This window comes from Geomonas oryzae (genome assembly GCF_004117875.1).
GTDB lineage: Bacteria > Desulfobacterota > Desulfuromonadia > Geobacterales > Geobacteraceae > Geomonas > Geomonas oryzae.
In genome coordinates, this window is record NZ_RAHW01000003.1 from 513,568 (window position 1) to 571,238 (window position 57,671).

Consider the following 57,671-nt stretch of genomic DNA (forward strand, 5'->3'; position numbering starts at 1 on the left):
CGCCATCTGCCGAGGGAGCGTTTTTTTAGATGAACTCTACCTTGCTGGCGGCCTGGGTGATCACGAACACCTTCTCGTTGTTGCTGTCCGGATCGCAGGGAAAGACGATGAAGGTAGCCCGCGCCGGGGAGAATCCCTGGGTGTAGCCGACCACTGTTTCACCATCCTTGAAGGAGACCCGTATCTTCTTCCCCATGCCGACCCGTTCCACGTCCAGCCGCTCCTGGTACTCCGATCTTCCTTCGAAGCTTTTGACGAAGAAGATCGCCTTCAGCTCGGCGATGTTGATTTCGTACCGGTTCCCGCTTCCCGCTTCGGTCAGGTGGAAAAGCTCCTTGTTGGCGGCCAGGTCCTCGGTAGTCCCCTTGGCCATCCTTCCGTCGGCATAACGCACCACGATCTTGGCTATCACTCCGGATTCTCCTTCCTCTGAGGCAACTGTCGGAATTCACATTAAAACATGGTCGATCATCCTACTACCATAAAATTCAAATAATTTGAAGAAGTTTTGAAAACGGGTGCCGACGCGGCGCCCCGGCCGTCGTTGCACTACAACCAGTGACGCGGGTAGGAGCGGTGGTAAACGACGTTGTTGGTGAGACAGGCGACGGCCAGAAGGATGAGCACGCCGGTAAGCACCGGGAGAAACACGAAACCGAAACCGGCAGCACCCTGAACGCCGATGAGAGCGGTGGCGCCTCCGGGGGGATGCGTGGTGTGGGTAATGTTCATGATAAATATGGAGATCCCGACCGCAAGCGCCATGGTGAGTGGTGTCGAGCCCAAGAGGGCGACCACGCCCACCGCAACGAGCGCGGAGAGGAGATGTCCCCCCACCAGGTTGCGCGGCTGGGCGAGCGGCGATTCGTTGGCACCGAAAAGGAGCACGGCCGAGGCACCAAGCGATCCTATCAGGAGCGGGTGACCGAGGAGTCTCGTCACCTCGGCGATGGCCAAAAGCCCCGCGGAGGAGCTGACGAAACTCCAGAAGGCGTAGCGCAGCGTCATCGGACCCCGGATACCGCGGATCGGCGCGCGACACCGCCTCGGGACCCTTGCCAGTCTCTTGCGGATGGCGACCTTGCGTCGCATCACCACCGAGAGGCGTCGTTTCATGAAATGATTTCCTCCTTAAGGGAATAAAAAAGGTTCATCAGGGAATTACGGGGCGCCGATGGTGTTACTTGTCTAGCAGAGAACATGCCCTAACGTCCCCCCCTTTGCGAAGGGGGAGCCTGCCCCCCGTAGCCTTGGCGAAGGGGGGACAGGGGGGATTTGCCTCGGCTTGGAGCAATAAAAAAAAGGGGCAGGGGTTTCCCCCTGCCCCCGGGCAGTGCGGGTTATTTACCCGCGAAGGGGTCCTTGATCTCGTTCTCGGGCTTGAACATGAGCTTCTTCACGCCACGGTTGTTGACGTACTTGGTGAGTTCCAGGTCGACCTTGGCCGGCACATCCACACCGGCTTTGGCCAGCATCTCCCTCAGCTGCTTGTCTGCCGCGGCCGCGTGGCTCGAGGCGTCGGTGAGCACACGCTGCGCCTCGGACGGGTTGTGGAAGCCGATCGAGTTCTCCGCGCCGATGAAGACCACGCGGTAGAACGCCTCCTCGTAGTGGTCCTTCGCCTCGCCGTAAAGCTTCTTGTCCAGGGTCTTGCCGAAGGACTGCGCCTTGTTGGCCATCTCGAAGAGTTTGGCCACGGTCGCGGTGGCGTAGCCCGAACGGATGTACTGAGACATGACCTTGTCCTGGATGGCGTAGACCTTCTCGCGCATCTTCTCGGGCGACTCCTCGTGGCACTGCTTGCAGGCCTTCAGGTCGTTCTTCAAAGGGCTCATGATGCGGTGGTCGGAGACCTTCTGCCCGTTCACCTCGGTCGAGGGCATGTGGCAGTCGGCGCAGCTGACACCCGCCTGCCAGTGCACGCTGTTGTTGGAGAAGAGCTCGAACTCGGGGTGACGGATGAAGGCAAGCTTGAAGCCGGTGACGCTCTGGGTCCACTCGCCGCTCGGCTTGTTGCTCCTCAACTTCTTGATGATGTTCTCGATGGTGATGCCGCCCCACTTGCTCCCTTCCCACGGGAAGAAGACGTCGGTCGACTTCATGTGCTCGTCTTTCGGGATGCTGTAGGTGACGTGGCACTGGGCGCAAGCCAGGGTGCGGAGATCCTGCTGGGTGAGCTTGGACTGGTCGACACCGAGCTTCTCGAGCCCCTTGCCGAGGGTGAAGCCGCGGGAGATCTTGAGGGTCATGGTGCGGTTGTCGTGGCAGTCGATGCAGGAAACGCCCAGGGTCTGGTTCTCTTTGGGGATCTTGCCGCGGATCTCCTGGTAGGGCTTCGCGAAGTAATCCCTGCCGAGCTGCCCCGCGAGCGCCGGAGCGTAAGGGGTCTTGCAGGTAAGGCAGGAGCCCCCCGCCTTGTAGCGGCCCGGGTCGACATCGAGCTGGTCCTGAATCATGTAGTAATGGCCGCGCGGCTCCTTGTACTCGGAACCGAAAGCCCAGCCGTTGTAAAGGAGCGCGAGGAACGGGTACTCGTCAAGCTTGTCCGGGTTCTCCTCCCCCACATCCCACCCCTTCTTGTACCTGCTCTTTCCTGCCGGGGTCGGCTCGGAGGTCTGTTTCCAGAGCTGGTACTGTTTCGGGTAGAGCTTGCCCCACTCGGCCGGATCGACGGCGCCGTCGGCGATCGCCGGGCGTGCATCGGTGACGTCGACCTTCTTCGCTGAGCAGCCGAACCCGGCCAGAGCCAGTCCCGCAACTGTCGTGACGAGACATCCTCGCAGCATCTTCATTACGTTCTCCTGTCGTTGTGATTTTCCCCCGGCAGCTCCGGCCGCAGGAGGGTAACGGATACGGTGATAAGAGCAGCGAACGTGCCAAGCGGCACGCTCGCGTAACATGCGGATGTTGCGATGGATAAGCGACGGGGGCCCCGGTCGGAGCGTGGCGGGGAGGTAACACGGCGTTACCTATCGGTAACGTTTCATCTTCTTCCATAGGGTCTTGCGGGATATCCCCAGAAGCCGGGCGGCCTCGGTGCGGTTATCCCCCGCCGCCGCGAGCGCCTGCTCGATCAGCTCGGCCTCCCGGTCGTCCATGCGATCGGCAAGCAGCGATCCCTTTTCCGCCCGGACGGCACGCAAGGTTCCCGGCCCCTCCGCGCTCCCCCTCAACTCGGGAGGAAGCTCGTCCACGCCGAGGGTATCGCCGCTGCAAAGCGCTGAGGCCCGTTCCATGGCGTTCTTCAGCTCCCTCACGTTCCCCGGGTAGCGGTGCGCGAGCAGGACCTCCTTAGCCTCCCGTGAGAGCCTGAGCGCCGGGCGCCCCATCTCCCTGCCGAAACGCTTCAGGAAAAGCCCCGCAAGTGGGAGGATGTCCTCGAGCCGATCGCGCAGCGGAGGGAGCTCGACCGGGATCACGTTCAGGCGGTAGAAGAGGTCCTCGCGGAACTTGCCGTCTGCCACGTCCTGGCGCAGGTCGCGGTTCGTGGCGGCCACGATGCGCACGTCCACCTGGATCTCCCGGCTCCCCCCCACCCTCTCCACCGTCCTTTCCTGCAGGACGCGCAAAAGCTTCGCCTGGGCGGCAAGCGGCAGTTCGCCGACCTCGTCCAGGAAGAGGGTGCCGCGATGCGCCTGCTCGAACTTCCCCTTGCGCTCCCTGAGCGCGCCGGTAAAGGCCCCCTTCTCGTAACCGAAGAGCTCCGACTCGATGAGGCTCTCCGGAAGCGCCGCGCAGTTCACCTTGATAAGGGGCGCGCCGCTGCGCCTGCTTTTCGCGTGCAGTTCGCGGGCGACAAGCTCCTTGCCCGTGCCGCTCTCGCCGGTGATCAGGATGGTGGAATCGAGGTGCGCGGTCGAGCGGATCATCTGGAAGACCGGCTGCATGACCGCGCTGCGGCCGATGAGTCCCCCGAAGGAGACCTCGCTCAAAAGCTGGTCGCGCAGCTCGGAGTTCTCCTCCTTCAGGTGCTCCCGCTCGGTGATGTCGCGGCTCACCATGAGGGTGCCGACGAAATGCTCCGCCTCGTCACGGATCGGGTAGTAGCTGTTCTCGAAGATGCGCCCCTTTATCTCCAGGGGACGTGTGTGATAGGCGAGGGTTCCGGCTCTCAGGTTTTCCAGGAGGGCGCCGATGCGGGTCCGTGCCGGGGGTGGGTGTATGGAGAGGAGGTCGCGTCCGAGGTAGTTCGCGGCGTCTATGCCGCGGATCTGCTCGGCGGCGGCGTTGACGCAGACGATGGTGTTGGTGTGGTCGGCGAAGACGATTCCTTCGCCCATGCTGGTCAGGATCGCCCTGAAAATCCCCTCCGTGCCCCCCGCTGCATCTGCCACGCTGCCTCCTGTTACCTTTTGGTAACAGCGATAATAGCTTCGTGGCGCAGCGGCGCCTTGACCGAAGTCAAATCATGGGGATTTCAGCTCCGCGGGGGACCGGACGTTTTTCCGGGACAAACTAGGGGAGTGAGAAATAGAAGGTTGCGCCGTAACCCGGCTTCGCTTTGCAGTCGATCCTGCCGCCGTGGCGCTCTATGATCCGCTTGACCGTAGCGAGCCCGATGCCGGTCCCCTCGAACTGCAGCGCGTTTTCAAGACGCCGAAACGCCTCGAACACCCGTGCGGCCTCGGCCTCATCGAAACCGATGCCGTTGTCCCGGACGAAGAAAAAGGGGCCGTCCTCGCGCCGCTCGAGCCCTACCTCGATCCTGGCCTCCGGGCACAACCCGCTGTACTTCCAGGCGTTCTCCATCAGGTTCTGCAAGACGACACGCAAAAGTCCGGCATCCCCGCGCGCCGTCAGCCCGTCGGCGATGACGAAAACCGCCTGCCGCTGCGGCTCGCGTGCCCTCAGTTCGGCCGCCATGTCCGCGGCAATGGCGGTGAGATCGACGTCGGCGGGGACGAGTTCGTTCCGCGCGATGCGCGCGAACCTGAGCAGCGACGTGATCAGTCCCTCCATCTTCGCTGTGGAGGCGAGGATCACGTCGGTGTAGGCCCGCGCCTCTTCGCCCTTCTCGCCAAGACTCTCCTTCAACAACTGGCAGTATCCGGATACCGCGGTAAGCGGGGAACGCAGGTCGTGCGAAACGGTGGAGCAAAAGGCATCCAGATCGCGGTTCGCTGCAGCCAGTTCACCGCTTCGGAAGGAGAGATCGCGGTTCGTTTCTATCAGGCTCCGCTGCGCCAGGTCGCGCTCGGCGATGGCGAGGCGCAGTCTCCCGGCCCCGAAGTGGATGCCGGCCATGCCAAGTCCCCACAGCAGCAGGAAGCTTGCGGCGTTCACTTGGTAGGTCTTTTTGGCGATATTCCATAAAGGGGTCATGGGAACCGCGACGCTCAGCCCGCCACGCACCCCGCCCAGCCGGCACCCCTGCTTTTCATGACATCTAAGGCAAGCCCTCTCGGTCTTTAGCGGCTTCATCAGCCTAAGGTAGCTCCCGCCCGCCATGCGGACCACCGTGCTCTCCTCTTCGGAGCCGCGCTCGAAGGCAAGCAGCGCACCCCGCTCCCAGTCATCGGGGCGGTTTTGCGGACGCAGCGGGGTGAGACTGGTGATGTGCCCCTTGACGCCGAACGAATCGGAGGCGAGTTCGAACACCAGACGGCTCATGTAGGAGGGGTTTACCAGGGTGAGGTGGCGACCTGAGGTGGTGATCACGTCCCTCTCCGGGATCCCGGAAAGGTAGGGGTTGGGCTGGATGCGGTCGCAAACCGGGACGTACACCGCCCCGGAGGCGGCGTTCCAGTGCCGGTAGACCAGGTCGCGCTGGAAGTTGCTTCTGGCCTGGGTGCGCGCCGTCTCGGCGGCCTGCGACATTTCATGGTGGTAGTTGAATATCAACAGGGTCGCGATGACCAGGGTCCAGCCGGCCGCGAGTCCCCAGTTGTAGATGGTCAACAGCTGAGGTGTCGTGAAGTGAGCCTGCCTCCGAGCATGGTCCATCCCCCCTCCTATCCGGCCACCCGCATCGGCCGCGGAAAAGTGTCAACGGTACAGCTTGTGGCAGGACGCAGTGACATGCATTGACCAAAGTCAATATAAGCACGTTAAAGGTGGAGACCCTTCTGAAGTCAGGAGCTCATCGGGGGAAAGCGCCGGGAGGGACTCCCTCCCGGTAAACTTAGCGGCCTGCCACGGTGGAACGCGCCTTCATTACCTCGTCGCGGTCCTCGGCCGTAATGATGATCGTCGAGCAGCTTTTGTTGTGCTCGGTGACGGTGGTGTTGAAGGTGGCCCATTGCGCCTTCAGCTTTTCCACATCCTTTCGGGCCGCCTGCACCATCTTGTTGTGCTCCTCGCTCAGACGGTTGAAGGGGCCGACCTTGGACTCCTTCGCCTCGAGCAGCTTTTTCCTCTGTTCCTGAAGCGAGGCGGAACGCTTCGCGACTTCCGCAAGCCGGGCCTTGTTGCGCGCGATGTCTTCCTCGAGCCCCTTGCGCAGCGCCTTGATCTTCGCTTCGGACTCAAGGCACATCCTGTACTGCTCCCTCGTCTTGTCCACGGGGGCACTGCTTGCGTCTTTGACCTCTTTGGCCGGCTCCTGCAAAAGCGTCGCACCATCCAACGACGCCACTTTCACCGCGGGAGTTTCCGCCGCCGCAGGCTCGGAAGCGAGCGCGGGGCGCACCAGAAGAGATACTGCCACAAGCGCGAACAGCAAGCGATACATCACACACCTCCTCATATCATTGCATTAAAAAATTACTTCCAGTCCCCTAGCCCTCGGCAGGGACTCCTTCCGCCTGGGCGAGCAACTCACGCGCCACTGCATCATCAGGGTCCAGCATCACCGCCATCTTCAAGAGCTCAAGCGCCTCTTCCCTGCGCCCCAGCTGCAGGCAGGCCTGCCCGAAATCGCGGCGCAGGTTCGGCAGGGTCGAATTCAGCTGCAGAGCGGTCGCGTAGTGCGTTACCGCCTGTTCGTCGCCAAGGCTCGCCAGGAGGTTCGCCAGGGCAAGATGTGCTTCGGCGATGGAGGGGTTGGCCTCGATCGCCTTCTCGTAGAGCGCGCGTACCACGGCAACGTCGCTACCGAGCGCCCGCTCCGCAGAGGCAAGGCCGTAGTAGGCCGGGGCTAGCTTGTCGTTCAGCGCGAGGGCGTCGGAGAACATCTTCCGCGCCGTCTCCAAATCGTCCTTCAACAGGTAGACATAGCCCAGGTTCACCTTCACGAGTGGCGCCCCCGGGTCGAGCCTGAGCGCCGTGTTCAGGTGTTCCATCGCCTCGTCGATGCGGTCCGCACGGAGCAGGGCCGCACCGTAGTTGCAATGGCAGTTAACGTGGGAGGGGACCAGCCTTACCGCCTGTTCGTAAAGGGCCAGGGCCTCTTCGTTGCGCCCGAGGTCCTGCAGGAGGACCGCGTAGGTGTAGAGAGCACCGAAGTGGTGCGGAGCGTGTTTGATGGCCTCTTTGAGTACCGACTCGGCGTAGTCGTAGATGCGCAGGTCATGCAGCGTGTCGCCGAGCTTGTGCAGCATGTGCGCGTTGTCAGGCGCAAGGCCCACGGCGATCTCGAAGCATACCGCGCTCTCCTTTACGAACCCCTCCCTTTTAAGGAGATCGCCGAACGAGACCAGCAGCGCGGTGACATCGCCCACACGCACCGTGACGACGTCTTCGTGCAGCAGGTTCGCCAGTTCCATGGCGATGGTGCGTGAGATGCTCTCACCGGTCTCGGAGATGCGGGCGCTCAGGTTGCGCAGCCCCTGTACCGCCTCCTCGACTGCGCCGCTGTCGGCCTTGGCGGCGGCGGTGAAGAAAAGGGCTAGAAAGTCGTTCGCGTCCCTTTGCGTCATGGCCTGATAGGAAGCCAGCGCGGGCTCCAGCTCGCCGCGCACGTGCATCGCGAGCGTCGTGATGAAGTTGGCGTCAACGACCTTCGTAGCGGTCTTATTATCTTCGTTTCCGAACATCCTGCTGAATATGCCCATGATTGGTCTCCATGCTTGGCAAAGGGCAAGCCGCAACGGTAGTGTTATTGCGCCGCAAAGGTAATGGATTCTTGAGTCTTTGGCAAGAGTTTGATGCATAACAGCGTCGGAAATCAGCTCTTTTCCAGGCCGGAAGAGCTTCCAAGTCATGTTGCGCGACCGTTTCAAAGGATAGCCCCGGCTGATGAAGCTATGAAAACCTGATTTGGATATTTCGGCTGCCCGGTGGAAGCAACCTCATCGCCCCCACCTGCGTCGATCATTGGGTGAGGGTCGCGACTTGCCGCCGTCCGACCCCGCACTATAATATGAAATGTTTTTAATTTGATTCCGCAAGGGGGACGGCTGTATGACCTGGGACCTGTGCGTAGCCGAGGCCGAGACATTACTTACATCCACCCGCATTCCTTCCTCGCTTGAGATCATCACCCTCATCAAACGGATCAATCCCACCCGGCTGCAACTTCCTGAACCGGACCGCGAGCGCGGATACCGCATCAACGGCGCACTGCAGAACCTGCTCCTCGAGCATTACGGCGCCGCTTTTTGGCTGGTGCCGTTTGCATGGAACCCGGAAATAGTCCTCATAAAACATACCGCCCTACCCTCTGTCGATGCCTGCCACGCTCTCGTCGGGGCATTGTCCGAGAAGGCCCTTATGAGCGTCGCCGATCCGGCGGAGGGTGCGGCCTCCAAGCCGTGCCCGAAAAAGAAAACGAAGCCGCCCTCCTCCCGTTCTCCCACAGATGCGGTAAGGGGAGCGCAACAGATGCTGGAGAGATATGAATACTGCCGGGCGGAGGAACTCCTGTCCGGGATCCGCTTGGAGAACAACGGCGCATTGCCCAGCCTGCTCCGGGCAGCCACCATGCTGATGGAAGAGATAGGCGCTTACGGCACCGCCGTCGAGCTGTTGCTGTCGCAGCCGAAGTGCGTTCTGAAGGACAATTCCATCAAGGAGACGCTGGCACAGGCCTACTACCGAAACGGCATGATCCCGGAGGCGCGTGCGCTCTTCGATGTCCTCCCCGTCGCAGGCATGCAGAAGCTTTCCCTCTGCGCATATGCCGATATTTCCTTCAAGGACGGCAGCCTGACCCACGCCTACGGCCTTTTGGAACGCGCGGAAGAGAAGGAAGGTTTCGCCGCCAACCTTGATCGGCTCAAAAACGAGATCCGGGAAGCGATGCACGCAGAGGCCCAGACGTGGCTGCAAAAGGCGCAGGAAGCCCTCAGGAGGGACGACGTGGCGCAGGCCGAGTCCATGGGACTCCAAGCGCTGAGCCGCTTCCCGGCTCTGCAACAGGCACGTGAGATAGTCGCCGAAGTCAGGACCAGAAGGGAGGCTGAGGAGTTGACGTCGCTGTGGGACAAGCTCGAAAAGAGTGAACGGGGACAATCAAGGCTCGACCTGCTTGAGACGTTGCTGGAACGCGACAGGGAGCACCAGGAGAAGATCAAAACGCTGCTCGTGACGGAAAAGGCGACCGTGAAAGAGGAATGGTGCTTCAGCCAACTGCAAAGGCTGCGGGAGGAAACGGTTCGGAAAAGGTGGGAGAAGTGCTACGCCATCATCGACTCGCTCTCCCACCAAAACGACCATGTCGACAGCTACCGCGAGGCCTGCGCCCTTTCTCCCCACTTCTCCGTCCTGTACAACAACAGGCGGCTGCGAAAGGTGACCCCGAAAACGGCGAAGGAGGCTTGGCTGAGGTTGATCCAGGCAAGGACGGCGCTGCAGTCGGGGCAGCGGGAAGGGTGTCTTGAACTGATGGATGGGGTGAAGGAATATTTCGAGCATTGCCCGGATTTTGCGGAAGAGTACAGGAAACTTCTTGGGGCGGAGCAGGAATCGTCGCGAAGGGAAATTGCGGACCTGCTGCGGCAGGTGGCAGGTGATGACGTGGATGAGGTGCGCATAGGCACCGCCTTCAACCGGATCCGCAAGAAAATGACCGTACTGCCGGAGAAGGAAAGGGTCGAATATAAAAAGATCATGCAGGACCGCCTGGCCCAGCTCGTCACGGAACCCGACGACGAGGAGGTGGGTAATGCGTACCATTGCGCCCTGTTGTTGGGCAAAGCTGAAGATGCGGCGCAGTTGCGCAAGATGATAAGAGATGCCGACCGGTTGGAACAGATCGAAAAGGAGGTCTCGGAGCCGATGCAGATGGAAGTCTCCCCTTTGACGTTGGCCTTCTCGGACGACATGCCGGTCGACCTGACCTCGAAACCGGCGCTTAGGTGTCTGGGCGCCACATACCGTCACATCCTTTTGGGCGACGAGGAGGGTGACTTGATCATGGTCGATCTGCATGACATGACCGCCACAAAGTTCGCATGCATCCTGGGCCGGTTGTATCTTGCCGACGCACTTCCGGCGCAGGGGATTTTCCTGTTCAGGATCCAAGGCGAGAATTTCTTCGCTCGCGCCGAACTCTCCAGCGGGAAAGGAGCCGTAAAAGCGGTGTTCGAAGGGTCGACGGGCTTCCTGTTACCGAGCGACTCCGTCATAAACGACATCTATCTGAGCAGCGATAGAGCGACCGATTATTACCTCAACATCGCCCAAGAGGACGGGACGGCGCCGGCGGTTATGGGAAGGCTGCGGCTGCGGAGCAGAAACGGCATGGCTGATACCGTGCGGATTAATAATGAGCCGCGCCTCTACAGTTGGCGCCTCTCCAGCAACCCCGAAAAGTTCATCATCGGGACCACCGATCAGACGAGGATATGCGCCAGAAACCTCACCCTCGATATCGCCATGGGCTTTACGCCGGAGATATGGGAAGTCGACGAGGTCAACGGCCACATCTACTACTATTTCGGCACCACATTGAGGAAGGCCGATTTTCACCTCGACGACTGCGATGAGTTCCCCCATTCGGATGCCTTCATGTTCTTTTACGGCTATCACAGAATGCTCGGGCTGTGCCCGGCCACCAGCACGGCCCACCTCGCGCTGAGAGAGCGAGCCGCCTTGTATGATTACAGCGCCAACAAGCTATCGACCGTGTTTCCGGCGGACGCGATCATTTCCACCAGGCCCGCTAAAAATTGGTACTGCTATCACTACGACAAAGACGCGGGTGAACTGAAACTGAGGGACGTGACTGAAGAAGTGTTCAAGATCCTGGATTGGCGGACGGTACCGATCAAAAACGGCCAGAAGTGGAGCAATGAACAATACAGGGAGGCATACGAAATGATGTACTTTGGTTACAAGGACACCCCGGAGCCGCTCGTTTTTCCCCATGCAGAGCAGGAACCTTCCGAAGCGACGGGCACGGTTCAGTAAAGGGAGGCTCTTCTACCTGAAGGGACATGATCCTGAGTTAAGCGTTTTCCCCGCAAGATCCGGCACCAAACCTGAGACTTGTGACGGCCGGTCACTCACCTCAACGGCCCCGGCTGCGGAGTTGTACGGTTCCAAGCCGCTCCGGCGAATTCCCCCCTGTTTCGTCCCGTCCACGAGGCTTTTCAGGGGCCGGCGAAACCGCTGCTACGGCTGAATCCCTGCAAACCGTCTTCTTCTACGCTAAAAGATGACATCCAGCCGGTTTAAAGACTTCCCAGCGGCGACGCAGGATCCTGCCGGAAAGAGAGCGACCGCCGCGTCGTTTGAGCCACCGCCCCGGCATGTAAACCATCTCCCGCACGGGAAACGGATTTCCTTTCGAGGAAGTCGTATCTTCCCGGTTTCCCATCTGATTACGACACGTTCCGAAAAGATCGAAATCCATTTCCCGCAAGCGAAATCCATTTGCTTCCCGGTTGATCCTTTTCCCGAGAAACGACTTTTCCAGAGTGGCCGGCAAGCCTTTGAAGGGGTGGCGGATGATCATTGAGAGGTTTATTGAAATTTTTGAGAGGTTTATCGAAGGGTGATCAGCTGGGTTAAGCGGTATAGCTGCGATCAGAGGCGGTCGCACATCTTTGAGGAGACTGCACGGGAGGTCGAACTATTTTGCCGCGTGGATAAAGGTTTCCCGCCAGCTATGAACCGGCGTGCCCCCCTCTACTGCCTGGGCGCCGCGACGACTTGTCGGCCGAGGCGCCCAGGCGAAGGTGGAAAGCTAGACTACCATGATGTGTACGTAGGTGGACCAGGGGCCGTACCCTGCGTGTCCGAGGCATCTGACCCTGATGTAGTAAATCTTGCCCGGCTCGAGACCGGTCAGTTCGACGCCCCCTTTGATCTTTGTGAACTGCCACTCTTTCAGCCAAGCCGCCTCGTCGTTCGGATCGCCCTGGCATGCCTGAACGAAATAGGTGACCGCTCCTTCGACCTTTCCGAGGACAAGACGCAGCGTCCCGGAGATCTTCCCATGCTCGAGCTTCATCTTGTCCGGAGCTTTGATCAGGACGGTGGTCGTACTCCTGGGGGCGGCCTTTTTCCTGTGGTCAACGCCGAGGTTGGAGATCAGCTCGAAATTCTTCTCCTTCAGGTACCTCATCCCTGCCCAGTTGAGCGTCAGACAGGTGGCCAGCAGCGCCTCCTCACGGGCGGCATCGCGCTCCGCTTTCTTCCCCGAGGCGCCGGTCATGACGGCGTAGGTCAGATCATGATAGCGGGTGCCGAGGATCTTGATCTCGTTGCCGTGATAAGCGCCCGCAGGCACCTCCTGGAACAGTGGATGCGCGATCAAGGCCTCGCCGATGCCTATGATGTGCGTTGCACACTCCAGGTGCGGATAGTTGATGAAACTGGTGTCGAAGATACTTAGTGGGTGGAATGCGAATGGCATGAACACCTCCTGTTTTTTAGAGATATTTAACCTACCACCCAAAATTAGTCGAGAGACCGGCCGCTGTCAAGGCGGCAAGAGACAAGAGGTGGAAAAAAAGACGCATGCAGCCCCGGCTGCATTTGCCGGGGCCCCAGAGGAAGGTCGAAAGGACGGCTAAGGAGGGGAAAGCGGGAAACATGGCCCCGCGTAGGAAGGATCAGGCCTTTTTCACGTACTCGGACTTCAACTGCATGGCGCCGATGCCGTCGATCTTGCAGTCTATGTCGTGGTCGCCGTCGACGAGACGGATGTTGCGCACCTTGGTGCCGACCTTCACCACCGAGGAGGAGCCCTTGATCTTCAGGTCCTTGATCACGGTGACCGAGTCGCCGTCCTTAAGCTCGTTGCCGAAGGCGTCACGGACGACGCTGTCGGTTTCCGCGCTCTCCGGCTCGGCCTGGGGCCATTCGTTGCCGCACTCGGGGCAGACGTAGAGCGCGCCGTCTTCGTAGGTGTAAGCGGAACTGCAGGAGGGACATTTGGGCAGGGTCGTCATCGGAATCCTTTTGAAGCGTGAGATTTGGTGCGAAACGAAAAAACCCCGGAAGCCGTCGTGGCCACCGGGGTCTGAAATTTTTGGAGCGGGAAACGGGGTTCGAACCCGCGACTTCAACCTTGGCAAGGTTGCACTCTACCACTGAGTTATTCCCGCTCAACGAGAGACCGTTTTATAGCAAAACAGGCCTACCCAGTCAACCCAAAAAATCCGTCATGCGAGAATATTTTTGCAGCGGCGCGAAAAGCTTCGAAAGCTCGTGGTTTTCGCCACGCCGCTCCCATGGCCCTTCCGCGCGCCCCCTACTTTCCGGTGAGCACCTTGCGGATCGTTTCGTAGATCTCCTTGGGGACGAAGGGCTTCATCAGGTTCCCCTTCGCTCCGGCGTCCAGGGCGGCCTGGATATCGCTGTCGAAGTCCGAGGCGCTGGCGACCAGCACACGGGCGTTGGGATCTATGGCAACCAGTTCCTTGGTGGCATCGATGCCGTTTTTGTCGGGCATGTAGATGTCCATGATCACGATGTGCGGCCGCAGGACTTGGTATTGCTTGAGCGCCTCGTCACCGGTCGCCGCTTCTCCGACCACGGTGAAGCCGATCTGCTCCAGCACGGCGCGCAGCACCTGACGAAAAAAAAGCTCGTCGTCCACGATAAGTATCCTGACGTCCTTTAAAGCCATGCACACCCCCGCTTGATGATCAACTGCCACATTCATTTAGCATGTTTCTACGGCAATTTCCACTTTGCAATGACAAAATATCCTCATGGCACGAGCTAAATAGCCGCTGCACGCTGCAAGTTCATGTGATCATGCGTGTCGATATATTGCGGCAAGGGCATGACTACTGTAGTAATGACAGATCCTGCCAATTGAGAGAAACGAGCAACCGGTCAAGGTCGTCACTGCAGTAGCTTTTCCCCCGACCATCGCATTCGGGATAATGACGCAGCACCGACGTGCAGGGCGTTTCGTCGCTGCTTCTGTTGACCTCGATGAGGAAAAACCCTCCGGGTTTCAGGTTGCGCACCACGTTTTCCAGGTACGGCCCCCTCTTCTCCCGGGTCGCGATGATGTTGAAGACGTAGGTCGAGAGCACCAGATCAACGCCAAGTTCCGTCTGCGGCAGCTCCCTGACGGAAAGGAGCCCTGCGAGCCTGGCCGCCCCCGGATGCAGGGAAAGCGCCTTGATCTGCTCGGGGAGGTCCGCGGCGTAAACCTGGAACCCCTGCTCCGAGAGGTAAATGGAATTGCGCAACAGCCCCGCGCCGTAATCGAGGACCCTTCTGACCCCGACGAGGGTGAAGAATCGCGCATAGCGCATCACGCTGGTGGCGGCTCTGGTCATGTCCGGCTCCCTGTGAGGCAATGTGGTCTGGATGCCCGGGCTCGCGCCCGGGACAATTGTATAGCAAAAGAGGGAAAGATTAGGACGGTCAAATGCAACTACGGCGTTTACGAAAATTGAAGAAATGGGTTGACATGGAAGCGGGGCGTTATTATTATCACAGCCTGTAAAGGGGAGTAGCTATCGGCCGGAGAAATGGCCGACCTCAGGTTCGTCAAGACGGTGGCAACACCCGGACCCGAGGATAATCTTTTAGAAAACAGCAAGACCTTTACCTGTAGCGAGTCAATCGCCATGGGTAAAGGTCTTTTTTTTTAACATGAACTGGCGCAGCGGTGCTGTAGCGGCGCCTCTTGAAACGGGCAAGTACCCGTAAGGAGAGAAAAAAATGCACCTCGAACAAAAACAACAATACGCGACGGCCGTAAAAAGAAAAACGATGAGAAAGAAGAAGGAGACCCCGAAAAAGGGTACCCCGGTCCTGAAAAACGTGGTATCGCTCAGGGTGAGCGATCAGGAGAAACGCCTACTGGAGCGGCTCACCAGGGCCACTTCGCTGAACGTGTCCGACCTCGTGCGCGAGGCGATAGGTTTCTGGCTCGCCAAGGGGCGCGGGCGCTCCGGAACGGCGAACAAGGGATCGCGCCCGTCCCTCGTGCTCGCCGGGAACTCGAACTGACCTTACTGCAACAACCACCAAGGAGACAACACAAGATGAAACGAAAACTCGCCCAAGCCTTCGCAGTATTCGCCGCAGTCCTCATGCTGAGCGCGACGGTGCTGGAGACCAGCGCCCATGCCCGCGCCGGCGGCGGGCGGTCCATGGGAAGCCGCGGTTCCCGCAGCTATTCCGCGCCCGCTTCCTCGTACCGGCAGTCCGCCCCTTCTTACCAGCAGCAGTACTCTCCCTCCCCCATGGGCGGGATGCAGCAGCCCTCGGCAGGCGGCGGCTTCCTGCGCAGCATGGCGGGCGGCATCGCAGGCGGTCTCTTAGGCGGCATGCTCTTCAGGGGCATGGCCGGTGCCGGCGGCCCGGGCTTTGGCGGCGGGATCGGCCTCTTCGAAATCGTGCTTCTGGCCGGCATCGCCTACCTCATCTACCGCATGGTGAAAAGGCGCCGCAGCGAATCGCCGCTTCAGAGCGTTGCAACCGGTTACGGAACCGGCGGGTACGACCGCCAGCAGGGTTACGGGGGGCAGCCCATCCCCGCCTCCTACAGTGTCGAGGAGCCGGCGCGTGGCGACCTGCAGACCGGTCTCTCCCATCTGCGCCAGATGGACGCGGGCTTCGACGAGAACCGCTTCAAGGACCTCGTCATGGACAACTTCTTCAGGATCCAGGGTGGCTGGATGAACCGGGACCTGCAGGCGCTCTCCCCGCTGCTGACGCCGGAAATGCAGGGGGTCTTCAAGGAGGACGTCGAGCGGCTGCTGCGCGAAGGGCGTGTGAACCGGCTGGAAAACATCGCGGTGCGCAGCGTGGAGCTGGCCGAGGTGTGGCAGGAGGCGGGTCAGGATTACATCACCGCCCTCATCTACGCTAACCTCCTGGACTACACGACCGACGAAAACGGCACCGTGGTCGCCGGGAGCAAGACCGAGCCGGTGAAGTTCGAGGAGTACTGGACCTTCACGAGGCCGGTCGGCAACAACCCCTGGCGCCTCGGCGCGATAAACCAGAAGTAGCCGGCTCGAAAAAAAACGGGCGCCTTCCTCCGAAGGCGCCCGTTTCTCGTTTGGAGCTTCCCTTATTTCACCCCGCCTCTTCCGCGGTCTTCATGATGGCGGGGACGTCGAGGATGAGCGCGACGGAGCCGTCGCCCAGGATGGTCGCCCCGGACATACCCTCCACCTGCTGGTACATCCGCCCGAGCGACTTGATCACCGTCTGGTGCTCTCCGATCACCCAGTCGACGACCAGGCCGACCCTTCGCCCCTCCAACTGGCAAATGACCACCTGCTGTATCGAAGGAGCCTCTCCGCCGATGCGGAACATCTTCCGCAGCGGCACGTAGGGGACAATCTGTTCACGCACGAGCAGTATGTCCCTTCCGTGGCTCTGTTCCATCTCCTTCTCGGTAAGGAGGATGCACTCGTCCACCATGGCAAGCGGCATGACGAAGCGGTCCTTGCCGATCTGCACCAGGAGACTCTCGATGATGGCCAGGGTGAGCGGGATCTTCAGCGTGATCGAGGTGCCGCGTCCGGCTTCGCTCTTCACGTCGATGCTGCCGCGCAGCCCTTCGATCGCCTGTTTCACCACGTCCATGCCGACGCCACGGCCGGAGACGCTGGTGATCTTGCTCGCCGTCGAGAAACCGGGAGCGAAGATGAGCTGCCAGATCTCCCGGTCCGACATCTCCGCGTTGGCCGGGATGATCCTGCGCTCCACCGCCTTCGCCCTGATCGCGTCGACGTTCAGTCCGGCGCCGTCATCGCGGATGGTGATGAGCACGCTGTCGCCGGAATGGACCGCGGAGAGATGGATGTTGCCGGTCTTTGGCTTCCCCTTCGCCTCCCGCTCGGCCGGGGTCTCCACGCCGTGGTCGATGCTGTTGCGGATGATGTGCACCAGGGGATCGTTCAGCTTCTCGATCACCGTCTTGTCCAGCTCGGTGTCGGCCCCCTCGGTGGTCATCTCGATCGCCTTGCCGAGTTCGCCGGAGAGATCGCGCACCAGACGTTTGAACTTCGAGAAGGTGGCGCCGATGGGGAGCATCCTTATGTCGAGCGCGTTGTCCCTCAGGTCGTTGGTGAGCCGCTCCACCTCCTCGGCCACCGAGACGAGTTCCGCGTGCTTTTTGAGCTCCTGGGCCACCATGGAGAGCCGAGCCTGCACCGTGACCAGTTCGCCGACCAGGTTCACCAAAACGTCGAGCTTCTCCGCGCTCACCCGGATGCTCGAGGCGGCCTCCTGGGATTGCGCCTGTGACTGGCGTTCCTGGCGCACCTCTTTTACGTGCTGCTGCTCGATGAGGGCCGAGTTGATCGCGGCCGCGTCGACGAGCCCCGCCTCGAGCGCCAGCTCCCCGATCCGCTTTTGTCTCCCGAGCAGCTCGTCCATCTGCTCAGGCGTTAAGTCGCCGCGCTCGATGAGGATCTCGCCCAGCTTCTTGTACGTACCCTGTTCCCGCCTGGTGCCGTCGTCGATCACCGTTATGCTGAGCTCGCAGGAGTCCTCCACGAAGATGAAGACGTCCTCGATGGCGTTACGCCCCGCCGCGGTGGTGAGGATGATGTCCCAAAAGAGGTAGCAACGCTCCGGTTCCAGCCGGTCCAGGCTCGTCATGTTGCAGGTATGGGCCACGACGTTGCAGGGGCCGAGCTCCTGCAACTCGCGCAGCAGTGCAAGCGGGTTGCCGCCGGTTGTGAAGATCTCCGCTTCCGGCTTGAAACGGATCCGGTAGGTGATGAGCGCTTCCGGCGGGTCTTCCGCCGCATCCTCCTCGGCGGGGTCGGCGGCCTGGGTCTCGACCGGAGCGGGAACCATGGCCCGAAAGCGCGCAATCACCTCCTCGTTGAGCGCCGGATCGGCAGCAATGCCGTTTTCCGAGGCCTCCAGCATGGCGAGGATGCGGTCGCGCGCGGCGAGGCTCAGGTCGACGAGCTCCCTGCTCACCGCCAGCGCCCCGTTTCTGACCAGGTCGTAGACCGTCTCCACGTTGTGGGTGAAGGATGCGATGTCGTCGAAGCCGAACATGGCGCCCGATCCCTTGATGGTGTGCATGGTCCTGAAGACGCGGCCGACGATGGCCAGGTCCTCCGGGTTCTCTTCCATCTCCAGGAGAGCCTCTTCGAGATCGGCGAGAAGCTCCCTGGCCTCGTCCTTGAACGCCTGGGCAAAATCGTCGCTCATCGGTTCACCCTCTCGTTCTGCTCGAGCCAAATGCAGGTCCCCGCTTCATCCACTACACACCCCTTGAGCCGGTACATCCCCGCGGTCCGCGCCACCTCGACCAGCGCCTCGCTCTCCTGTTTCATCTTAAAGCCCATGCCCCGCTCCACGGAGGTACGGTGGCAGCTGCATAAAAGCTGCAAGCCGGTGGCATCGATCTCGGTCACCCCCGCCAAGGAAAGCTCTACCTCGCGGCCGGGCACGAACGCCTCCAGGAAACGCTCCTTCAGTTCGGCCGCGTTCGCCACCGTCATCGCACCATGCACCGCTACCAGGGTGCGGTCCTTCTTCTTGGTGATTTTCACGAGCTTATCGCCCATGCTCGCATCCTCCCTGACCGGCGGCTATTGCCGGGGAGCGGCGCCTCGCGGGCCGCTCCCCTTCCCCTTCGCTTAGAACCTCTCGAAGTCGCTGTCACCGTCCATGTCACTCATGATGAGGTCGTGCCCCATCGCCTTTTTGGTCTGCAGTCCGTTTTTCCTGATCCCCTTCACCTCCGCCTTTGATGCGGATTTCGTCAGAGGCTTCGGCGCCGCAGGCAGCTGGCGTGCCGCGCCGTCAACCCTGAAGAAGGCGATGGTCGATTGCAGCTGGGCGGACTGCGAGGAGAGCTCTTCGGCGGTGGAGGCCATCTCCTCGCTCGCCGAGGCGTTCTGCTGAATCACCTGGTCGAGCTGCTGGATCGCCTTGTTGATCTGCTGCGCGCCGGTGTCCTGCTCCTTGCTGGAGGCGTTGATCTCCTGCACGAGCTCTGCGGTCTTCTGGATGTCGGGTAGGATGGCGGAGAGCATCTCGCCCGCCCGCTCGGCCACCTCGACGCTGGAGACGGAGAGTTCCGAGATCTCGCCCGCCGCCACCTGGCTCCTTTCGGCGAGTTTTCTCACCTCGCTTGCCACCACGGCGAACCCCTTGCCGTGCTCCCCGGCGCGGGCCGCCTCGATGGCGGCGTTCAGGGCGAGCATGTTGGTCTGACGCGCGATCTCCTCGATGATGGAGATCTTGCCCGCGATGTCCTTCATCGCCTGCACCGTTTCGGAGACCGCCTTGCCACCTTCCTTCGCGTCCTCCGCCGATTTCACCGCGATCTTCTCGGTCTGCTGTGCGTTGTCCGCGTTCTGCTTGATGTTGGCGCTCATCTCCTCCATGGAGGAGGAAGCCTCCTCGGCCGCGGCCGCCTGCTGCGAAGCACCTTCCGACATGGACTGCGCGTTCGCCGAGAGCTGCACGCTGCCGGAGGCGACGTTGTCCGCCGCCATCTTCACCTCGGTGACCACCTCGGTGATCTTGCCGACCATGGCGGAGAGCGCGTGAATCAGCTCGTCCTGGGCGCTTCTCTCTTTTAGGCTCACCATGAGATTGCCGTTGGAAACCTCCTTCGCAGCGTCCGTGATCTTGTTGATCGCCTCGATCAGCACGTTCAGGTTGGTCTTGATCAGGTTGTACTGCCCCTTGTACTCCGTCACGATGGTCGGGGGCATGTCCCCCTTGGCGATGCGGTCCACGTAGTCTGCGGTCACCATCAGGGGATTCACGATGTTGGTCACCGTGTCGTTCACGCCGACCACGAGCTTGTTCCACCCGCCGACGAACAGGGATGCATCGGCACGCTTGTCGAGCTCGCCGTCGGCGGCCGCCCTGATAATAACGTCGGTCTGCTCCAAAAGTTCGTTCATCATCTTCACGACAGCGTTCAGGTTGTCCTTGATGATGTTGTACTGCCCCTTGTACTCGGTCACGATGGCAGGCGGAATGACCCCCTTCGACACCTTGTCAACGTAGTCCGCGGTCACCATCAGGGGATTCACGATGTTGGTCACCGTGTCGTTCACGCCTACCACGAGCTTGTTCCACCCACCGACGAACAGGGAGGCGTCGGCACGCTTGTCGAGCTCGCCGTCGGCGGCCGCCTTGATAATGACGTCGGTCTGCTCCAAAAGCTCGTTCATCATCTTCACGACGGCGTTCAGGTTGTCCTTGATGACGTTGTACTGCCCCTTGTACTCGGTCACGATGGCAGGCGGAATGACCCCTTTCGACACCTTGTCAACGTAGTCCGCGGTCACCATCAGGGGGTTCACGATGTTGGTGATGATGTTGTTGATCCCCTCGACCAGCTCCTTCCAGCCGCCGATGAAAAGCTCCGGGTTGGCGCGCTCGTCCAGCCTGCCGTCTGCCGCGGCGCGGGTCACCTTGTCCGCCTCGGTGAGGAGGTTGTTCATGATGTCGATGCAGTTGTTGAGGTTCAGCTTGATCTCGTTGAAGTCCCCGTTGTAGCTGTCCGTAATCCTCGGCGGGATGTCCCCCTTCGAGATGCGGTCCACATACTCGGCTGCCACGTTCAAAGGTCCGATCACCGCATCCAGGGTCTCATTGACGCCGGAGACGATTTTTCTGAAATCTCCCTCGTGTCTTGATGCATCGGCGCGGGTGGCTAGTTTGCCCGCGACCGCCGCCTGCACGAGCATGTCGGTGTCGGCGATGAGGGCCTTAAGGTTCGTACGCACCTGCTCGATGGTCTCGTTGATGAAGGCCTTCTTGCCAGGGAACTTGTCAAGTTGCGCCTCGAAGTTGCCCCGACCGAACTCGGCGATGCAGGCCATCGCCTTCTTCTTCACCGCGATGTGGCCGCTGACCATGTTGTTGACCCCGGCCGCCATCTGCCGGTACACCCCCTGGTAGTTGGCGGCGGCGATCTGCACGTCGATGTCCCCAAGGTCGTGCTGCTGGGACATGTTGTTCATGTCCGCGATGAGGGCGTCAAGCGAGTCGATGCAGACGTTCAGGTTGTTCTTGATCTCGTTGAAGTCGCCGTTGTAGCTGTCGGTGATCCTTGGCGGGATGTCCCCCTTGGAGATGCGGTCCACGTACTCGGCCGCCACGTTCAGCGGACCGATCACCGCGTCGAGGGTGTCGTTCACCCCGGAGACGATCCTCCTGAAGTCCCCCTGGTGCTTGGTGGCGTCGGCGCGGGTGGCGAGTTTTCCGGCCACGGCCGCCTGGCTCAGCATGTCGGCATCGGATACGAGGGCGTTGATCGCCTCGATACAGACGTTCAGGTTGTTCTTGATCTCGTTGAAGTCGCCGTTGTAGCTGTCGGTGATCCTTGGCGGTATGTCCCCCTTGGAGATGCGGTCCACGTACTCGGCCGCCACGTTCAAAGGCCCGATCACCGCGTCAAGGGTGTCGTTCACGCCGGCCACGACCTTCTGGAAGTCGCCCTGGTGCCTGGAGGCGTCGGCGCGGGTAGCGAGCTTCCCGGCGATGGCCGCATCGGAGAGCATGTTCGTGTCGGCCACGAGGGCTTTGATCGACTCGACCATCTTCTGCATGGCGACCATAACGCTGTCGCCGTGCTTGCCCTTCAAGTCGATGGATACGCTCATGTCCCCCACCGCCACGCGGTTGGCAACGTCCCCCACCTCCTTGGGATCGGCTCCGAGCTGCCTTTGCACGATTCTCGTGATAAAAAGTCCGAAGCCGACCGCGAGCGCGACACCGACCACGATGAGGATCAGCATGACCTTGGTGGCGGTGTTCGCCATTTCCGTGTTGCCGTCGGCGGTCAGCTTCGCCTGTTTCAGCTTCGCGTCCACCAGCTTGTCGATGCCTTCCTGCTCCATCCTGGAGAACTTGGCGCCGTCACCCTCCAGGAGAGCCCTCGCCTCCCCGTCCCTCCCCGCCTGCGCCAGGCGCACGATCTGGTCGATGATGGGGGCGTAGCCGTCGCGCGCCTGCTTGAACTCCTGATAAAGCTTGCGCCCCTCGTCGGTGAGTATGGTCTTCTCGAATTCCCCGGCCGCCTTGTCCAGGTCGCCGCGCAGCGTCTTGATTCTCTCGACCTTGGCCTGCTCATCCTGCGGCGTCTTGGCGGTGAGGAGGTCCCTCAGGTTGACCCTGATGCGCTGGAAGGACGTGGAGACGTCCTGCAGTTGGGCTATGGGTATGGTGATTCTTTCGTACAGCTTTGCGTCGGCAGCCTCGATGCCGTGAATCTCCCTGATGCCGAAATACCCGACCAACCCGGCGATGACGGCGATGGTGATGAATCCCGCCATCAGTTTCGTACCCAGCTTCAAATCGTAGAACCACTTCATGACTACCTCCTTGATTGTGCGTTATCATCCGACAAGACACCGCTATCTGAATCCATCGGCTCTAAATTGCAATAAACTCGGGCTGTTTCCCCAGTATGAGATGGGAGCGGCAACTGTAGGTCGCGGAACTCTTCTTCAGGGGGACGATCTTCAAGGCCTACCCTCCGATCTTTTTGAACAGCTGGGCGTCCGGGACCACCTGCTCGAACAGGTGGGACACCTCGGGAGGGAGCTTCTGGGTGTTTTCCGTGGCGAGGTAGCCGCCGGGTGCCAGGGCTTCGTGGAACATCCGGAAGACCTCGATGCGCTCGCGGTACTGGAAATGGAGCAGCACGTTCTTGCACACGACCAGACAGTAGTCGCCTCCGGGTGCTTTCAGCGATAGGAGGTCATGGTACTGGAAGTTCACCCGGTCGCGCAAAAGCGGCACGACCCGGTACCGGCCGGCCTCGTCTGCAGGTTCGAAGTACTTGTTGAACAGGCTGACCGGGGTGCGTTGCAGTTCTTCGTAGGGGTAGGTGGCGGCGGTGACGATGTCGCCGAAGTGGTTGGCGCTGTCGTAGTCGGTGGCGTCGATGCGCAGGTTCTTGAAGCCGAAGGAGTTCATCTTCTCGGCGAAGATCATGGCGACGGTGTAGGTCTCCTGCCCGAGCGCGCACCCCGCGTCCCAGATCTTGATCCGGCTCCGCCCGGAGGCGTAACGGATCATGTGGTCGGCGGCGTGCTCGAGGGTCGGCTGGTCCCGCATGAAGAAGGTGAAGGCCATTTACGCTCCATATAAGAATACGCAACAACAGCTTCCGTAACTCCCATAAGGAGACCTATCGGTCCGGCGGGGTCACAACTGTATACGCCTATTGACCACAAAGACATTATTTTTTACCAATACAGCAAACGCCTTCGGACTTGACGTTTTTCAGCTTAAATTAATAGAGAGTACTGCCGAACAGTATCTGTGCTGACTCACACATCAAGACAGGAAGACTATGGGAAACTCAGGACACCACGAGGAATTGCAACGGCTTTGCGCCGTGGTAGAGCGGGCGAAACGAGACTGGGAACAGACTTTCGACGCCGTCCCCGACCTCATCACCATCATCGGTGAGGACCACTGCATCAAGCGGGTGAACCACGCCACCAGCGATCTCCTCGGAGTACACCCGCGCGACCTGGTGGGGAAGAAGTGCTACGAGGTGATGCACGGCTCCGCCACGCTCCCACCCGGGTGCCCCGGGGCGCTGGCCATGGCATCGGGGACGGTGCAGCAGGCGGAGTTCGAAGAAAAATGGCTGGAGCGCACCTTCAGCGTGACCGCCTCCCCCATCCACGACGCCGCCGGGCGCGTCACCTCGTGCGTGCATGTGGCCCGCGACGTCACCGAAAGAAAGCAAAAAGAGGATGCCCTTACCGCGAGCGAGCGTTTCCTGCGCGCCATCACCGACAACATCCCCGGCATGGTCGGCTACTGGGACCGGGAGCTGCGCTGCCGTTTCGCCAACCAGGCGTACCTGCAGTGGTTCGGCAGGAGCTCGCAAGAGATTCTCGGGATGAGCATTCACGAGCTGCTGGGGAAGGAGCTTTACAAAAAGAACGAGCCCTACATGCTGCGCGCCCTCGCCGGGGAGGTGCAGCATTTCGAGAGGACGCTCACGAGAACCGACGGCAGCGTCGGCCACACCTGGGCGCACTACATCCCCGACGTGGTGGACGGAGCGACGCGCGGCTTCTTCGTCCTCGTCACCGACGTGACCGAGCTGAAGCTTGCCGAAGAGGCGAAGGCGGAACTGGAAGCGCGGCTGCAGCAGGCGCAGAAAATGGAATCGGTGGGGAGGCTCGCCGGCGGGGTGGCCCATGACTTCAACAACCAGCTCACCGTCATTATGGCCTACGCCGACATGGGGCTTGAATCGCTCGATGCGTCACACCCGCTTTACCCCATGTTGCAGCAGATCGCCCGGGCGGCCGAGCGCTCCGCCGGCCTCACCCATCAGCTCCTCGCCTTCGCGCGCCAGCAGCCGGTCACGCCAACGGTGCTCGATTTGAACGAGACGGTGCGCGACATGATGAAGATGCTCAGAAGGCTCATCGGGGAGCACATCCACCTCACTTGGCGGGAGTCCGGGGAGCCGTGCCGCGTAAAGATGGACCCGACCCAGGCGGACCAGATCATAGCGAACCTCTGCATCAACGCGCGCGACGCCATCGCCGACTACGGCGAGATAAGGATCGAAACAGGGACCGAGACCGTCGGCGCGGGCAGAGGCGACCGGGAGATCCTTCCCGGCGAATACGTGTACCTCGCCGTGCGCGACAACGGCTGCGGCATGGACCAGGAAACGCTCAGGCAGATCTTCGAGCCGTTCTTCACCACGAAGGAGCTCGGCAAGGGGACCGGGCTCGGTCTCTCGACGGTGTACGGCATCACGCGGCAAAACGGCGGCTTCATCGAGGTCGAGAGCAGCGCCGGACGGGGAACGCGCTTCACCATCTACCTGCCGCGCTGCCGCGAGGAGGCGAAGGCCTCCCACGCCGCGGCCACCAGGCACGACGCGGGAGGGGCGGAGACCATCCTCCTCGTGGAGGACGAGCCGAGCATCCTCGGCATGGCGCGGGATCTGCTCGAGCGGAAGGGGTACCGGGTAATGGCGGCGCACTCCCCGGTAGAGGCCCTCGCCGCGGCGGGGGAGTGGGGAGGGGAGATTCAGCTTCTGCTGACCGACGTGATCATGAAGCAGATGAACGGGCGCGATCTCTACCGCGAGCTGGCGGCGCGGCGCCCCGGCATCAAGTGCCTTTACATGTCCGGTTACACCGCGGACGTCATCGGGCATCACGGCGTCATGGACGACGACGTCCGCTTCATCGGGAAGCCCTTCAAGGCGACCGAGCTCGCCCGCCGGGTGCGCGAGGCGCTCGACGCGTAAAAAATGGGTCAGCCGGGCAGGCGGTGCATTGCGGCAGGTGTCGCCGCGAAGCGGCGCAGGTGACCCCGCGATACCCTTTGCGAGGTTCATCAGGAAATTCCGGGGAGTCGATGCTGTTACTTCGCAGCAGAGAGCATGCCCTAACGTTCCCCCCTTTGCGAAGGGTGTATAGACCGGGGACATGGGTTACAGGTGTGCGGAGACATGAGTTACACTTTTTGTATCTCCGAGCCGTCCTCAAGTCGTACATCACCGAGTTTGTGATGGCAATAGTCACATCGTTCCTACGCTCCAGCGTGGGAACGAAAGCCCAGGACGCTCAAGCGTCCGCAGTACGAGACGCTGGAGCGTCTCCCGATTGCGTTCCAACGCTGGAGCGTAGGAACGATCTAAAATGGGTCAGCCGGGCAGGCGGTGCAGCGTGCGCGATGACGGCCTAAGCTGTTGCTTGCTCTTGCTTGGTCCATTCAAGAGCAAATCCCCCTGAACGTAAGGGCTCACGTTTCTTCTTCCAGGGAGCACAAACCTTGCTCCCCCTGATTTTTCAAGTTCACGTGCCACGATTCCCGGACAGGTTGATCCAAAGCCCACCGTCCCCCGAATCAACTAAAAAAGCCCCGCCTCCACAAGGGAGACGGGGCTTTTTCGTGTCCGAACGAGCTGCCTTCGGTTACTTCTTCGGCTCGTCCTTCTTAGCCACGGTCATGGCGTCGTTCAGGATCTTCACGCCGGCCTTGGAGGCGGCGATGGAACCGGTGAGCGACTCGCGGGCGAGGTCGGGGTTGTGGAAGCCGTCGGAGTTCTCCGCGGTCCAGTATTCCCAAAGGACGTGCGCTTCCTCATGCTTCGCACGCGCCTCGTCGAGAACGGCCGGGGAGACCCCCATCCTCTGCGCCGCGGCGTAGGTGTCGATCAGCTGACCGAGCCAGTACTCGGCCTTGCGCATCTTGCCCTTCACGTAGTTCTGCACCGCGTCGATCTCGTAGGCCTTCTTCGCCACGCTGTCCTTCGGATGGCAGCCAAGGCAGGCCTCCTTCACGTGGTTCTTCGGACGGATGACGCCGTGGGTGGAGAACATCTTGCCGTCCTTACCCTTGTGTTTCGGCATGTGGCACTGGTGGCACTGGACGCCCGCCTTGTCGTGCACGCTCCCCGCGTAGGTCTCCGTCTCGGGGTGCTGGAACTTGATCAGGCGCGCGCCGGTGATCGCATGCTTGAAGTCGAAGAAGTTCAGCTCCTGGTAGTGCTTCAACAACTGCAGCGAGTTCTGCAGCGGGAAGTGGTTGGTGCGGATGTCGTCGTACTTGACCGGCTTGCCGTCGCTCCACTGGGTGCCCGCGTTGCAGTTGTACTCGACGTGGCACTGCGCGCACATCATGCGGGAGTCGGTTTTCTGCATCACGCCGATCTTCCTGAAACCGCGGAAGTCGATCACCTTCAGGTCGGTGGCGCCGTTCTTCGCGAAGATGTTACCCTTCGGGTCCTTCTCGATGGCCTGGATCAGGGCGTCGCGCACCACGCGCGGCTGGGTGCCGTGCGGGTCGTGGCAGTGCACGCAGCCGACCGGGTTGTTGGTGTCCTTCGCCACGTCGACGACGTTGGAGCTGCGGTCCCACTTGGCGCGCGGGTCCTTGTCACCCATGAACTTCCACTTGAGGAGGTGATCCGAGGTCTTGCACTGGATGCAGGTGGCGTTTCCCGCCATGGCGGTCTCGGGAAGCTTCTTCCCGGTGTCGGTCAACACGTCCCAGGTCTTGCCGGTCGAGGTGACCCCTTTCCACCCCTCCTTGAACTGGAAGCGCCCCCCCTGGAAGCGGTCCACGGCGAACTGGTCGATGACCATGAAGGCGTGGCCGCGCGGCTCGTCATGCTCGAAGGTGAAACCGTGCCCGGCCAAGAGCTTGTCCTGCATCGGCGAGCGGCCGGTGGGGGTGCCCTTCTCCTTCCTTGCCGGCGCCTCGTAGTTCACCTCGAAGAAGCTGTCGTACTGACTCTTGTGGCACTTGCCGCAGAGCGCGGCGTCGATCAAGGTGACCGGCTTGTTCTTTTCCGGGTCGCTCATGTGGGCGTCGAGCTTGTCATGACAGACCTTGCAGGAGAGCTTCGCGTGCTTGCTCCCCTCCTTGAGCGCCTTCACCTCGTCATGACAGTCGTAGCACTTGGCCCTGCCGTCGTTGGCGACCTGCACCGGCTTCCCCTTCGCCGCCACGGTCAGGGCGGGGATGGACAAAAGCGCGATGGCTCCGGCTACCGCCGCGGTCACAGCCAGATTCTTCTTGAGCATGTTTCCTCCTTTTTCAGGGTTTATGGGGAGTGATCCCTCTGGATACCTCATTGCAGCGCCTCCTGACGGAGGCGCTGGTATTCATGCACGAAACGGTCGGGAAAATATTTGACCAAAGTCAATTTTTGCCGGAATTCCCCCTACAGCTTGAACCTTCCCACGATGCGCTCCAGACCGTGGGCGACCGCGGTCAACTCCCCGGCGGTCCCGGCGCTCTCGTGCGCCCCATGGGCGGTCTGCTGCACCACGGTGGTCACGAGGTGAATGCTGGAGGAAATCTCGCCGGTGGTCGCGGTCTGCTCCTCGGCCGCCGTGGCGATCTGGTTCACCTGTTGGGTGACTTCGTCCACCTGCCCGAGGATGCGGTGCAGCGCCTCTTCGAGCCGTGCGGCCTCATCGACCCCGCGCTCGGTCTGCTGCACCCCCTGCTCCATCGACGAGATCGCCTCGCGGGTCTCCGCCTGCATGGTCCGGATCATCTCGCCGATCTCCTTGGTGGCGCGCGTGGTCCGCTCGGCGAGCGCCCGCACCTCGTCGGCGACGACGGCGAAACCGCGCCCCTGCTCTCCCGCCCGGGCCGCCTCGATGGCCGCGTTCAAGGCGAGTAGGTTGGTCTGGTCCGCTATGTCCTCGATGGTGGCGACGATGGCGCCGATCTGTTCGCTTCTCTCTCCGAGGGACGAAATCGCCCCGGCGTTGTTCCGGGTCAGTTCGCCGCGCTCCCTGATCCCGGCAAGCGTCGCGGTGAGCACGGTGAATCCCTCCTGGGCGGTCGCGGTGGCCACCTTGGAGCTTTGCGCGGCGAGGTGACAGTTGCGCGCTATGTCGGTCGCGGTTGCGGCCATTTCCTCGGCCGCAGTGGCGACCCCGACGGTCTGGGCCGCAGCCGCCTCCGCGGCGCCGGAGATGGAACCGGCAGTGGCGTTCAAGCGCTCGACGCCCCCCGAAAGCCGATGCGCCGAAGCGGCGATCTCGAGGATGATGGCGCGCATGCTGGCGATGAACCGGTTCAGCCTCCCTGCCAGTTCACCGATCTCGTCGCTGCGGCTTCCCACCTCGATGGTGCGGGTCAAGTCCCCTTCCCCGTCGGCCAGTTCGGCCACGCGCTCGCACAAAAGGCCCAGCGGGGCGAGGAGTCTTTTCAGCACGAGCACCACAACGAGAAGACCGGCGACCAGGAAGGCCGCACCGATCATGGCGAGGACGAAGAACTGGCGGCGCACCGGGGCCGCGACCTCGTCCCTATCCGCTGCGACGCAGAGGTACCACCCGGTGGCGGGGACCCGGGCGTACGACATCATCTTCTGCTTTCCCTGGTAGCGGTAGGTGAACTGTCCCGTCTCACCGCCGGAGAAGCGCCCCTCGATCCCGGCGAAGTCGGGGGAGAGCTCCTGCAGTTTCTTCTTCATCGCGAGCCCCGCGTCGGGGTGGGCGAGGATCTTCCCCTTGCCGTCGCTCAAAAAGGCGTACCCGGAGGAGCCGAACTTGAGGCCCAGCACCGTCTTGGTGACGAAGTCGAGGTTCACGTCTGAGCCGTAGACGCCGACCAGGGCACCCTGGTCGAGGATGGGGCTCACGAAGGTGATGATCGCCTTCCCGGTTGAGGCCGCGATGTACGGGTCGGTCACCCCGGTCTTTTGCTCGGTTTTCCCCTGGGCGTACCAGGGGCGCTTGCGCGGGTCGTAGTCCGCGGGGGGCTTCCAGTCGTCCGAGTAGATCACGCTGCCGTCCTCGAAGCCCGGGTGCGTCTTCGAGAAGCCGCCGGCGGCGTTGTGGGTCTTGATCGCGTTGGCCGCGTATGCGGGATTTCCGTGATGAAGCGCCAGGTCCTTCGCACCGGCGTCCACCACGGCGAGTTTGTCCTGGATCCAGATATTGAGGTTGGCCGCGTTGTCCCTGGCGAGGACGACCATCTTCTCCTCGAGCATGCGCGACATGATGTTGTCGGAACTGACGAAAGCGGCCGCCACGAGGGCGGTTGTTGCAATGGCAAAGACGATGACTACCGTAAGGTAAACCTTCATTCTCAAGTTCATTGTGCTTCCTCTGTTTGGGTGGGATGTGAATAAGGAGTTAACCCAAAAGTAAGTATCGGTAATCACAAAGGCAACTTGAGACGTTATGAGTTTACCGTTTGCGGCAGAGGTTGCAACAGTGAGAGAAAAAGGAGTGCTGGATTTGCCCTATGAGAGAGTAAAGGTGGCTGGATTCAGTACTTTTGGCGGTTGTGACTGTTTGATAGCTCGCGAGAGTGTAACGAAAAGGGACCGGTTTTCGAATTTCCTGACGGCGGCGAGCCGGAAAACGAGCGCGCCGCAGGCAAGGAACGTCTTCTGAAGGGGGTCAGGCGGAGGCGTGAAAGGGTGCGCCGTTAAGGGTGTCGCGGATGGTCCCGAGCAGTACGTCCGGTTTGACCGGCTTCGGCAGATAGGTGCCGCTGCCGCAAAGCCCGTTCTGTGACATGACGTCGGCGGGATAGCCGCTCATGAAGATGACCGGCAGCCCCGGGGCGAGCTGCCTTACCTTCTCGGAGAGCAGCCTGCCGTTTAGCCGAGGCATGATCACGTCGGTGAGCAAAAGCCTCACCGCGCCCGACTCCTTCTCGAACACGCGCAGCGCCTCCTCCCCCTCCCTCGCCACCAGCACGCGGTAGCCGTGCTGCTCGAGGAGCATCTGCGTCATGCCCCGCACCGTCTGGTCGTCCTCGACGAGGAGGATGGTCTCGCTGCCGGTGCTGCGCGCAAAAGCGGCGGACGCCGTCCCGACTGCGGTTTGCGCACCGCAAAGGGGGAGGTAGATGCTGAAGCTGGTGCCGGCGCCCGGTTCGCTTTTGACCCGGATCAGCCCGTTGTGCTTTCTGATGATGCCGTAGCTCGAGGAGAGGCCGAGGCCGGTCCCCTTCCCCACTTCCTTGGTGGTGAAGAAGGGCTCGAAGACCCGCGCCTGCACCTCCTTGTCCATCCCGGTCCCGTTGTCGGCGACCACGATCAGGGCGTAGCTGCCGGGCGGCATCTCCTCGTCCCGAAGCTCCACCGTAGCCGTCGTGATGGTGAGCATCCCCCCGCCGGGCATGGCGTCGCGGGCGTTCACCGCGAGGTTGATGAGGACCTGCTCCACCTGTCTGCGGTCGGCGCAGATGCAAAGCGGCGCATCGCAAAGAAGCACCACCAGCTCGATCTCCTCGGTGATCAGCCGGGAGAGGCTCTTGTGCAGGTCGCCGACGATGAGGTTCGCGTCGAGGGCGTCGAGATGCACCTCCTGCTTCCGGCTGAAGGCGAGGAGGCTGCGCGTCATCTCGGCGGCGCGCTCCGCGGAAATCATGATCTCCCCGGCCATGGAGGCCGCTTCGCTCCCCCCGCCGTTCAACTGGATCAGGGAGGCATACCCGGCGATGACGGTGAGGATGTTGTTGAAGTCGTGCGCGATGCCGCCTGCCAGCGTGCCGATCGCCTCCATCTTCTGGGATTGCCGCAACTGCTCCTCGAGGAGCTTGTTTTCGGTGATGTCCTTGATGAGGCAGGCCGCGCGGTCGACCCGCCCCCCGTCGTCGCGGATCGGCGACATGGTGACCAGGAGGTTGCGCACCCCCTTGTCCGGGTAACGGTACGTGTCCTCGTAACTCACCTCCCCGCCGGCCAGGCAGACCTCGAACTGCGCCCTGATCCGCTCGAAGGTGGCGGCGCCGATCACCTCGGGGAGCGTTCTCCCCACCACCTCGGGGAAAACGCTGCCGCGCGCCTCGAGATAGGCGCGGTTGGCCATCAGGTAGCGGTAGTCGCGGTCGAAGACGAAGATCATGTCGCCGGTGCACTCGACCGCCTTTCGGTACTCGATGAGACGGCTCTGCGCACGCTTTAGCTCCTCGACCTTCTGCTGCAGCGTGCGGTTCACGCTGACCAGCTCCTGGTACAGGGAACGGTGCTCCCCACCCGCCGGGTAGGAGAACATCCCGTATTCGGTGTTATCCATGTGTGAAAACGGCATGCTCCCTCCACGTGGGCAACTTCATTACGGTACGGAAAACTCTGGAACCTTGCCTACGGCAGGCGCCACGAGCCCCACAAAACGCCGGAAAGCGCAAGAAAGGCGCAATTGACCAGTACGGTGAAACGGTACAGGCGCAAAAAGGGCGCCTTCTGCGACTTGTGGTGCAAAAGGCGCTGCGCCAGCGCGGCGCCGGGCCACCCCCCTAAGAGCGAAGCCATGTGCAGGGTCCGCTCGCTGATCCTGCGCCGGTTGCCGCGCGCCGCATGCTTGTCGACGGCGTAGATGAGAAAGGTCGTGAGGCTCACGGCGCTGTAGCAATAAAGTATGGGAAAGGGGAGCAGGTCCAGCCGAACGAGTACGAAGGTGAAAAGCAGAAAGGCGAAAGGGAAAAGGACGGAGCGCGGACGACGCCCTCCTCTTGGGTCGGCGGTTCCCATCACCGGCAGCTCCGGAATGCGGTTGCTTCTAGGTTAAACGGCATGTGAACATCATCCGGTTTCGAGATCTCCGCGGACGATGCCGTGGAGGGTGAGGCGGGTAAAGAGCGGGGCCTGGCAGGCTGTTGTACGTTTACGGCCGGGCCAAGGTACTTATACAAGATGGCCGAGCCGGATTCAAGAACTATTGTAGGAATTATTCCTACATGGTTTCCCTGAACGAAAAAGAGAGCCGTTCAATTTAATAACTACAAAAGCAGGACAAACCGTGGCATAATCCCCGTTGCATGCTCCAAGGTCTCGCCCCGGAAGAAGGTTTGACAGTCCGACGAAGACAGCGTTGCCGATTTATCTAAAGAGCATCCTGATCTTACCGAAGATGCACAGTAGCACCGTCATCCTGTTGCCTGAGGTTTGCTGCCAATGACAGAGTTGCGACAGTTCTACAGGGCTCCATCGTCCAGAAAGGTGGAGTTGCTCCACCGCGGCGAGAGCCATGAAGGGTGCCTGGAAAACATCTCCTTCAACGGTGCCCTGATCCACCTAGGCGGCACCCTCCCCTCCCTTGCCGTCGGGACCGGCTGTCTCTTGCGCATCCACCTGGACCCGACCCCGGCGCCCCGCTCCCCGCTGCAGATCTGGACCGAGGTGGTGCACGGGGTAAACGGGCTCATCGGCCTCAAGTTTGTGGACCACGACGCGGAGGGGAGCGAATGCATCGCGCTCCTCATGGAGTTGATCCGCGAGGAACCGGGCCAGAATGCGGACCAGTTGGACCGCATCCGCGGCTACCTCTGCGACTTCTGCGGCACCCGCTGACCGACCCTTCTCAGTCCCCTCACCCCGCCTGCAGGGTGAAGCTGAACACCGATCCCCTCCCCTGCTCGCTCTCCACGCTCACCGTACCGCCGTGCGCCTGCACGATGTGCTTCACGATGGAAAGGCCGAGGCCGGTGCCGCCGTTGTCGCGGCTTCTGGCCGCGTCCACCCGGTAGAAGCGCTCGAAGAGCCGGGGGAGATCCTGCTCCGGGATGCCGATGCCGCTGTCGCGCACGAGGATGCGCACAAGCTTCCCCTCCGCTTTCGCGTCCACGCTCACCGTCCCACCCCGCTCGCTGTACTTGATCGCGTTGTCCAAAAGGTTGATGAGCACCTGTTCGAGCCTCGCGCGGTCCGCGAGGACTACCGGCGACCAGGTCCCCTCCAGGCATGTGAGCGTGATCCCCTTCTCCTCGCCCCGTTGCGCGACGAGCAGCAGCGCCCGCTCGACCGCCTCCTTCAGCGGCACCCGCTGCGGGTTGAGCGCCACCTCGCCGCTTTCGAGTTCGGAGAGGGCAAGGAGGTCGCGCACGAGGCTCGAGAGGCGCTCGGCGTGGTTCAGGATGATCTGCAGGAAACGCTCGCCGCGCTCCGGGTCCTTGGCCAGCGCCCCGGAGAGGAGCGTCTCGGCGTACCCCTTGATCACGGTGACCGGCGTGCGCAGTTCGTGGGAGACGTTCGCCACGAAGTCGCGCCGGATGCGTTCCACCCTTTTCAGCGCGCTGATGTCGTGAAAGACCGCCACGGCACCCACGAGTGAGCCGTCCTGCAAAAGCGGCACCCAGTGCACCAGCGTCTCCGCCCCGCCGGAGAGGGTGATCTCCTGGGTCTGCTCGCGCCTTTGGGCGAGCACCTCCTTGCAGGCCGCGTGCAGGTCCGGGTGGCGGCTGATCTCCAAAAGGGGGCGTCCGAGCACCTGCAACCCGGTGCCGAACATGGCGCAAAAGGAGGGGTTCACCAGGGTCACCACCGCGTCGCGGTCGGTCACCATCACCCCCTCGCCCATACCCTCGAGGATGGCGTCCAGGCGCCCCTTTTCCGAGGAGAGCTCTTCGAGCTGCCGCTCGATCTTCCCGGACATCTCGTTCATGACGCGGGCGAGCTCGCCCAGCTCGTCGTTACTCTGCACGGCGACGCGGGTGCCGAACTCGCCCCGGCCGATGCGGTTGGCCGCGGCGGCGAGCCGGCTCAAGCGCCTCGAGTTGATGTTGGAAAGAAAGTAGGAGAAGAGAAGCGAGGCAAGGACGGCGCAGGCGAAGGTTGCGGCGAGGCTTCTTCTCAGGCGCTCCTTGGCGAGCTCCAGCTCGGAAAGCGGCAGGGCGAGGCGGATCACCCCTTCCTTGCCGAAGGAGGCGGCGACGTAGATCATGTCGGTGCGCAGGGTGGCTGAGTAACGGACCGAGCTGCCTATGCCGTCCTTCAGCGCCTGCACCACCTCGGGACGGTGCCCGTGGTTTTCCATGCTCCCCCAGCCGCCGGGAGCGACCTCGGAATCGGCGGCGACACGGCCGTTAGCGGCGATCACGGTGACGCGGGAGCGGATCGCCCGGGAGAGCGAAGCGGTCAAGGGGGGCGCGTCGCGGTCCAGGTCCCTTATTTCCTTCAAGGCCATGAGCGACGCGGCGCGCGCCTGGTCCTTCAGATGCTCGCGGGTCGCCTGCGTCATCGAGCTCTCGAGGCTCTCGGAGAGGTAGACGTAGAGCCCGGCACCCAGGAAAAGCACCAGGGCCAGGTAGGACGCCATCAGCTTCCAGCGAAAGCCCCCTCTCATCCCTCCTCCAGCTTGTAGCCGAAGCCGCGCACCGTCTTGATCATCTCACCCGCACTCCCAAGCTTCGTGCGCAGGCGGGTCATGTGCGTGTCGACGGTGCGGGTGTCGCCGACGTAGCTGTAACCCCAGACGTTCTGCAGCAAAAGCTCGCGGCTCTGCACGCGGCCGATGCGCTCTGCCAGGTTCATGAGGAGCTTGAACTCCGTGGAGGTGAGGGTCACCTCCTCGCCGGCCACCTCGACCCGGTGCCCGTCGGTGTCGATGAAAAGCCCCCCCACCGAGATGTTGGCGCTCTTCGCCGCCTGCTCCGTGCTGCGTCTCAGCACCGCACGCACCCGGAGCATCAGCTCCCGCGTGGAGAAAGGTTTCACCACGTAGTCGTCCGCCCCCATCTCGAAGCCGACCACCCGGTCGATCTCCTCCCCCTTGGCGGTCAGCATGATGATCGGGATCCCCGAGGTCTGGTCGGCTCCCTTCAGGATGCGGCAGACCTCGGTTCCCATCATCCCCGGGAGCATCAGGTCCAGAAGGATCAGGTCGGGCTTCAGGCGCCTCGCCTCGGCGAGTCCCAGGGTGCCGTCCTCCGCGATCACGCAGCCGTACCCCTCCTTCTCCAGGTGGAAGGCCACCAGTTCGGCCAGGTCCCGTTCGTCCTCAATCACCAGTACCGTCGGCATGTTCCTCGATCCTTTCCTTACGCATCAGGGCGATTGCACCGCATATTCAACGACTGCACCGCTAAAGTCAACGACTAATGAAATCGCCCCCGCCCCCCGACGGCGCTTCGGAGAATTAAATTAGTGACGATTAACTTTTGTCGGCTATACTGCTCCAGGTGTCGGGCAGGCGACACCCACAGATGAACGCGTCGAGGCGGCGATGGCCAAGAAAATCAGCGACTACGGCATCATCGGGAACATGCAGTCGGCGGCACTTGTCGGTCAGGACGGCGCCATCGACTGGCTCTGCCTGCCGCGCCTGGACTCCCCGAGCGTCTTCGCGGCGCTCCTGGACGAGGAGCGCGGCGGCACCTTCTCGGTCACCCCGGAGGGGGAATGGGATTCCCTTCTTTCCTACGAGGAGGACAGCAACGTGCTGGTCGGGAGGTTCCGCACCCGTGGCGGCAGCTACACCCTCACCGATTTTCTCACCCTCCCCGAGCCGGACGCGGCCGGGGGAGAGCGCGACTTCGTGCTCCTGCGCCTCGTCAAGGTGGAGCGGGGAACGGTCGAGGTCCGCGTCCGTTTCGCCCCCCGGTTCGACTACGGCAGGACCGTCCCCGAGCTAGCCCTCTTCCCCGGGCGCGGCGTGGTCGCAGCGGCGGGGGGGGCGTGCCTCGCCCTCTCCTCGACGCGCCCCCTCGCCGTGCATGCCGGGGAAGCCGCCGGGGTCTGGAAACTTCGGGCCGGGGAGCGGGCCGTGCTCCGCCTGCATTACGGCGCGCCCGAGCCGGATCCCCTTCCCGAGGGGCGCGCCGAGCAGCTCCTGGTGCGGACGCTCGCCTTCTGGCGCGACTGGCTGCACCAAAGCGGCACCGGCTTTTACAACGAGCTCGGTCCGCACCGCACTGCGGTGATCCGCTCGCTCCTTACGCTGAAGCTACTCTGCTTCGAGCCGCAGGGGACCATGGCGGCCGCGGCCACCACCTCGCTTCCCGAGGAGATCGGCGGGGTGCGCAACTGGGATTACCGCTACTCCTGGGTGCGCGACACCTGCATGGCGCTCACCGCCATGTTCGAGGTGGGGCACGTCGAGGAGGTGCAGGGGTACCTCGACTGGCTCGAGCAGGTGATCAGGAAGGGAAGGCGAGGCGAGCTGCAGGTGATGTACCGCATGGACGGCTCCTCCGACCTTGCCGAGGCGTCGCTGCCGCATCTTGGCGGCTACCGCGAGTCGCGGCCGGTGCGGGTGGGAAACCTCGCCGCCCGTCAGAAGCAGTTCAGCATCTACGGCCACGTGCTGATCGCCGCCAATCTCGTGGCGAGCAAAAACCGCGGCATCGATCCGGAACTGTGGCACGGCCTGACCCTCATGTGCGACTTCGCCCGGGACCACTGGCGCGAGCCGGACTCGAGCATCTGGGAGATGCGCGGCGGGACGCGCCACTTCGTCCACTCGAAGGCTATGTGCTGGGTCACCCTGGACCGCGGGCTGCGCATCGCGCGGCACCTGGGGCTTGCACCCGGCTCCGGCTGGGAGGAGCCGCTAAAGGAGATCAGGGACGAGGTGCTCGCCCGCGGCTGGAGCCCGCGCCTGCAGTCCTTCGTGCTCGACTACGACGGCGAGTGCCTCGATGCGAGCGCCCTCCTCATGTCGATAAACGACTTCATCGAGTACGACGATCCCATGATGCTCGCCACCGTCGACGCCCTGCGCCGCGACCTCGCCCTGGACGGCTTCCTCTACCGCTACCGGGGCGACGACAGCCTACCGGGGCAGGACGCCACCTTCCTCGCCTGCACCCTCTGGCTCGTCACGAACCTCGCAAAGCAAGGGGAGATCGAGGAGGCCGACCTCCTCCTCTCCCTGGTGGACCAGGTGGGGGGACACCGTCACCTCCTCGCCGAGGAGTACGACCCTAAGTGGCGGGAGCAGCTCGGCAACTTCCCCCAGGCTTTCAGCCACGAGGCGTACCTCGTCGCGGCGACCGCGGTGGCGAACGCCCGCGCCGACGAGCGGAGAAAGCCGCTGCACGAGCGGGTGCTCGCCCCGGAACCCTCCGGCGGGCCGGCGCCGGACGCCGAGGAGATGGCAGCGCTCGCGGCCGAGGCGGCCACCCTTTGTGCCCCCCACCATCCCGACTACCGGGAGCTTGCCCGAAGCGGCATGGGGGAGCGCTTGGCCTCGCTCCTCTCCCGCCTGGCCGTTTTCCCCCTGGAGCGCCTGAAGACGAGCGGGGAGAAGATCTCCTTTTGGTGCAACCTGCACACCCTGCTCGTCCTTTACGGCATCCTCTCCCTTAAGGTGCGCAGCTCGGTGCAGGAGGTGCCGCGCTTTTACCGCAGGGTGGGGTGCCGCATCGGCAAGGAGGAGTACAGCGCGGAGGTGGTGCTGCACGGCATCCTGCGCGGCAACCGCCCGGCACCGGGGCGGCTCATCCCGCCGCTTTCCCCCGGAGACCCGCGCCTTGCCCACGCCGTTCGTCCGGGGGATGCGCGCGTTCTTTGCGCCGCCTTCACCGGGACGGTCTCCTCCCCCGCCGTCACCGTTTTGTCACCGCGCGCCCTGGATAAGGAACTGGACACCGCGGTCCGGCGCTACCTGGAGCGTGAGGCGCACTTCGATCCCGCCGGGAAAAGGCTCGTCCTGCCGCGTCTTTTCCGCTGGTACGACGAGTTGGGAAAAACCGGGCACGACGCGGCCGTCTTTGCGGCGGACTTCGCCGGGGAAGAGATCGCGCAAGAGATCAGGGAGCACCCGGAATCCTTCCGCCTGGAGTACGCGCCGTACGACTGGCGGCTGGCCCGCGACGAGGGGGAAAAGCGATGAGAAACGTGGTGGAGAGGGTCGAGGTGAAGGCGTACCGCATCCCGACCGAGGAGCCGGAGTCCGACGGCACCTGCCTGTGGGACGAGACCGTAATGGTCGCGGTGCACCTTTACTGCAAGGGGGTGCGCGGCTTCGGCTACAGCTACGCGCACGAGTCGGCGGCGACGCTCATCCGCGACCGGCTCGGCGAGCTCGTGCGCGGGCGGGACCCCTTCGACATCCCCGGCTGCCGACTCGCCCTTAACGGTGCGCTGCGCAACCTGGGGGACGCCGGCATCGGCATGATGGCCGTCTCCGCGGTGGACGCAGCGCTTTGGGATCTGAAGGCGCGCCTTTTAGAGCTCCCGCTCGTCTCGCTCTTAGGGGGCGCGCGCGAAAGCGTCCCGGTCTACGGCAGCGGCGGCTTCACCTCCTACACGGTCGAGAAACTCGAACGTCAGCTCTCCGGCTGGGCGGAGCGCGGCATAACCCGGGTGAAGATGAAGGTGGGGCGTGACCCCGTGGCCGACCCGGAGCGCGTCGCCGCCGCGCGTCGGGCGATCGGGCAGGAAACCGGGCTCATGGTGGACGCAAACGGCGGCTACGCCAGAAAGGAGGCGCTGCGCCTTGCCCGCCTCTTCGCCGCGCAAGGGGTCGACTGGTTCGAGGAGCCGGTGTCGCACCGGGACCGGGAAGGGCTGCGCCTGGTGCGGGACTTGGCCCCGGAGGGGATGGAGGTCTCAAGCGGCGAGTACGGCTTCAACGCGCGCTACTTCCTCGACCTTTTGCGTGACGGCTGCGTCGACGTCATGCAGGCCGACGCCACGCGCTGCGGGGTCACCGGCTTCCTGGAGGCCGCCGCCCTCTGCGAGGCCTGGCACATCCCCCTCTCCTCGCACTGCGCCCCCGCCCTGCACCTGCACCTTTGCTGCACCGCGACGTCGGTGCGCCACCTGGAATACTTTCACGACCACGTCCGGATCGAGCGGAGGCTCCTCGAGGGGGTGGTGGAGCCCCACGAGGGCTCCCTCTTCCCCGATTTGACGCGCCACGGCCACGGCCTGTCCCTTCGGGAGGACGAGGCGAAGCGCTTCGAGATCCGACCGCTGTAACACCGGAGGAACCATGAAGAAAAGGGAAACAAACGAGAGCGAGCTGCAAGGCATGAACGCGAAGGCCCTGGAGGCGGCGCTCAGGGAGGCGGTCGACGGCGAGGTCCGTTTCGACGATACGAGCCGCGCCCTCTACGCGACCGACGCCTCCAACTACCGCCAGATACCGATCGGCGTGGTGCTGCCGAAAACGACCGACGCCGTGGTTAGGACCCTGGAGGTCTGCCGACGGCACGGCGCCCCCGTGGTCTCGCGCGGCGGCGGCACCGCCCTTTGCGGGCAGACCTGCAACGCCGCCGTCGTCATCGACCACTCGAAGTACCTGCGCGGCATCCTCGAGATCGACCCGGAAAAAAGGACGGCGCGGGTGCAGCCGGGGGTCGTCCTCGACCGGTTGCGGGAAGAGACCGAGAAGTTTCACCTCACCTACGGCCCCGACCCCGCCACCCACACCCACAACACCTTCGGCGGCATGATCGGCAACAACTCCTGCGGCATCCACTCGGTGATGGCGGGGCGCACCGCGGACAACGTCATCGAGATGGAGGTGATCACCTACGACGGCGTGCGCATGAAGGTCGGGGCGACTCCCGAGGAGGAGCTCACCCGCATCATCGCGGCAGGCGGCAGGCGCGGCGAGATCTACGCCGGACTGCGCGCGCTGCGCGACGACTACGCGGAGCTCATCCGGCGCCGCTACCCGAAGATCCCGCGCCGCGTCTCCGGCTTCAACCTGGACGACCTCCTCCCCGAGAACGGCTGCAACGTGGCGCGCGCCCTGGTCGGGACCGAGGGGACCTGCATCACCGTCCTCGAGGCGACGGTGCGCCTCGTGCACTCACCGCCGGCGCGCACCCTTTTGGTGCTAGGCTACCCGGACGTCTTTTCCGCCGCCGACCACGTGAGCGAGCTGATGGCGTTCGAACCGGTGGGGCTCGAGGGTCTCGACGAGCTCCTCATTCACTTCATGAAAAAAAAGAGGCTGCACCCGGAGGACGTGCAGCTCCTCCCCGAGGGTAAGGGGTGGCTTCTGGTCGAGTTCGGCGGCGACACCAAGAAGGACGCGGACCAAAAGGCGCGCCGGGCGATGGAGAAACTCGGCAGTAAGGCGAATCCCCCCTCCATGAAGCTCTTCACCGACGCGGGTGAGGAGAAGATGGTCTGGGAGGTGCGGGAATCGGGGCTTGGCGCCACGGCGAACGTCCCGGGGGTCCCGCTCGGGTGGCCCGGATGGGAGGACGCCGCCATCCCCCCCGAGAAGCTCGGCCCCTACCTGCGCGAGTTCCGCGCCCTGCTCGACCGGCACGGGCTCATCGCCTCGCTCTACGGCCACTTCGGCCAGGGGTGCATCCACTGCCGCATCTCCTTCGACCTCTTCACCCACGAGGGGGTGGCGAACTTCATGGCCTTTCTGGACGAGGCGACCGACATGGTCGCTCGTTACGGCGGCTCCTTCTCCGCGGAGCACGGCGACGGGCAGTCGAAGGCGATGTACCTGGAGAAGATGTACGGCCCGGAGCTCGTCGAGGCCTTCCGACGCTTCAAGGAGCTTTGGGACCCGGAATGGAAGATGAACCCGGGCAAGGTGGTCGAGCCTTACCGCCCCGACCAGAACCTGAGGCTCGGCACCGATTACAACCCGTGGCAGCCCGAGACCCGCTTTCGCTACCCGCAAGACGACGGCAGCCTGCCGCGCGCCGTCTTGCGCTGCGTCGGCGTCGGCAAGTGCCGCCGCGACCGCGACGCCTTCATGTGCCCGAGCTTTCTCGCGACCCTCGAGGAAAAGCACACGACCCGCGGGCGCGCCCGCGTCCTTTTCGAGATGTTCCGGGGCGACTTCCTCTCCGACCGCTGGCGAAGCGCGGAGGTGCTCGACGCGCTCAAGTACTGCCTCTCCTGCAAGGGGTGCAAGACCGACTGCCCGGTGAACGTCGACATGGCGACCTACAAGGCGGAGTTTCTGTACCACCACTACCGGCACCGGCTGCGCCCCCTCGCCGCCTACTCCATGGGGCTCATCGGCATCTGGGGCGTTATCGGGGGGAGGTTTCCCGCCCTTGCCAATTTCGCCGGCCAGACCCCGGGTTTGCGCGCGATCACCAAGGCGGTCGCCGGGATCGCTAAGGAGCGGAGCATGCCGCGCTTCGCCGACGAGAGCTTCACCTCCGGGTATAAAAAGACGGCGCACGCAGCGGAAAAGGGACGCCCGGTCCTTCTCTACCCGGACCTCTTCAACGACTGTTTCTTCCCCGAGACCCTGCAGGCGGCCGCCGAGCTCTTGGGGCACTACGGCCTGCGGGTGATCGTCCCGGAAAAGCGCCCCCCCGCGGTCCGCCCCCCCATCGACTACGGCATGCTCGATTACGCGAGGAAAAAGATCCTGCAGGCGGTCGACGAGCTGCATCCCTACGTGCGCGACGGGATACCGGTCCTCATCCTCGAGCCCAGCACCGCGGCGGTCTTTCGCGACGAGCTTCCCGAGCTCTTCCCGGAGCACGAGGACGGCAAGCGGGTGAGCGCCCTCACCTTTACCGTCGCCGAGTTCATGAAGAGAGAGGGGCTCGTCCCGCCGAAACTCCAGGGGAGGATCATTTACCACGCCCACTGTCACCAGAAGGCGCTCTTGAACCCCGAGGCGGCCCGGGAACTGATCGGCAGGATGGGGCTGATCCTCATCGAGCCCCAGAAAGGTTGCTGCGGCATGGCCGGCTCCTTCGGCTTCGAGAAGGAGAAGTACCAGATCTCCATGCGCATAGGCGAGCTCGGGCTCTTACCCGCGGTGCGCGACGCGCTCCCCACCGACTACATCGTGGCGGACGGCTTTTCCTGCCGCACCCAGATCCTGCAGGCGACCAGCCGCAAGCCCATGCACCTGGTCGAGCTCATGCTCCTCGCCATGAAGCTGGGCAACCCCGCGTAGGAAATCGTCCTACATATCATTAGGACCAGCCTCGCTAGCTCGACGCCGTGACACTGTGTTAAAGTTCGGCCCAAAGCTTTCAAAGTGTCGGCGCAATGTTACAATGACTGTCAGAAACAGGCGATCATGGTCGTCACACAGAAGGCTCGCTCTCATTCCTTTCGGAGCTACCTTGAGATTCATCTGCACAGTCATTACTCTGCTCTCTCTTGCCATCGCCCTTCCGGTTCATGCCGAGGAGCATCAAAAGTTCACCGAGCTCGCGGGGACCCGCGCCCTGATCAGCCAGCTGCGCGCAGGCGGCTTCGTGCTTTTCATGCGGCACGCGCCGACCGACAGCAGCAAACCCGACCAGTTCCCCCTCACCGACCCAAACGACTGCTCGAAGCAGCGCCCCCTGATCGAGGAGGGGCGCCAGGTCGCCCGCTTCCTCGGGGAGACGCTGCGCCGGGGGAGAATCCCAGTGGACGAGGTCTACGCGGGACCGCTTTGCCGGACGAGGGAGACCGCACTTGCCGCCTTCGGGAATTTCAAGGTGAGTCAGAAACTGATGACCACGACGAACCTCACCACCGAAGAAAAAGCTCCGTACCTGGATGAGTTGAGGCGCCTGCTCTCGTCACCGGTGCCAAAGGGAAACCGTGTCATCGTCGGGCACGCGCCAAACCTCGCCGACCTGATCGGTTACTTCCCAAGCCCCGAAGGGGCAATCGTCGTGTTCCAGCCCATGGGCAACGGCCGTTTCAACTACCTCGCCACCATCCCCCCCGCCGCCTGGCCCAAGCTGATCAAGTAGAGGGAGTGGTTTCCGTGCGCGTCTACCGACCCACCTTTTTCGCCATGTTCTTCCTGCCGGTGACCCTGGTACTGGTCGCCATCGCCCTCTTTTCCATCTGGACCCTCGCCACGGTGAAGCAAAGTCACGACCAGCGGGTGGCCGAGCTCGCCGGAGACTTAAGCGGCATCGTCCGGGCCGCCGACTTCGACGCCCAGATGTACGGCATCCACCACCGGCTCGACACGCTTTTAGAGAAGGCGCAGCTCCATCAGCTGGACGAGGCGCAACTGTACCGAAGCCACGTCGAGGTGGTGGACCGGCTCTCGACGATGCGCAGCAAACTGGACCTGATCCGGAAAAACGTACGGGGACAAAAGCTGCAGGTGACCGAGCTCGCACAGCTGGAGGCGGACTTCGTCCGCTACCGCAGCGACATCATCATGGCCACCGACGCCATCGCGGTCGACCCGGGGCAGGCGAAAAGTTACCTGAAGCTCGCCACCGGTGAATACCTCGCCATCACCGAACACTCGCAGAAGATCGTCGGGCTGCTAGCCGATCACGCCGTGCAAAACGGCAAGCGCTTCAACGACCGGCTGGAGGATTTCTCGCGCAAGGCGCTCGCCGCGAGCATCATCTTCATGGCCGCGGCCGCCATATCCTGGTTCTTCGCCACCAGGCGCTTAACCCGCCACATGACGCTCATCTCGACCGGGCTCGATGATCTTTCCCGCGGCAGGGAGTTGCAACGCCTGGACGCGGTGACGGATCTGGCGCATTCCCCGACCCGGGGCCCCATCCAGAGGATGGCGCACGCGGTGCTTGCCTTCGTCGAGGCGGTAGACCAGCGCAAACGGACCCTGGAGGAGCACCGCCTGGGCGAGGCGCAGCTGCGCGCCCTGACCGGGACACTGGAACAGCGCATGAGGGAAGAACAGTGCCTGTACCGCGTCTCCGCGCTGACCGAAGACGTCACCCAGCCCTTCGAGGAGCAGATGCGGCAGGTGGCGGCCCTCGTGCCGAGCGGGCTCCGGTTTCCCGACTGCGCCGAAGCCCGTCTCACCCACGGCGCCGGCTCTTTCACCACGGCCGGGTTCGCGCTTTCCCCCTGGACGCTTTGCGCGAGGCTCGACACCGACGACGGCGACAGCTTCGAGCTCACCGTCGCCTACCGCGAGGAGCACCCGGCGGCGGACGAGGGCCCCTTCCTCGCCGAGGAGCGCCGGCTTTTGGAAAACATCCTGCACCGCCTGGCCGAGGCCGCCAACCGGCGCCGGGCCGCGGAACTGGTACGCGAGCGCGACAAGCTCATCGCCACCATGTTCGAGCAGAGCACCGAGAGCATCCTGCTCATCGACGTCGAGACGCTCGGCTTCGTCGACTTCAACGAGGCCGCGCACGCGGGGCTCGGCTATACCCGCGAGGAGTTCGCGCTCCTCACCGTTCCGGACATCGAGGGGAACTTCACCGTCGATGAACTCCACGCGCTGAAAGAGGAGCTTTCCGAGCGCGACGTCACCGTGTTCCAGACGCGGCATCGCCGCAAGGACGGCGTGCTGCGCGACGTCTCCATGACGCTCAGGCTGATCACCTTCAAGGGGCAGGCCCTCATCTCCTCGGTGTGGCGGGACATCACCGAGCAGCTCGTGCGCGAGAAGGAGTTGGAAAACTACCGGCGCCACCTGGAGGTGATGATAGACATCAGCACCGCCGAGCTCCAGGGGGCGAACAGCGAACAGCGCGCCATCTTCGAAGCGGCCGACGTCGGGATCCTCTTGGTGCGCGACCGGATCATCGGCCGCCACAACGCGAAGGTGGAGGAGATCTTCGGCTACCAGGGAAAAGAGCTGCACGGACAGTCCACGAGGATGCTCTACCCGGACGAGGAGGCCTTCCTCGCCATGGGGACCAGGATCTACGAGCGGCTCGCCGGAGGTCACACGGAACGCGACGAGACCCCGCTCAGACGAAAGGACGGCACGCTCTTCTGGGCGCGGATCTCCACGCAGCCCCTGGACAAGCAGGATCTGGGCAAGGGGATCGTCATCCTCGTCGAGGACATAACGCGCGAACGGGAGGCGACCGAGGAGCTCAGGCGCGCGAAGGAGAGCGCCGAGCGGGAGGCGCACGCGAAAGAGGAGCTGCTGCAGGCGATGCGGCTGCAGGCGGCGCAACTCGAGGAGCAGGCGGCCGAGATGGAGATGCAGGCGATCACCCTGGCCGAGCGGACCGCGCAGCTGGAGGAACTGAACCTGGAACAGCGGGCGGTGTTCGACGCGGCGACGACCGGCATCGTCCTCGTGCAGGACCGCACCATCATGAGCTGCAATCGCAAGCTGGAAGAGATATTCGGATATCAGCCCGAGGAGCTTTTGAACCGCACCACCCGCTGCTGGTACCCCGACGACGACTCTTTTCTCCGTTTCGGCAGCGATATCGCCGACGGCCTCGCGCACAGCGGCATCTTCCACCGCGAGGAGGTCCCCTTCCTGCGCAAGGACGGCAGCACCTTCTGGGCGCGGGTCTCGGTACAGGGCTTGAGGGAGAACGACCCCTCCGACGGCCAGGTCTCCATCATCGAGGACGTCACCGAGCGCCGCCTGGCACGCCGGCAGATCATCGAGGGGCGCGAGATGCTCCGCCTCATCCTCGATTCCACCGCCGAAGCGATCTACGGCACCGACCCGGACGGGATGTGCACCTTCTGCAACCGCGCCTGTGTGGAACTTTTGGGGTACCGCGACGAGGAGGAGCTGATCGGTCGCAACATGCACGACATGATCCACCACCGGCACGCGGACGGCTCGCCCATCGACATGCACGACTGCCGCATCTTCCAGGGGTATCAAAACGGGGAAGGGACCCACGCCGATGACGAGGTGCTCTGGCGCAAGGACGGCAGCTCCTTCCCGGCTGAGTACTGGTCCTACCCGCAGTACCGCGACGGAAGGGTCGTGGGGGCGGTGGTCACCTTCTTAGACATTACCGACCGGAAGAAAACGCAGCAGGAATTGGTCGTCGCGAAAGAGGCGGCCGAGGCGGCGAGCCAGACGAAGTCGGACTTCCTCGCCAACATGAGCCACGAGATCAGGACGCCGATGAACGCCATCATCGGCATGTCGCACCTCGTGATGAAGACGAGCCTCTCCCCCCAGCAGCTCGATTACCTCTCCAAGATCCAGTCTTCGGGCGAGCACCTGCTCGGCATCATCAACGACATCCTCGACTTCTCCAAGATCGAGGCGGGCAAGCTCACCATAGAGGAGGCGGAATTCGACCTGGAGCGGGTGATGGGGACCCTGGCGACCTTTTTGGGTGACAAGGTCCAGGCAAAGGGGCTGGAACTCATCTTCGACGTCGCCCCGGAAGTCCCCCGCCACCTGGTCGGCGACTCGCTGCGCCTGGGGCAGGTCCTGCTCAACTACGGCTCCAACGCGGTCAAGTTCACCGAGGCCGGCGAGATCAGCGTGCGGGTAAGCGTGGTGGAACGCTCCCGGAACACCGTCCTCTTGCAGTTCTCGGTCACCGACACCGGCATCGGCCTCGACAAACAGCAGCAGGAGAGGCTTTTCCAGAGTTTCCAGCAGGGGGACATGTCGACCACCAGGAAGTACGGCGGCACCGGTCTCGGGCTCGCCATTTCCAGGCACCTGGCGCGTCTCATGGGAGGGGAGGTGGGCGTCGAGAGCGAAAAAGGGGTGGGGAGCACCTTCTGGTGCACCGTCCGCCTCGGGGTGAGCCGGAGAAACGAGAAGCCGCGGGTGACCCCCATAGCGCTGTACGGAAGCCGCGTCCTCGTCGTCGACGACAACGAGCACGCCCGGGGCGTGCTGCACGCGATGCTGCAGAGGACCGGCCTGCGCTCGACCCCCGCCCCCTCCGGGACGGAAGCCCTGAGCCTGTTAAAGCGCGGCGACGAGGAGGGAGACCCCTTCAGGATCGTCTTCCTCGACTGGCAGATGCAGGGGATGAGCGGCGCCGAAACGGCACGCCTCATCAGGGAGCTCGACCTGTCCGCCCCTCCGCACCTCATCGTCCTGACCCCGTTCGGGCGCGAAGGGGACTTAGGCGGCATGCCGGCCGTCTCCGACGCGATGATCATCGCCAAGCCGGCATCCCCCTCCCTGCTCCTCGACGCGGCGATGACCGTAATAGCGCAAACGGGGGGCGCCGGGAAGGACTTACCGGCGACGGATGCGGCTCCCCCTGAGGAGCAGAAAATCACCGGCCGGGTGCTTCTCGTCGAGGACAACGAGATCAACCGGCAGGTGGCGCTGGAGCTCCTCACGGACACGGGGCTGTCGGTGGATCTGGCGAACAACGGCCAGGAGGCGCTCAGGAAGGTGGGGCAAAACCGCTACGACCTGGTCCTCATGGACATGCAGATGCCGGTGATGGACGGGCTGGAAGCAACCGCCCGGATACGCTCGAACCCCGCCCACGACCGGCTCCCCATCGTGGCGATGACCGCCAACGCGCTCCCGAGCGACCGGGCGGCCTGCCTTGCCGCCGGCATGAACGATTACATCACGAAGCCCTTCGATCCCGCCATCTTCCGGGCCACCGTGCTCAAGTGGGTCGGGCTTTCCGAAGTGGAGCGCAGCAGCGAGGGCTCCTCCGCGCGGGGTGCCACCCTGCTCCCCGCCGCCGTCGACGGCATCGATCTCGAGCTGGGACTGAAGCGCATCGGCGGCGAAGAGCGCGCCTACCTGTCGCTGCTAGAGAAGTTCCGTGCGAGCCAGCGCCACACCGACCGGCAGTTGCGCGAAGCGCTCGGGAAGGGGGAACTGGAAACCGCCGCGCGGATCGTGCACACGATGAAGGGGGTGGCAGGGAACATAGGCGCCGAGGCGCTCCAGACAAGCGCGGCGGAACTGGAGCAGGCGCTGCAGACGCGCGGCACCGACCTCGAGCCGGAGCTCGGACGGTTCTCGCAGCTGCTCGCGGGGCTGCTGCACGAGTTGCGGGAAAAACTCCCCTCCGCACCGGCTCCCGAGACGCCTGCGGCGGCGCCGGGGGTCCTGGAGGAGGTATGCCGGGAGTTTGCGAGGCTTCTGGCTGACGACGACGCCGCCGCGACGGAACACTTCACCGCGCACGCGCTCCTTTTGCGCGGTGCTTTCCCGCAGCAGTTCGCCCGCATCGAAGGGGCGATAAGGATCTACGACTTCGAGGCGGCACTTGCCGCCCTGGCCGAGGCGCAGGGCGAACAGGAGGGGGAGGCATGAACGAGGAAGCCATGGCGGAAACGACACTCATGCGCCCGACGGTCCTCGTCGTGGACGACACACCGGACAACATCTCCATCATGTGCGACCTTTTGAAGGGGCTCTACCACGTCAAGGTGGCGCCAAGCGGAGAGAAGGCGCTGCGCATCGCCCGTTCCGGCGCACCGCTCGACCTGATCCTGCTGGACATCATGATGCCCGACATGGACGGCTACCAGGTCTGCCGCGAGCTGAAGGCTTCATCCGAGACCCGGGACATCCCCGTCATCTTCCTCACCGCCCGCAGGAACATCGACGACGAGCGGCGCGGCCTCGAGCTGGGCGCGGTCGACTACATCACCAAGCCGATCAGCCCCCCCACCGTGCTCGCTCGCGTGCAGACCCACCTGAACCTGAAAGCCGCCAGTGATTTCTTAAAGGACAAGAACCTCTTCCTCGAGCGGGAGGTGGAACGGCGCGCCAAGGATCTCCGTGCGGTACAGGAAGTGACCATCATGGCGCTCGCCACCCTGGCCGAAACGCGGGACAACGACACCGGAAACCACCTGCGCCGCACCCAGTGCTACGTGAAGGCGCTGGCGGAGAAGTTGCGGGACCATCCGCGTTTTTCGCGCGAGCTGACCGACGCCAACATCGCCCTCCTTTTCAAGTCGGCGCCGCTGCACGACATCGGCAAGGTCGGCATCCCAGACCGGATCCTGCTGAAACCGGGGCCTCTGGAACCGGAGGAGTTCGAGGTCATGAAGAGGCATACGCTGATCGGCTGGGGCGCGCTCGAGTCGGCCAAGCAGTCCCTTGGGACCCAGGCGGAGTTTCTGTGCCTGGCCGAAGAGGTCGCCCTCTCGCACCATGAAAGGTGGGACGGTTCCGGCTATCCCGGGCGTCTGGCCGGTGACGCCATCCCGGTGTCGGCCCGTCTCATGGCGGTCGCCGATTTCTACGACGCCCTGATCAGCTGGCGCGTCTACCGCCCCGGCCTTCCCCACGAGAAGGTGGTCGGCATGATAAGCGAGGCAAAAGGAACCCATTTCGACCCGGACGTCGTCGACGCCTTTCTGGAACTGCAGGAGCATTTCAGGGAGATCGCACGGCGTTTCGCGGACGACGGCGGGAAGATGCCGTCATAGCCGTCAACGCCCGGTCTCATAGTTTCGTCACCCTCCCCCTTTCCACTTTACGAACCGACCGTCTCTCTGAAAGAAGCTCCTTGTTTGTATGACAAAAAGGTGTACAATTCGAACAAACGTTCGATCCACCACGGACAGATGCCTCACGCCCTTCAGTTGCAAACATCAAACGGTGAAGCACCCGCCCGCAATGTCACAGCAAACAGAAAGGAGTCAATCATGTCCACGAAAGCAAACACAACGGTACGCATGTTCGGAGCGCTGCACACGGTGCGCAAAAACAGGGGACTGCCGTCGCAGGCGGAAGTTGACGTTCCCGAGGATGGGGTGAGCGCCGCCTCAATCGCGCACGATCTCGATCTCCCGATGGAAAAAGTGGAAGCGGTCTTCGTGAACCACCGTGTCTACACCCTCGACCACAAAGTGAAGCCCGGTGACAGTGTGGCCTTCATCCCCACCGGCATCCCGTTCTGAGTCCATCTCGCCTCCCTCTCCACCTGCAGTCCTCAGCAGGCCGGAGAGGGAGAGGGAGAGGGGGAAGCCGCCGTCATCCTGAGCCCACCGCCCCCTCCTCGCCTTTTCCCGTTTCCCTCTTCTCCACGAAATCTCCGGGCCGTCCTCAAGTCGTACATCACCGAGTTTGTGATGGCAGTAGTCACATCGTTCCTACGCTCCAGCGTGGGAACGCAAAGCCTCGGACGCTCCGGCGTCTGCTTAGGGACGCTGGAGCGTCCCTAACGTGCGTTCCCACGGTGGACCGTAGGAACGATCTCAACTTTGCGAAGGGGGAGCCTGTCCCCCGTAGCCTTGGCGAAGTGGGAACAGGGGGATTTGCCTTGCTCGAATAGCAAACGCTCACCGCGCAGGATGCCCTTTCCGCGAACCCTGCTAGACTTAAGCCTCGTGTTTTCAAGGGACGAAAGGAGGAGGCGCGATGCCCTTCGCAGGCGACATAGACGCCGTGGTGGTCGGCTCCGGACCAAACGGCCTCGCGGCCGCAATAACCCTCGCCCGCGCCGGGCTGAAGGTCACCGTCGTGGAGGCCGCCCCCACCGTCGGCGGAGGCACCAGGAGCGAGGCGCTCACCCTCCCGGGCTTTCTGCACGACGTCTGCTCCGCGATCCACCCGCTTGCCGCCTCTTCCCCCTTTTTCCGCACCCTCCCGCTCTCGGAACACGGCCTCAACTGGCTCTACCCCGAGGTGCAATTAGCCCACCCGCTAGAGAGCGATGAAGCCGCCCTTATCTACCGCGACCTCGCCGCAACCTCCGCCCGTCTCGGTCAAGACGCCGAGCGTTACCGGGCCCTCTTCTCCCCGATCGTGACGGACTGGGAGGAGCTCGCCCCCGATCTTCTGGCGCCGCTGCACCTCCCACGGCACCCGGTTCCTTTTGCGCGCTTCGGCCTTTACGGGATTCTTCCCGCCACGCTCCTCGAGCGCTCGGCCTTCGGCACGCTTCCCGCCCGCGCCCTTTTCGCCGGCATGGCCGCCCACTCCTTTCTCCCGCTGGAACGCCCCCTTTCCGCGGCCTTCGGCCTCATCCTCGGCGCCCTCGCCCACGTCGCCGGCTGGCCCGTGGCGCAAGGGGGCTCCGGCGCCATCAGCACCGCCCTCGCCTCGTACCTGCGGCGGCTCGGCGGGGAGATCGTCACCGGGTGCGCCATAAACAGCCTCGTCGAGCTCCCCGCGGCGCGCATCGTGATGCTCGATCTGACCGCACGCCAGCTGGAAAGGCTCGCGGGAGATAAGCTCCCGGCAGGTTACCGGCGCAGGCTGGCCGGATACCGCTACGGCCCCGGCATCTTCAAGATCGACTGGGCCCTCGCCGCCCCGATCCCCTGGCGTGCCGAAGGGTGCCGCCTCGCCGCGACGGTGCACGTAGGAGGGACGGCGGCGGAGATCGCCCTCGGCGAGCGCGAGGTCTGGCGCGGCACGCACCCGGAGCGCCCCTTCGTCCTCGTCGCGCAGCCGACCATTGTCGACCCGTCCCGCGCGCCGGAGAATAAACACGTCGCGTGGGGGTACTGCCACGTCCCGAGCGGCTCGACCTTCGACATGACCGAACGGATCGAGGCGCAGATGGAGCGCTTCGCCCCCGGCTTCCGCGACCTCGTGCTCGCCCGGCACACGCGCAACTGCGTCCAATACCAGCAGTACAACGCGAACCTCGTCGGCGGGGACATAAACGGCGGTGTCCAGGACCTCTCCCAGTTCCTCCGCCGCCCCACCCTCTTCGCCCCGTACCGCACCCCGCTTCCCGGTCTCTACCTCTGCTCGTCGGGTACCCCCCCGGGGGGCGGGGTGCACGGCATGTGCGGCTACCATGCGGCGCGCCTGGCGCTTCACGACCTGGGCATCGGCCCGCAGCGTATCGCCGTCGAGGCGCCCGGATACCCGAAGCCGGAAACGGCACCCCCTGCCGGGCCGCCCTGATCCTGCGAACGAAAATCGCACCGCACCGGAGGCCACCATGAACGACGACGGCTACTGGATCATCCGGATTCTTCTGCAAAGGGGCCTTGCCCTCATCTACCTGATGGGCTTTCTCGCCGCGCTGAACCAGTTCCGCCCCCTTTGCGGCGACAACGGGCTCGAGCCCGCCCGCCACTTCATGCGGCTCGTTCCCTTCCGGGACGCCCCGAGCATCTTCCACTTCCTGCCCGGGGACCGCTCCTACCTCCTCTTTTCCATCCTCGGGATCTTCCTGTCGCTTCTCGCGCTTAGCGGTATCACCGACGCCTACGGCATCCTCACCTCCATGCTTTCCTGGTTTCTGCTCTGGGCCCTCTACCTATCCTTCGTGAACATCGGCCAGACCTTCTACGCCTTCGGTTGGGAGTCGCTCCTTCTGGAGGCGGGTTTTCTCGCCGTCTTCCTCGGCCCTTCCGGCACGGAACCAGGGTGGCAGGTGATCTGGCTCTACCGCTGGCTCGCCTTCCGCGTCATGTTCGGTGCGGGGATGATCAAGATCAGGGGGGACAACTGCTGGCGCGACCTCACCTGCCTTGACTACCATTTCGAGACGCAGCCGATGCCGAACCCGTTAAGCCGCCTCTTCCACCGCCTTCCTTCTTCGGTGCACAAGGCAGGCGTCCTCCTGAACCACCTGGCGGAACTCATCCTCCCTCCCTTTTTCTTCGCGCCCCAGCCGGTTGCCGCGGCCGCCTCGACCGTCTCGCTCATTTTTCTCGGCTCCATCATCGTGAGCGGCAACTTCGCCTGGCTCAACTGGCTCACCGCCGTCATCTGCCTGAGCCCGCTGGACGGCGCGCTCATCGCCCGGCTTTTCTCCCTGGAAGCGCCCCCGATGGCACCTCAAGCGCCGCTCTTCACCGCCCTCACCTGGGGGCTTTTCATCCTGGTGGCGCTGAGAAGCGTCGAGCCGGTGCTGAACCTCTTCTCCCGCTCCCAGATCATGAACACCTCCTTCGATCCCTTCCACCTGGTGAACACCTACGGGGCCTTCGGCAGCATAACGAAGGAGCGCTACGAGATCGTCATCGAGGGGACCGTTGAGGATGCGGCGGGGGGCGACGCGAACTGGCGCGCCTACGAGTTCAAGGGGAAACCGGGGGACCCGGACCGCATCCCCCCGATCGTCGCGCCGTACCACCTGCGCCTGGACTGGCTGATGTGGTTCGAGGCGATGCCCGGGCAGGCGGGACACTCGCGCTGGTTCGTGCAGCTTGTGATCAGGCTTTTGGAGGGCGACGCCGCAACGCTCAAGTTGCTGCGCGGAAATCCCTTCCCGGAGCGGCCGCCGCGCTACATCCGCGCGCTTTACTACCGTTACCGCTTAGGCAGGAAACGATGGTGGGACCGTGAACTGATCGGCGAATACCTGGTGCCGGTTTCCCTGGAGCACCCGGTACTGAAGCTGGTGCGGGAGCGCTACCGGGACGGGGCCCGCTGAGGACGGGAGAGCGGGAGAGGGGATTTTTGTTCATGTTCGTGACGCAATCGTAATGCCGCGATCAAGGGAACGTAACCTTCTCCCGGTACCATGTCGGCAAAAACTGAGGAGAAAGCGATATGTGGAGAGAAAATACGGTGGATTTCAAACTCGCGCGTTTCTACGAGATGTCGACGCGCGTGGTGCTGACCTTTCTGATCGTCACCATCCTCCTTGCCATCCTGGCCGGGGTCGGATGCACCCTTTACGACCTGCGCCTCGTCTTCGAGGAGGAGTTTCACGCCGCCTTCAAGCAGATCATGGTGGACCTTCTCACCGTTCTCGCCGTGATCGAGGTGCTGCGTACCGCCCTCGCCTATTCCACGGAGGGGCGCGTCAAGGTCACCTACATCATCGACACGGTCATCGTCACCGTGCTGACCGAGGTGATGGCCTTCTGGTACAAGGATATCGAGTGGCAGGAGGTCGCGATGACCATCGCGCTCGTGCTGTCGCTCGCCTTCACGCGGATCGTCGCCGTGCGTTTTTCGCCCGCGGCGGCGCGCAGGGAGCTGTAAGCGGAAAGAGCAAGTGCCGGGAGAAGATCCCCCGGCACCCTCCGTTCTAAACCCGGTGCAGGCTGATCCACCTGAGCGTCAGCTCGCGCAGGCGCCGGCGCGCCTCTTCGTCGTAGGCCTGCGGGTCGGCCCGCTCCGGCCGCCCCTGATCGAAGTAGAGCCCGGTCATCCCCTTCACCTCTTCATCCACCGCCAGGCGCAAGAGGTAGCGCGCCCCTTCATCCACCGTGGTCCGCGCCGTCCCGAACCACTCCCGCACCATGTTGGTATCCATGAGCTAGGCCGGGTGCATGGCGTTCACCGTGACCGGACTCCCGGCAAGCTCCCGCGCGAGATCGAAACTGAACATGATGAGGGCGAGCTTGCTCTGGCTGTAGGCGCGCATGCCGTCGTAATCCCGCTCGAGCATGACGTCCTCGAAATCGATGGCGTGCTGCGCCACCGAAGCCACGTTCACGATGCGCGCCTCCCCGGTCTCCTCACCCCTCAGCCGCAAAAGCGGCAGGAGCCGGTAACTCAACAGCACCGGCGCCAGGTAGTTGACCGCGAAGCGCAGTTCGTAGCCGTCCGCGCTGGTCTCGCGGTGCTGCGGCTCAGGCCCCGCGCCAAGCCCCGCGTTGTTGATGAGGACATCGAGCCCGCGCCAGTCCGCCGCGACCTCCTCCGCCAGGACCTCCACCTCGGCGAGCGAGGAGAGATCGGCGTTATAGTAGTGCAGCCGGTCGCTGCCGCTTGCCGCCCCGATCTCTTCCAGAACCCGTTTCCCCTTCTCGGGGTTTCTGCCGTGCAAAAGCACGGTGGCGCCTAGTTCGGCGAGCCCGGCGGCGACCCGCGCGCCGAGGCCGTCGGTGGCGCCGGTGATCATCACTACCAGTCCTTCCTGTCTCTTCATGGTGAACCTCCTCGCGTCAGGCGCTTGGCCTCAATCAAGGTCCCCCTTTCCCGCCACCCAGAAGGCAAGCCACTGCTGTTGCGGCGTGAGACTGTTGCCGTACTGCACGATCACCCCGTCTTCACGCTGATAGCTGCAGGACCAGCCGGGCTTGTCGGCACCCGGAAAGGTCGGGTAGTCCCCCGGATGCTCCATGGCGTCGTAAGGGGCGGCATAGGTCCCGTCGTCCTTCGGAGGAACGCAGCGCCCGTCCCCGGTGTACCAGATCTCGGCGGCTTCGACGCAGGAAGCCGCAAAGATCGCTATGGCAAAAGCTGCCATGACTGCTTTTTTCATGATGCCGATCCTCCCGTAATGCATCAAAAAGGTCAGGTCATCTTCAGCTCCTGGATGCTTCGGCGAAGGATGCCTCGGCCCCTGCGCGGATCTCCTCCTGGGTCAGGTCCCTCGTGTGGGTTGCCAGCATCCAGCTGTAGCCGAAGGGGTCGCGCAGGGCACCGGCCCGGTCCCCCCAGAACATCTCCTGCACTTCCATCTGCACCGTCGCCCCGGCCTCTACGGCGCGCCGGAAGGCGGCGTCGACGTTTTCAACGTAGAGGTAAAAGCTGACGGGCGACGCCCCCATGCTTTCCGCACTCTTGCACTGCTGCTGCTCGTCTCCCATCATGAGGATGGAATCCCCCACCAGGAGTTCGGCGTGCATGATGCCCCGGCCGTCCGGGGTCGGCATCGCGTAGCGCTCGACGGCGCCGAACGCATTTTTGTAGAACTCTATCGCCTTGCGGCACTCCCTGAACATGAACATGGGGGTGACGCTGTGGAATCCTTCCGGTATCGGTTTCAACATGACAAACCTCCCGTCTTTCAGGCATTTGCTTCCGACCAGTTCAGCATAGGATCCCCCCGAGTCGTTGTCAATAGCACCGACACAGTGCCCGCCGGACCGCTTTCCTTGCGTGCTTTGCCTGTCGACACCCGCAACACTTTTAGCTTTCGTGATTAGTTATGATCTTCCGCTGCACAACTTCCACATCCCCTCTCCCTCCGGGAGAGGGCCAGGGTGAGGGCGTCGGCAGTTGCAACTGCTCACTTCGCGGCAACGCCCTCACCCGCCCTACGGGCACCCTCTCCCGGAGGGAGAGGGGGGGCTAGCGGAGGATCATCCCTAATCGGGTTAACTTTTGTCGTGAACTGAAGGGCGGGCACGCGCGGCGCGATCATCCCACAGAAAAGCCGCCGTGGTATTTTTTTCATCGGTTTTTATCAATCTGTGGTAAAGACTCACTTGGCAGCTACCGATGAGTAAACTACCAGCATCCAAACTCGAAGCCCGCTCACGCTCTGAGGACGATAAAATGACCTGGTTGCGTTTCGTTATGACTGTGGCATTTCTGCTTATGTCAGCCTATTCGGTTCCCGATTGCGGCGCGGCACGCCCCGAGACCAACGTCGTCCTTACCCCCCAGGAACAGCAGTGGCTCAAACAGCATCCGGTCATCAAGCTCGCCCCCGATCCCGACTTCAAACCGATCGAGTTCTTCGACGAAAACGGCAGCTACCAGGGTGCGTCGGCCGACATCATCCGCCTCCTCGAGAAAAAACTCGGCATCACCATCACCGTGGTGCACCTGAAGAACTGGGACGAGGTGATGGAGAAGTTCAAGGCGCACGAGGTGGACCTTTTGGGCGCCATGGTGAAGACCCCGAACCGGGAGAAGTTCGCCCTCTTCACCGACACCCTGGTGACCGTCCCCGGCGGGATCTTCTCCCGGGTCGGCGTGATCCCGGGACAGACCCTGGCTGGCCTGAAAGGGAAGAGGGTCGCCGTGGTCTCGAACTACGCCGCCCACGACATCCTGAAAAACAGGTACCCAGAGATAAGGCTCGAGGTGGTGCCGGACGTGTCCACCGCCCTCGCCAAGACCTCGCTCGGCATGGTCGACTACTACGTCGAGAACATGGCCAACGCCACCTATTACGCGCAGGAAAGCGGCATCACGAACCTGCAGCTCGCCGGCAGGACCGACTTCGAGTATCGCTGGGGAGTGGGGATAAGAAAGGACTGGCCCGAGCTGCAGGGTATCCTCAACAAGGGGCTCGCCGCCATAGGGCCCGAGGAGCGCAGCGACGCCCTCAAGAAGTGGCTCTTCGTCGACGACATGCACTGGCGGCCGACCAGGACCTTCGTGGCGATGGCCGTCGCGGTTCTCCTCGCCCTCATGCTCGCGGCCGCCGCATACGCGAACTACGCCCTCAAGAAGGTGGTCAGAAGTCGCACCGCGTCGCTGCAGGACGAGCTGCGCGAGCGGGAGAAGGCGCAACAGGCGCTGAAGGAACTCTCCGTCCAGCTCGAGGACCGAGTGAGAGAGCGGACCGCCGAACTGGAGCGGGAGATCGCGGAGCGCAGCAAGACCGAGCAGGCGGTCGCGGCAAGCGAGCAGCGTTTCCGGGATCTCTTCCAGAACGTGGCCGACCCGGTCTACATCGCCGACGCCGACGGCCGGATCATCGCCGCCAACGACCAGGCGGTGAGCGAGGTCGGCTTCTCCCGCGCCGAGCTCCTCGAGCGGCGCATAGAGGATCTCGACGCGGTCAACGACGCCCCGGAGAAGGTCGCCGAGCAGTTCAGAGGGTTCTCCAACGCCGCCTCGGCCACCTTTGAGACCATGCACCGCAGAAAGGACGGCTCCACCTTCCCGGTGGAGGTGAAGGTCAGGCTGATCGACTTCGACGGCCGGCCCGCCGTGATCGGCGTGGCGCGGAACATCTCGGAACGCAGGAAGGCGGAAAACGAGCGCCTGCGGCTCGAACAGCAGTTGCTGCACGCGCAAAAACTGGAAAGCCTCGGCGTTCTGGCCGGCGGCATCGCACACGACTTCAACAACATCCTCACCTCCATC

The 57,671-nt window shown here is 63.2% G+C and carries 42 protein-coding genes and 1 tRNA gene (1 of these 43 running past the window's edge); 16 read left to right on the forward strand and 27 right to left on the reverse strand.

Annotated features, from left to right (window positions below):
* Positions 1-25 precede the first annotated feature (25 nt).
* From D6Z24_RS10510 to D6Z24_RS10540, 7 genes are all read right to left on the reverse strand, one after another.
* Positions 26-412 (reverse strand): DUF6982 domain-containing protein, encoded by a 387-nt coding sequence (locus D6Z24_RS10510; RefSeq protein WP_129126532.1) that lies wholly within the window; start codon positions 410-412, stop codon positions 26-28.
* A gap of 137 nt (positions 413-549) precedes the next feature.
* Complete coding sequence (locus D6Z24_RS10515) at positions 550-1,116, reverse strand: HPP family protein (protein WP_129126533.1); 567 nt, start codon at positions 1,114-1,116, stop codon at positions 550-552.
* Between the two features lie 224 nt (positions 1,117-1,340).
* On the reverse strand, positions 1,341-2,792 hold the full coding sequence (locus tag D6Z24_RS10520; RefSeq protein ID WP_129126534.1) for an ammonia-forming cytochrome c nitrite reductase subunit c552: 1,452 nt from the start codon (positions 2,790-2,792) through the stop codon (positions 1,341-1,343).
* A gap of 177 nt (positions 2,793-2,969) precedes the next feature.
* Positions 2,970-4,334: a sigma-54 interaction domain-containing protein gene (locus D6Z24_RS10525; protein ID WP_281275026.1), complete on the reverse strand. Its 1,365-nt coding sequence runs from the start codon at positions 4,332-4,334 to the stop codon at positions 2,970-2,972.
* Positions 4,335-4,455: 121 nt separating this feature from the next.
* Positions 4,456-5,943 (reverse strand): ATP-binding protein, encoded by a 1,488-nt coding sequence (locus tag D6Z24_RS10530; RefSeq protein ID WP_129126535.1) that lies wholly within the window; start codon positions 5,941-5,943, stop codon positions 4,456-4,458.
* Between the two features lie 178 nt (positions 5,944-6,121).
* Positions 6,122-6,670 carry a hypothetical protein gene (locus D6Z24_RS10535; RefSeq protein ID WP_129126536.1) on the reverse strand — a complete coding sequence of 183 codons (549 nt, stop codon included), beginning with the start codon at positions 6,668-6,670 and terminating at the stop codon, positions 6,122-6,124.
* 46 nt (positions 6,671-6,716) lie between these two features.
* A complete protein-coding gene (locus tag D6Z24_RS10540) occupies positions 6,717-7,931 on the reverse strand; it encodes a tetratricopeptide repeat protein (RefSeq protein WP_129126537.1) in 1,215 nt (404 codons plus the stop codon).
* 349 nt (positions 7,932-8,280) lie between these two features.
* On the opposite strand from D6Z24_RS10540, the gene D6Z24_RS10545 reads away from it, so the two are divergent.
* On the forward strand, positions 8,281-11,229 hold the full coding sequence (locus tag D6Z24_RS10545; protein ID WP_129126538.1) for a hypothetical protein: 2,949 nt from the start codon (positions 8,281-8,283) through the stop codon (positions 11,227-11,229).
* Positions 11,230-11,464: 235 nt separating this feature from the next.
* Here the strand turns inward: D6Z24_RS10545 and D6Z24_RS10550 are convergent, their stop codons facing one another.
* From D6Z24_RS10550 to D6Z24_RS10575, 6 genes are all read right to left on the reverse strand, one after another.
* Complete coding sequence (locus tag D6Z24_RS10550; protein ID WP_129126539.1) at positions 11,465-11,776, reverse strand: hypothetical protein; 312 nt, start codon at positions 11,774-11,776, stop codon at positions 11,465-11,467.
* Between the two features lie 231 nt (positions 11,777-12,007).
* A complete protein-coding gene (locus D6Z24_RS10555) occupies positions 12,008-12,679 on the reverse strand; it encodes a fibronectin type III domain-containing protein (protein WP_129126540.1) in 672 nt (223 codons plus the stop codon).
* A gap of 199 nt (positions 12,680-12,878) precedes the next feature.
* The gene (locus D6Z24_RS10560) at positions 12,879-13,217 is read right to left on the reverse strand and encodes a zinc ribbon domain-containing protein YjdM (protein ID WP_129126541.1); all 339 of its coding nucleotides are present in this window, start codon (positions 13,215-13,217) and stop codon (positions 12,879-12,881) included.
* Positions 13,218-13,298: 81 nt separating this feature from the next.
* Positions 13,299-13,373 (reverse strand) — tRNA-Gly (locus tag D6Z24_RS10565).
* A gap of 146 nt (positions 13,374-13,519) precedes the next feature.
* Positions 13,520-13,897: a response regulator gene (locus D6Z24_RS10570; protein WP_129126542.1), complete on the reverse strand. Its 378-nt coding sequence runs from the start codon at positions 13,895-13,897 to the stop codon at positions 13,520-13,522.
* 163 nt (positions 13,898-14,060) lie between these two features.
* Entirely contained in the window at positions 14,061-14,564 is a 504-nt protein-coding gene (locus D6Z24_RS10575; RefSeq protein WP_246014630.1) for a class I SAM-dependent methyltransferase, read from the reverse strand.
* Between the two features lie 439 nt (positions 14,565-15,003).
* Here D6Z24_RS10575 and D6Z24_RS10580 point away from each other — a divergent pair, with 439 nt between their 5' ends.
* The gene (locus D6Z24_RS10580; protein WP_246014631.1) at positions 15,004-15,243 is read left to right on the forward strand and encodes a ribbon-helix-helix protein, CopG family; all 240 of its coding nucleotides are present in this window, start codon (positions 15,004-15,006) and stop codon (positions 15,241-15,243) included.
* A 35-nt stretch (positions 15,244-15,278) separates the two neighbouring features.
* Positions 15,279-16,250: a Tim44 domain-containing protein gene (locus D6Z24_RS10585; RefSeq protein ID WP_129126544.1), complete on the forward strand. Its 972-nt coding sequence runs from the start codon at positions 15,279-15,281 to the stop codon at positions 16,248-16,250.
* 67 nt (positions 16,251-16,317) lie between these two features.
* Here D6Z24_RS10585 and D6Z24_RS10590 read toward each other — a convergent pair whose 3' ends face one another.
* From D6Z24_RS10590 to D6Z24_RS10605, 4 genes are all read right to left on the reverse strand, one after another.
* Positions 16,318-18,420: a chemotaxis protein CheA gene (locus D6Z24_RS10590; RefSeq protein WP_129126545.1), complete on the reverse strand. Its 2,103-nt coding sequence runs from the start codon at positions 18,418-18,420 to the stop codon at positions 16,318-16,320.
* Positions 18,417-18,779 (reverse strand): STAS domain-containing protein, encoded by a 363-nt coding sequence (locus D6Z24_RS10595; protein WP_129126546.1) that lies wholly within the window; start codon positions 18,777-18,779, stop codon positions 18,417-18,419. Before D6Z24_RS10595 ends, D6Z24_RS10590 begins: the two co-directional genes overlap by 4 nt.
* 72 nt (positions 18,780-18,851) lie before the next feature.
* Positions 18,852-22,553 carry an MCP four helix bundle domain-containing protein gene (locus D6Z24_RS22015; RefSeq protein WP_129126547.1) on the reverse strand — a complete coding sequence of 1,234 codons (3,702 nt, stop codon included), beginning with the start codon at positions 22,551-22,553 and terminating at the stop codon, positions 18,852-18,854.
* Between the two features lie 157 nt (positions 22,554-22,710).
* Complete coding sequence (locus D6Z24_RS10605) at positions 22,711-23,319, reverse strand: CheR family methyltransferase (RefSeq protein ID WP_129126548.1); 609 nt, start codon at positions 23,317-23,319, stop codon at positions 22,711-22,713.
* Between the two features lie 220 nt (positions 23,320-23,539).
* Between D6Z24_RS10605 and D6Z24_RS10610 the strand changes: the two genes are divergently transcribed.
* Positions 23,540-25,477, forward strand: coding sequence for a hybrid sensor histidine kinase/response regulator (locus D6Z24_RS10610; RefSeq protein ID WP_129126549.1), 1,938 nt, complete (start codon positions 23,540-23,542; stop codon positions 25,475-25,477).
* A 670-nt stretch (positions 25,478-26,147) separates the two neighbouring features.
* On the opposite strand, the gene D6Z24_RS10615 is transcribed toward D6Z24_RS10610, so the two are convergent.
* The 4 genes from D6Z24_RS10615 to D6Z24_RS10630 all read right to left on the reverse strand — a co-directional run bounded on the left by D6Z24_RS10615 (position 26,148) and on the right by D6Z24_RS10630 (position 32,185).
* Positions 26,148-27,761: an ammonia-forming cytochrome c nitrite reductase subunit c552 gene (locus D6Z24_RS10615; protein ID WP_129126550.1), complete on the reverse strand. Its 1,614-nt coding sequence runs from the start codon at positions 27,759-27,761 to the stop codon at positions 26,148-26,150.
* Between the two features lie 140 nt (positions 27,762-27,901).
* Positions 27,902-29,797, reverse strand: a complete 1,896-nt coding sequence (locus tag D6Z24_RS10620; protein ID WP_129126551.1) for a methyl-accepting chemotaxis protein — start codon at positions 29,795-29,797, stop codon at positions 27,902-27,904.
* 307 nt (positions 29,798-30,104) lie between these two features.
* Positions 30,105-31,745 carry an ATP-binding protein gene (locus D6Z24_RS10625; protein ID WP_129126552.1) on the reverse strand — a complete coding sequence of 547 codons (1,641 nt, stop codon included), beginning with the start codon at positions 31,743-31,745 and terminating at the stop codon, positions 30,105-30,107.
* 53 nt (positions 31,746-31,798) lie between these two features.
* Positions 31,799-32,185 (reverse strand): DUF1294 domain-containing protein, encoded by a 387-nt coding sequence (locus D6Z24_RS10630; protein ID WP_129126553.1) that lies wholly within the window; start codon positions 32,183-32,185, stop codon positions 31,799-31,801.
* 423 nt (positions 32,186-32,608) lie between these two features.
* Between D6Z24_RS10630 and D6Z24_RS10635 the strand changes: the two genes are divergently transcribed.
* A complete protein-coding gene (locus D6Z24_RS10635; RefSeq protein WP_129126554.1) occupies positions 32,609-33,004 on the forward strand; it encodes a PilZ domain-containing protein in 396 nt (131 codons plus the stop codon).
* Between the two features lie 19 nt (positions 33,005-33,023).
* On the opposite strand, the gene pnpS is transcribed toward D6Z24_RS10635, so the two are convergent.
* Positions 33,024-34,775: a two-component system histidine kinase PnpS gene (gene pnpS / locus D6Z24_RS10640; protein WP_129126555.1), complete on the reverse strand. Its 1,752-nt coding sequence runs from the start codon at positions 34,773-34,775 to the stop codon at positions 33,024-33,026.
* Complete coding sequence (locus tag D6Z24_RS10645) at positions 34,772-35,452, reverse strand: response regulator (protein WP_129126556.1); 681 nt, start codon at positions 35,450-35,452, stop codon at positions 34,772-34,774. The genes pnpS and D6Z24_RS10645 overlap by 4 nt, the downstream gene beginning before the upstream one ends.
* A 202-nt stretch (positions 35,453-35,654) precedes the next feature.
* Between D6Z24_RS10645 and D6Z24_RS10650 the strand changes: the two genes are divergently transcribed.
* The 10 genes from D6Z24_RS10650 to D6Z24_RS10695 all read left to right on the forward strand — a co-directional run bounded on the left by D6Z24_RS10650 (position 35,655) and on the right by D6Z24_RS10695 (position 53,879).
* The gene (locus D6Z24_RS10650) at positions 35,655-38,264 is read left to right on the forward strand and encodes a glycoside hydrolase family 15 protein (protein WP_129126557.1); all 2,610 of its coding nucleotides are present in this window, start codon (positions 35,655-35,657) and stop codon (positions 38,262-38,264) included.
* Positions 38,261-39,355: an enolase C-terminal domain-like protein gene (locus tag D6Z24_RS10655; protein WP_129126558.1), complete on the forward strand. Its 1,095-nt coding sequence runs from the start codon at positions 38,261-38,263 to the stop codon at positions 39,353-39,355. The genes D6Z24_RS10650 and D6Z24_RS10655 overlap by 4 nt, the downstream gene beginning before the upstream one ends.
* Positions 39,356-39,368: 13 nt before the next feature.
* On the forward strand, positions 39,369-42,275 hold the full coding sequence (locus tag D6Z24_RS10660) for an FAD-binding and (Fe-S)-binding domain-containing protein (protein WP_129126559.1): 2,907 nt from the start codon (positions 39,369-39,371) through the stop codon (positions 42,273-42,275).
* Positions 42,276-42,447: 172 nt separating this feature from the next.
* A complete protein-coding gene (locus D6Z24_RS10665) occupies positions 42,448-43,071 on the forward strand; it encodes a histidine phosphatase family protein (RefSeq protein ID WP_162605111.1) in 624 nt (207 codons plus the stop codon).
* A 14-nt stretch (positions 43,072-43,085) separates the two neighbouring features.
* Positions 43,086-48,281: a PAS domain S-box protein gene (locus D6Z24_RS10670; protein ID WP_129126561.1), complete on the forward strand. Its 5,196-nt coding sequence runs from the start codon at positions 43,086-43,088 to the stop codon at positions 48,279-48,281.
* On the forward strand, positions 48,278-49,408 hold the full coding sequence (locus tag D6Z24_RS10675; RefSeq protein WP_129126562.1) for a response regulator: 1,131 nt from the start codon (positions 48,278-48,280) through the stop codon (positions 49,406-49,408). The genes D6Z24_RS10670 and D6Z24_RS10675 overlap by 4 nt, the downstream gene beginning before the upstream one ends.
* Positions 49,409-49,627: 219 nt before the next feature.
* A complete protein-coding gene (locus tag D6Z24_RS10680; RefSeq protein ID WP_129126563.1) occupies positions 49,628-49,882 on the forward strand; it encodes a MoaD/ThiS family protein in 255 nt (84 codons plus the stop codon).
* 460 nt (positions 49,883-50,342) lie between these two features.
* The gene (locus D6Z24_RS10685; RefSeq protein ID WP_129126564.1) at positions 50,343-51,842 is read left to right on the forward strand and encodes a phytoene desaturase family protein; all 1,500 of its coding nucleotides are present in this window, start codon (positions 50,343-50,345) and stop codon (positions 51,840-51,842) included.
* A gap of 37 nt (positions 51,843-51,879) precedes the next feature.
* The gene (locus tag D6Z24_RS10690; RefSeq protein WP_129126565.1) at positions 51,880-53,322 is read left to right on the forward strand and encodes a lipase maturation factor family protein; all 1,443 of its coding nucleotides are present in this window, start codon (positions 51,880-51,882) and stop codon (positions 53,320-53,322) included.
* Between the two features lie 119 nt (positions 53,323-53,441).
* The gene (locus D6Z24_RS10695) at positions 53,442-53,879 is read left to right on the forward strand and encodes a phosphate-starvation-inducible PsiE family protein (RefSeq protein WP_129126566.1); all 438 of its coding nucleotides are present in this window, start codon (positions 53,442-53,444) and stop codon (positions 53,877-53,879) included.
* Between the two features lie 46 nt (positions 53,880-53,925).
* On the opposite strand, the gene D6Z24_RS21845 is transcribed toward D6Z24_RS10695, so the two are convergent.
* From D6Z24_RS21845 to D6Z24_RS10710, 4 genes are read right to left on the reverse strand one after another with little or no spacing between them, the layout of a single operon-like run.
* Complete coding sequence (locus D6Z24_RS21845) at positions 53,926-54,153, reverse strand: Rossmann-fold NAD(P)-binding domain-containing protein (protein WP_246014632.1); 228 nt, start codon at positions 54,151-54,153, stop codon at positions 53,926-53,928.
* A gap of 3 nt (positions 54,154-54,156) precedes the next feature.
* Positions 54,157-54,771 carry an SDR family NAD(P)-dependent oxidoreductase gene (locus D6Z24_RS10700; RefSeq protein WP_246014633.1) on the reverse strand — a complete coding sequence of 205 codons (615 nt, stop codon included), beginning with the start codon at positions 54,769-54,771 and terminating at the stop codon, positions 54,157-54,159.
* Between the two features lie 30 nt (positions 54,772-54,801).
* Entirely contained in the window at positions 54,802-55,107 is a 306-nt protein-coding gene (locus D6Z24_RS21850) for a hypothetical protein (protein WP_246014634.1), read from the reverse strand.
* A gap of 43 nt (positions 55,108-55,150) precedes the next feature.
* The gene (locus tag D6Z24_RS10710) at positions 55,151-55,618 is read right to left on the reverse strand and encodes a VOC family protein (RefSeq protein ID WP_129126567.1); all 468 of its coding nucleotides are present in this window, start codon (positions 55,616-55,618) and stop codon (positions 55,151-55,153) included.
* 508 nt (positions 55,619-56,126) lie between these two features.
* On the opposite strand from D6Z24_RS10710, the gene D6Z24_RS10715 reads away from it, so the two are divergent.
* Positions 56,127-57,671: the 5' portion of a response regulator gene (locus tag D6Z24_RS10715; protein WP_129126568.1), read on the forward strand. It continues 1,062 nt past the right edge of the window; only the first 1,545 of its 2,607 coding nucleotides appear in the window; it begins with the start codon at positions 56,127-56,129; its stop codon lies beyond the right edge, outside the window.

Coding starts and splice junctions, on each gene's coding strand:
- D6Z24_RS10515 (WP_129126533.1), bottom strand. CDS start 1,116: ATGAAACGACGCCTCTCGGTGGTGATGCGACGCAAGGTCGCCATCCGC.
- D6Z24_RS10520 (WP_129126534.1), bottom strand. CDS start 2,792: ATGAAGATGCTGCGAGGATGTCTCGTCACGACAGTTGCGGGACTGGCT.
- D6Z24_RS10530 (WP_129126535.1), bottom strand. CDS start 5,943: ATGGACCATGCTCGGAGGCAGGCTCACTTCACGACACCTCAGCTGTTG.
- D6Z24_RS10535 (WP_129126536.1), bottom strand. CDS start 6,670: ATGTATCGCTTGCTGTTCGCGCTTGTGGCAGTATCTCTTCTGGTGCGC.
- D6Z24_RS10540 (WP_129126537.1), bottom strand. CDS start 7,931: ATGGGCATATTCAGCAGGATGTTCGGAAACGAAGATAATAAGACCGCT.
- D6Z24_RS10545 (WP_129126538.1), top strand. CDS start 8,281: ATGACCTGGGACCTGTGCGTAGCCGAGGCCGAGACATTACTTACATCC.
- D6Z24_RS10550 (WP_129126539.1), bottom strand. CDS start 11,776: ATGATCATCCGCCACCCCTTCAAAGGCTTGCCGGCCACTCTGGAAAAG.
- D6Z24_RS10555 (WP_129126540.1), bottom strand. CDS start 12,679: ATGCCATTCGCATTCCACCCACTAAGTATCTTCGACACCAGTTTCATC.
- D6Z24_RS10560 (WP_129126541.1), bottom strand. CDS start 13,217: ATGACGACCCTGCCCAAATGTCCCTCCTGCAGTTCCGCTTACACCTAC.
- D6Z24_RS10570 (WP_129126542.1), bottom strand. CDS start 13,897: ATGGCTTTAAAGGACGTCAGGATACTTATCGTGGACGACGAGCTTTTT.
- D6Z24_RS10575 (WP_246014630.1), bottom strand. CDS start 14,564: ATGACCAGAGCCGCCACCAGCGTGATGCGCTATGCGCGATTCTTCACC.
- D6Z24_RS10580 (WP_246014631.1), top strand. CDS start 15,004: ATGAGAAAGAAGAAGGAGACCCCGAAAAAGGGTACCCCGGTCCTGAAA.
- D6Z24_RS10585 (WP_129126544.1), top strand. CDS start 15,279: ATGAAACGAAAACTCGCCCAAGCCTTCGCAGTATTCGCCGCAGTCCTC.
- D6Z24_RS10590 (WP_129126545.1), bottom strand. CDS start 18,420: ATGAGCGACGATTTTGCCCAGGCGTTCAAGGACGAGGCCAGGGAGCTT.
- D6Z24_RS10595 (WP_129126546.1), bottom strand. CDS start 18,779: ATGGGCGATAAGCTCGTGAAAATCACCAAGAAGAAGGACCGCACCCTG.
- D6Z24_RS22015 (WP_129126547.1), bottom strand. CDS start 22,553: ATGAAGTGGTTCTACGATTTGAAGCTGGGTACGAAACTGATGGCGGGA.
- D6Z24_RS10605 (WP_129126548.1), bottom strand. CDS start 23,319: ATGGCCTTCACCTTCTTCATGCGGGACCAGCCGACCCTCGAGCACGCC.
- D6Z24_RS10610 (WP_129126549.1), top strand. CDS start 23,540: ATGGGAAACTCAGGACACCACGAGGAATTGCAACGGCTTTGCGCCGTG.
- D6Z24_RS10615 (WP_129126550.1), bottom strand. CDS start 27,761: ATGCTCAAGAAGAATCTGGCTGTGACCGCGGCGGTAGCCGGAGCCATC.
- D6Z24_RS10620 (WP_129126551.1), bottom strand. CDS start 29,797: ATGAACTTGAGAATGAAGGTTTACCTTACGGTAGTCATCGTCTTTGCC.
- D6Z24_RS10625 (WP_129126552.1), bottom strand. CDS start 31,745: ATGCCGTTTTCACACATGGATAACACCGAATACGGGATGTTCTCCTAC.
- D6Z24_RS10630 (WP_129126553.1), bottom strand. CDS start 32,185: ATGGGAACCGCCGACCCAAGAGGAGGGCGTCGTCCGCGCTCCGTCCTT.
- D6Z24_RS10635 (WP_129126554.1), top strand. CDS start 32,609: ATGACAGAGTTGCGACAGTTCTACAGGGCTCCATCGTCCAGAAAGGTG.
- pnpS (WP_129126555.1), bottom strand. CDS start 34,775: ATGAGAGGGGGCTTTCGCTGGAAGCTGATGGCGTCCTACCTGGCCCTG.
- D6Z24_RS10645 (WP_129126556.1), bottom strand. CDS start 35,452: ATGCCGACGGTACTGGTGATTGAGGACGAACGGGACCTGGCCGAACTG.
- D6Z24_RS10650 (WP_129126557.1), top strand. CDS start 35,655: ATGGCCAAGAAAATCAGCGACTACGGCATCATCGGGAACATGCAGTCG.
- D6Z24_RS10655 (WP_129126558.1), top strand. CDS start 38,261: ATGAGAAACGTGGTGGAGAGGGTCGAGGTGAAGGCGTACCGCATCCCG.
- D6Z24_RS10660 (WP_129126559.1), top strand. CDS start 39,369: ATGAAGAAAAGGGAAACAAACGAGAGCGAGCTGCAAGGCATGAACGCG.
- D6Z24_RS10675 (WP_129126562.1), top strand. CDS start 48,278: ATGAACGAGGAAGCCATGGCGGAAACGACACTCATGCGCCCGACGGTC.
- D6Z24_RS10680 (WP_129126563.1), top strand. CDS start 49,628: ATGTCCACGAAAGCAAACACAACGGTACGCATGTTCGGAGCGCTGCAC.
- D6Z24_RS10685 (WP_129126564.1), top strand. CDS start 50,343: ATGCCCTTCGCAGGCGACATAGACGCCGTGGTGGTCGGCTCCGGACCA.
- D6Z24_RS10690 (WP_129126565.1), top strand. CDS start 51,880: ATGAACGACGACGGCTACTGGATCATCCGGATTCTTCTGCAAAGGGGC.
- D6Z24_RS10695 (WP_129126566.1), top strand. CDS start 53,442: ATGTGGAGAGAAAATACGGTGGATTTCAAACTCGCGCGTTTCTACGAG.
- D6Z24_RS21845 (WP_246014632.1), bottom strand. CDS start 54,153: ATGGATACCAACATGGTGCGGGAGTGGTTCGGGACGGCGCGGACCACG.
- D6Z24_RS10700 (WP_246014633.1), bottom strand. CDS start 54,771: ATGAAGAGACAGGAAGGACTGGTAGTGATGATCACCGGCGCCACCGAC.
- D6Z24_RS21850 (WP_246014634.1), bottom strand. CDS start 55,107: ATGAAAAAAGCAGTCATGGCAGCTTTTGCCATAGCGATCTTTGCGGCT.
- D6Z24_RS10710 (WP_129126567.1), bottom strand. CDS start 55,618: ATGTTGAAACCGATACCGGAAGGATTCCACAGCGTCACCCCCATGTTC.